This is a genomic window from Williamsia sp. Leaf354 (genome assembly GCF_001424365.1).
Taxonomy (GTDB): Bacteria; Actinomycetota; Actinomycetes; order Mycobacteriales; family Mycobacteriaceae; genus Williamsia_A.
In genome coordinates, this window is sequence record NZ_LMPL01000003.1 from 1 (window position 1) to 57671 (window position 57671).

48 protein-coding genes and 1 tRNA gene (1 of these 49 running past the window's edge) are annotated in these 57671 nt (G+C 67.4%); 14 read left to right on the forward strand and 35 right to left on the reverse strand.

Features of this window, described 5'->3' with window-relative positions:
• Window positions 1–359 precede the first annotated feature (359 nt).
• The 18 genes from tyrS to infC form a co-directional block, all read right to left on the reverse strand.
• Window positions 360–1631, reverse strand: a complete 1272-nt coding sequence (tyrS, locus tag ASG12_RS11575; protein WP_443089090.1) for a tyrosine--tRNA ligase — start codon at window positions 1629–1631, stop codon at window positions 360–362.
• Window positions 1628–2314, reverse strand: coding sequence for a DNA-3-methyladenine glycosylase (locus ASG12_RS11580; protein ID WP_082501995.1), 687 nt, complete (start codon window positions 2312–2314; stop codon window positions 1628–1630). The genes tyrS and ASG12_RS11580 overlap by 4 nt, the downstream gene beginning before the upstream one ends.
• A gap of 21 nt (window positions 2315–2335) precedes the next feature.
• The gene (locus ASG12_RS11585; protein WP_055790706.1) at window positions 2336–2557 is read right to left on the reverse strand and encodes a Trm112 family protein; all 222 of its coding nucleotides are present in this window, start codon (window positions 2555–2557) and stop codon (window positions 2336–2338) included.
• A gap of 103 nt (window positions 2558–2660) precedes the next feature.
• Complete coding sequence (locus ASG12_RS11590) at window positions 2661–5654, reverse strand: AMP-binding protein (protein ID WP_082501922.1); 2994 nt, start codon at window positions 5652–5654, stop codon at window positions 2661–2663.
• A gap of 42 nt (window positions 5655–5696) precedes the next feature.
• Complete coding sequence (argH, locus tag ASG12_RS11595; RefSeq protein ID WP_055790712.1) at window positions 5697–7145, reverse strand: argininosuccinate lyase; 1449 nt, start codon at window positions 7143–7145, stop codon at window positions 5697–5699.
• A gap of 8 nt (window positions 7146–7153) precedes the next feature.
• Window positions 7154–8371 (reverse strand): argininosuccinate synthase, encoded by a 1218-nt coding sequence (locus ASG12_RS11600; RefSeq protein WP_045822997.1) that lies wholly within the window; start codon window positions 8369–8371, stop codon window positions 7154–7156.
• A 70-nt stretch (window positions 8372–8441) separates the two neighbouring features.
• Window positions 8442–8939, reverse strand: a complete 498-nt coding sequence (locus ASG12_RS11605; RefSeq protein WP_082501923.1) for an arginine repressor — start codon at window positions 8937–8939, stop codon at window positions 8442–8444.
• Window positions 8936–9859 (reverse strand): ornithine carbamoyltransferase, encoded by a 924-nt coding sequence (argF, locus tag ASG12_RS11610; protein WP_055789651.1) that lies wholly within the window; start codon window positions 9857–9859, stop codon window positions 8936–8938. Before argF ends, ASG12_RS11605 begins: the two co-directional genes overlap by 4 nt.
• Window positions 9859–11061, reverse strand: a complete 1203-nt coding sequence (locus ASG12_RS11615; protein ID WP_055789654.1) for an acetylornithine transaminase — start codon at window positions 11059–11061, stop codon at window positions 9859–9861. Before ASG12_RS11615 ends, argF begins: the two co-directional genes overlap by 1 nt.
• Window positions 11058–12005: an acetylglutamate kinase gene (gene argB, locus ASG12_RS11620; protein WP_055789656.1), complete on the reverse strand. Its 948-nt coding sequence runs from the start codon at window positions 12003–12005 to the stop codon at window positions 11058–11060. Before argB ends, ASG12_RS11615 begins: the two co-directional genes overlap by 4 nt.
• Window positions 12002–13210: a bifunctional glutamate N-acetyltransferase/amino-acid acetyltransferase ArgJ gene (argJ, locus tag ASG12_RS11625; RefSeq protein ID WP_055790717.1), complete on the reverse strand. Its 1209-nt coding sequence runs from the start codon at window positions 13208–13210 to the stop codon at window positions 12002–12004. Before argJ ends, argB begins: the two co-directional genes overlap by 4 nt.
• Window positions 13211–13257: 47 nt before the next feature.
• On the reverse strand, window positions 13258–14295 hold the full coding sequence (gene argC / locus ASG12_RS11630; protein ID WP_055790720.1) for an N-acetyl-gamma-glutamyl-phosphate reductase: 1038 nt from the start codon (window positions 14293–14295) through the stop codon (window positions 13258–13260).
• A gap of 72 nt (window positions 14296–14367) precedes the next feature.
• Complete coding sequence (gene pheT / locus ASG12_RS11635) at window positions 14368–16866, reverse strand: phenylalanine--tRNA ligase subunit beta (protein ID WP_055789658.1); 2499 nt, start codon at window positions 16864–16866, stop codon at window positions 14368–14370.
• 51 nt (window positions 16867–16917) lie between these two features.
• Entirely contained in the window at window positions 16918–17961 is a 1044-nt protein-coding gene (gene pheS, locus ASG12_RS11640) for a phenylalanine--tRNA ligase subunit alpha (protein WP_055789660.1), read from the reverse strand.
• 139 nt (window positions 17962–18100) lie between these two features.
• On the reverse strand, window positions 18101–18907 hold the full coding sequence (locus tag ASG12_RS11645; RefSeq protein WP_055789663.1) for a TrmH family RNA methyltransferase: 807 nt from the start codon (window positions 18905–18907) through the stop codon (window positions 18101–18103).
• Between the two features lie 50 nt (window positions 18908–18957).
• Window positions 18958–19338, reverse strand: coding sequence for a 50S ribosomal protein L20 (rplT, locus tag ASG12_RS11650; protein ID WP_045823004.1), 381 nt, complete (start codon window positions 19336–19338; stop codon window positions 18958–18960).
• Window positions 19339–19406: 68 nt separating this feature from the next.
• Window positions 19407–19601, reverse strand: coding sequence for a 50S ribosomal protein L35 (gene rpmI, locus ASG12_RS11655; protein WP_045823005.1), 195 nt, complete (start codon window positions 19599–19601; stop codon window positions 19407–19409).
• Between the two features lie 54 nt (window positions 19602–19655).
• Entirely contained in the window at window positions 19656–20300 is a 645-nt protein-coding gene (gene infC, locus ASG12_RS11660; protein ID WP_055790722.1) for a translation initiation factor IF-3, read from the reverse strand.
• A gap of 281 nt (window positions 20301–20581) precedes the next feature.
• Between infC and ASG12_RS11665 the strand changes: the two genes are divergently transcribed.
• Window positions 20582–20965 (forward strand): DUF1844 domain-containing protein, encoded by a 384-nt coding sequence (locus ASG12_RS11665; protein ID WP_045823006.1) that lies wholly within the window; start codon window positions 20582–20584, stop codon window positions 20963–20965.
• Between the two features lie 17 nt (window positions 20966–20982).
• Here the strand turns inward: ASG12_RS11665 and uvrA are convergent, their stop codons facing one another.
• Window positions 20983–23976, reverse strand: a complete 2994-nt coding sequence (gene uvrA / locus ASG12_RS11670; RefSeq protein WP_082501924.1) for an excinuclease ABC subunit UvrA — start codon at window positions 23974–23976, stop codon at window positions 20983–20985.
• 211 nt (window positions 23977–24187) lie between these two features.
• On the opposite strand from uvrA, the gene ASG12_RS11675 reads away from it, so the two are divergent.
• The 3 genes from ASG12_RS11675 to ASG12_RS11685 all read left to right on the forward strand — a co-directional run bounded on the left by ASG12_RS11675 (window position 24188) and on the right by ASG12_RS11685 (window position 28598).
• A complete protein-coding gene (locus tag ASG12_RS11675; RefSeq protein ID WP_055789666.1) occupies window positions 24188–24871 on the forward strand; it encodes an MBL fold metallo-hydrolase in 684 nt (227 codons plus the stop codon).
• Window positions 24872–24986: 115 nt separating this feature from the next.
• The gene (locus ASG12_RS11680; RefSeq protein WP_082501925.1) at window positions 24987–26162 is read left to right on the forward strand and encodes a DoxX family protein; all 1176 of its coding nucleotides are present in this window, start codon (window positions 24987–24989) and stop codon (window positions 26160–26162) included.
• Window positions 26163–26288: 126 nt separating this feature from the next.
• Window positions 26289–28598: a HelD family protein gene (locus ASG12_RS11685; RefSeq protein WP_055790725.1), complete on the forward strand. Its 2310-nt coding sequence runs from the start codon at window positions 26289–26291 to the stop codon at window positions 28596–28598.
• Between the two features lie 31 nt (window positions 28599–28629).
• On the opposite strand, the gene ASG12_RS11690 is transcribed toward ASG12_RS11685, so the two are convergent.
• Entirely contained in the window at window positions 28630–29082 is a 453-nt protein-coding gene (locus ASG12_RS11690; protein WP_045823010.1) for a universal stress protein, read from the reverse strand.
• 220 nt (window positions 29083–29302) lie between these two features.
• Entirely contained in the window at window positions 29303–31456 is a 2154-nt protein-coding gene (uvrB, locus tag ASG12_RS11695; RefSeq protein WP_055789671.1) for an excinuclease ABC subunit UvrB, read from the reverse strand.
• A gap of 69 nt (window positions 31457–31525) precedes the next feature.
• Here uvrB and ASG12_RS11700 point away from each other — a divergent pair, with 69 nt between their 5' ends.
• Window positions 31526–32104 (forward strand): DUF402 domain-containing protein, encoded by a 579-nt coding sequence (locus ASG12_RS11700; RefSeq protein ID WP_055789673.1) that lies wholly within the window; start codon window positions 31526–31528, stop codon window positions 32102–32104.
• Here ASG12_RS11700 and coaE read toward each other — a convergent pair.
• The 3 genes from coaE to rpsA form a co-directional block, all read right to left on the reverse strand.
• Window positions 32065–33285 (reverse strand): dephospho-CoA kinase, encoded by a 1221-nt coding sequence (coaE, locus tag ASG12_RS11705; protein ID WP_055789677.1) that lies wholly within the window; start codon window positions 33283–33285, stop codon window positions 32065–32067. The two genes, ASG12_RS11700 and coaE, sit on opposite strands and share 40 nt — an antisense overlap.
• Before the next feature lie 49 nt (window positions 33286–33334).
• Complete coding sequence (locus ASG12_RS11710; RefSeq protein WP_055790727.1) at window positions 33335–34576, reverse strand: MCE family protein; 1242 nt, start codon at window positions 34574–34576, stop codon at window positions 33335–33337.
• Between the two features lie 318 nt (window positions 34577–34894).
• Window positions 34895–36376 (reverse strand): 30S ribosomal protein S1, encoded by a 1482-nt coding sequence (rpsA, locus tag ASG12_RS11715; protein WP_045823014.1) that lies wholly within the window; start codon window positions 36374–36376, stop codon window positions 34895–34897.
• A 199-nt stretch (window positions 36377–36575) separates the two neighbouring features.
• On the opposite strand from rpsA, the gene ASG12_RS11720 reads away from it, so the two are divergent.
• Complete coding sequence (locus ASG12_RS11720; protein ID WP_082501997.1) at window positions 36576–37379, forward strand: class I SAM-dependent methyltransferase; 804 nt, start codon at window positions 36576–36578, stop codon at window positions 37377–37379.
• Between the two features lie 7 nt (window positions 37380–37386).
• Here ASG12_RS11720 and ASG12_RS11725 read toward each other — a convergent pair whose 3' ends face one another.
• Window positions 37387–38181 carry a helix-turn-helix domain-containing protein gene (locus ASG12_RS11725; RefSeq protein WP_055789683.1) on the reverse strand — a complete coding sequence of 265 codons (795 nt, stop codon included), beginning with the start codon at window positions 38179–38181 and terminating at the stop codon, window positions 37387–37389.
• A gap of 118 nt (window positions 38182–38299) precedes the next feature.
• On the opposite strand from ASG12_RS11725, the gene ASG12_RS11730 reads away from it, so the two are divergent.
• Window positions 38300–38683: a nuclear transport factor 2 family protein gene (locus ASG12_RS11730; protein WP_055789684.1), complete on the forward strand. Its 384-nt coding sequence runs from the start codon at window positions 38300–38302 to the stop codon at window positions 38681–38683.
• A gap of 5 nt (window positions 38684–38688) precedes the next feature.
• On the opposite strand, the gene ASG12_RS11735 is transcribed toward ASG12_RS11730, so the two are convergent.
• The 3 genes from ASG12_RS11735 to ASG12_RS11745 are packed head-to-tail and all read right to left on the reverse strand — an operon-like array spanning window position 38689 to window position 41307.
• A complete protein-coding gene (locus ASG12_RS11735) occupies window positions 38689–39450 on the reverse strand; it encodes an amino acid ABC transporter ATP-binding protein (RefSeq protein WP_082501926.1) in 762 nt (253 codons plus the stop codon).
• Window positions 39447–40379, reverse strand: coding sequence for an amino acid ABC transporter permease (locus ASG12_RS11740; RefSeq protein ID WP_055789690.1), 933 nt, complete (start codon window positions 40377–40379; stop codon window positions 39447–39449). The genes ASG12_RS11735 and ASG12_RS11740 overlap by 4 nt, the downstream gene beginning before the upstream one ends.
• A 25-nt stretch (window positions 40380–40404) precedes the next feature.
• Window positions 40405–41307: an ABC transporter substrate-binding protein gene (locus tag ASG12_RS11745; RefSeq protein ID WP_055789693.1), complete on the reverse strand. Its 903-nt coding sequence runs from the start codon at window positions 41305–41307 to the stop codon at window positions 40405–40407.
• Window positions 41308–41423: 116 nt separating this feature from the next.
• On the opposite strand from ASG12_RS11745, the gene ASG12_RS11750 reads away from it, so the two are divergent.
• On the forward strand, window positions 41424–41960 hold the full coding sequence (locus ASG12_RS11750; protein ID WP_055789695.1) for a 2'-5' RNA ligase family protein: 537 nt from the start codon (window positions 41424–41426) through the stop codon (window positions 41958–41960).
• Here the strand turns inward: ASG12_RS11750 and ASG12_RS11755 are convergent.
• Together ASG12_RS11755 and polA are read right to left on the reverse strand one after the other, a co-directional pair.
• Window positions 41947–42303, reverse strand: coding sequence for a hypothetical protein (locus ASG12_RS11755; protein WP_235456686.1), 357 nt, complete (start codon window positions 42301–42303; stop codon window positions 41947–41949). The two genes, ASG12_RS11750 and ASG12_RS11755, sit on opposite strands and share 14 nt — an antisense overlap.
• A gap of 101 nt (window positions 42304–42404) precedes the next feature.
• A complete protein-coding gene (gene polA / locus ASG12_RS11760; protein WP_235456941.1) occupies window positions 42405–45080 on the reverse strand; it encodes a DNA polymerase I in 2676 nt (891 codons plus the stop codon).
• Window positions 45081–45418: 338 nt separating this feature from the next.
• On the opposite strand from polA, the gene ASG12_RS11765 reads away from it, so the two are divergent.
• The 4 genes from ASG12_RS11765 to ASG12_RS11780 are packed head-to-tail and all read left to right on the forward strand — an operon-like array spanning window position 45419 to window position 49535.
• A complete protein-coding gene (locus ASG12_RS11765; RefSeq protein WP_235456943.1) occupies window positions 45419–46651 on the forward strand; it encodes a branched-chain amino acid ABC transporter permease in 1233 nt (410 codons plus the stop codon).
• A 4-nt stretch (window positions 46652–46655) separates the two neighbouring features.
• Window positions 46656–47648 (forward strand): branched-chain amino acid ABC transporter permease, encoded by a 993-nt coding sequence (locus ASG12_RS11770; RefSeq protein ID WP_055789701.1) that lies wholly within the window; start codon window positions 46656–46658, stop codon window positions 47646–47648.
• Window positions 47638–48711 carry an ABC transporter ATP-binding protein gene (locus ASG12_RS11775; RefSeq protein WP_055789704.1) on the forward strand — a complete coding sequence of 358 codons (1074 nt, stop codon included), beginning with the start codon at window positions 47638–47640 and terminating at the stop codon, window positions 48709–48711. The genes ASG12_RS11770 and ASG12_RS11775 overlap by 11 nt, the downstream gene beginning before the upstream one ends.
• A complete protein-coding gene (locus ASG12_RS11780; RefSeq protein WP_055789706.1) occupies window positions 48708–49535 on the forward strand; it encodes an ABC transporter ATP-binding protein in 828 nt (275 codons plus the stop codon). Before ASG12_RS11775 ends, ASG12_RS11780 begins: the two co-directional genes overlap by 4 nt.
• Before the next feature lie 101 nt (window positions 49536–49636).
• Here the strand turns inward: ASG12_RS11780 and ASG12_RS11785 are convergent, their stop codons facing one another.
• Entirely contained in the window at window positions 49637–51007 is a 1371-nt protein-coding gene (locus ASG12_RS11785) for an ABC transporter substrate-binding protein (protein ID WP_045823024.1), read from the reverse strand.
• Between the two features lie 123 nt (window positions 51008–51130).
• On the reverse strand, window positions 51131–51700 hold the full coding sequence (locus ASG12_RS11790) for an ANTAR domain-containing response regulator (protein WP_235456946.1): 570 nt from the start codon (window positions 51698–51700) through the stop codon (window positions 51131–51133).
• A 244-nt stretch (window positions 51701–51944) separates the two neighbouring features.
• Between ASG12_RS11790 and ASG12_RS11795 the strand changes: the two genes are divergently transcribed.
• Window positions 51945–52018 (forward strand) — tRNA-Leu (locus tag ASG12_RS11795).
• A 907-nt stretch (window positions 52019–52925) separates the two neighbouring features.
• On the opposite strand, the gene ASG12_RS11800 is transcribed toward ASG12_RS11795, so the two are convergent.
• Window positions 52926–53621, reverse strand: a complete 696-nt coding sequence (locus ASG12_RS11800; protein ID WP_055789711.1) for a hypothetical protein — start codon at window positions 53619–53621, stop codon at window positions 52926–52928.
• An 829-nt stretch (window positions 53622–54450) separates the two neighbouring features.
• Between ASG12_RS11800 and ASG12_RS21245 the strand changes: the two genes are divergently transcribed.
• Entirely contained in the window at window positions 54451–56244 is a 1794-nt protein-coding gene (locus ASG12_RS21245; protein ID WP_082501927.1) for an AAA family ATPase, read from the forward strand.
• Between the two features lie 61 nt (window positions 56245–56305).
• On the opposite strand, the gene ASG12_RS11805 is transcribed toward ASG12_RS21245, so the two are convergent.
• Both ASG12_RS11805 and zwf read right to left on the reverse strand, forming a co-directional pair.
• A complete protein-coding gene (locus tag ASG12_RS11805; RefSeq protein WP_055789714.1) occupies window positions 56306–56647 on the reverse strand; it encodes a hypothetical protein in 342 nt (113 codons plus the stop codon).
• 103 nt (window positions 56648–56750) lie between these two features.
• On the reverse strand, window positions 56751–57671 hold the 3' portion of the coding sequence (zwf, locus tag ASG12_RS11810; protein ID WP_055790734.1) for a glucose-6-phosphate dehydrogenase. Its footprint extends 546 nt past the window's final position; the window shows 921 of its 1467 coding nt (coding positions 547–1467); its start codon lies beyond the right edge, outside the window — the gene reads right to left on this strand; it ends in the stop codon at window positions 56751–56753.

The following is a 57671-nucleotide window of genomic DNA, read 5'->3' on the forward strand; positions in this document are numbered from 1 at the left end:
CAGCAGAGAAAAAATCCCAACCAAAAAAACAACTGACAACCACCCCCAAAAGGGCGGCATCAAAAAACAGTGCCGGACTCAAAACCGACACCACAAAAATGGCATAAACAATCCATCAACACACTATCGAGTTCTCAAAGAACACACACCCACGGTCTGATCCTGTGAAGAACCAGGCTCCGTGAGCCCCCGTCAGAGCGCGTTGTTTCCCAACGATCTCTGACATGGGATTTGCACCCCAAGCGCGGAAGTTCCTCCGGAAACTCTCTCCGGTTTGTTTCCCCCGCTCTGCGGTGCGATATGAAAGTTACACAGGCGCGAACGCAGCGTCAAATCGCCTGGTCAGAGGCACGCCAACGTTAACGGAAGCGCGCTCCGGCGACGTTGCGCTTCCCGCGGCGCACCACGAGCCATCCGCCGGCCAGGAGATCCGCCGACGTCCCCACCCAGTCCGGGTCGGCGATCTTGCTGTTGTTCACGTAGGCCCCGCCCTCGGCGATCGTGCGACGAGCTGCCTTGTTGCCGTCACTGAGGCCGGTCGCGACCAACAGCTCGACGATCGTGGGTTCGTCGGCGGACGTGTAGTCGGCGACCACGGTCTCCGACAGTGCGGCGCCGAGCGTTGCCTCGTCGAGGTCGTCGAGCTCGGCACGACCGAACAGGGCCTGGCTCGCGGTCTGCACCGCACGAGTGGCCTCGTCACCATGGACCAGGGTCGTCATCTCGGCGGCCAGCGTCTTCTGCGCCGAGCGCAGGTGCGGGGTCTCGGTGGTGGCGGTCTCGAGGGCGTCGATCTCGTCCCTGCTCAGGAAGGTGAACCACCGCAGGTATCGGATGACGTCGGAGTCGGCGGTGTTCACGAAGTACTGGTACCAGGCGTAGGGGCTGGTCATCTCCGGGTCCAGCCACAGGCTCCCTCCCCCGGTGGACTTGCCGAACTTCGTGCCGTCGGCCGCCGTGACCAGCGGGACCGTGATCGCGTGGAGTGCTGCCCCGTCGACGCGGCGTCCGAGGTCGACTCCCCCGACGATGTTGCCCCACTGGTCGGAGCCGCCGATCTGCAACGAGCAGCCGTACCGACGGTGCAGTTGGACGAAGTCGTTGGCCTGCAGCAGCAGGTAGCTGAACTCGGTGTAGCTGATCCCGTCACCGTCGAGGCGCCGCTTGATGGTGTCGCGCGCCAGCATGACGTTCACCGAGAAGTATTTGCCGATGTCACGCAGGAAGTCGACGGCCGACAGCTCACCGGTCCAGTCGAGGTTGTTGGCGACGATCGCGCCGGTCTCGGTGTCGTCGATCGTGACGAACCTCTGCAGCTGTGCGTCGATGCGCTGGGCCCAGTCACGCACCGTGTCGGTGGTCTGCATCGTCCGCTCGCCGACATCTCGCGGATCGCCGATCATGCCGGTCGCTCCCCCGGCCATCACTATGGGCCGGTGGCCGGCGAGCTGGAAGCGACGCAGCGTCAACAGCGGCACGAGGTGCCCGGCGTGCAGGCTCGGCCCGGTGGGGTCGAACCCCGCGTACAGGGTCAGCACCCCCGCCGACACCGCCTCGCGCAGCTGGTCGATGTCGGTGGACTGCGCGATCAGGCCGCGCCACTGCAGCTCGTCGATGATGTCGGTGCTCACCAGTCCGATCCTTCCGCATCGATCGAGCCCGCGGCCAACCGACGTCGCCGGACCGCCGCCGAACCCGACCGGAAAGCCGAGACCGCCGGTGACCCGGTGATCCAGAACCGCCACGGTCGGCCGGTCGCGATGGTGATCCCGACCCTCGGCCCGCACATGACCGCGTCGTCGTCGAGCTGGGCGCCGCGCTGCAGACGCAGCGGGCTCGTCGGGGAACACAGATCGAGACCGTTGTCGGCGAGGTCCGCTGCGACAGCCGCGCCCAGATTTCCCGGCCCCATGGCGAGGCGATGCGCACTCACCCCCGACGAGCGTGTCCGTGACCTGCGACGTACGACCGAGTCCTCTCCCTCGAGCACCTCGGCGGCGCGGAGAAGCACTGCGGCACCCTCGCCGTCTGCCTCGGCCGAGACGTTGAGACAGAGATGGATGCCGTAGGAGCGGTAGACATAGAGCCGGCCGGCCCGACCGAACATCACACGGTTGCGTGGCGTCGGCCCACCGAAGCCGTGTGCCGCCGGATCGGGGTGACGTCCCGTCGCCGGACCGCCATAGGCCTCCACCTCGACGATCCGGAGTCGCACCGGATCCATGCCGGGTTCGCCGGGCGCGACGAAGTCACATCCCAGGATCCGGCGGGCGACGGTGACCGGGTCGACGGACAGTTCGTCGACCGTCAACAGCGCATCGGACACCGCGGGTGATCAGCCGCCGGATCGGGTGATCAATGCGTCGTGCTCGGCGTCGTCGACCGACCGGGCCTCGGGGATGAGCAGCACGGGGATGCCGTCGTCGATGCGATAGACCTGGCGCAGGCGAGGGTTGTAGAGCACCTCGTCGGTTCCGCCGCTCCCCTCGATGTAGAGCAGTTCACCGTGGTCCTGCGGGCAGACGAGTCTCTCGCGCAGGAAGGCATCGAGCGGCATGTCTGCTCCTCGGATCGGTGTCGGCACCTCGGCGCCGACGGATCCCACCAGTCTACGAACGCGCTCCGGGTCGCCCTGCGACCGCCTCAGGCGGTCGATCAGTTCAGGACGTGCGGGCCGCGTTCGGGGCGACGGTGTCGGCCGACGCCATCTCCCATTCCTTCTCCGCGAGAACCGTGCGGGTGAGACGGCGATAGCGGCCGGTGTCGTCGCGATACCAGACCCGCGCACTCGGTTTCGGCAGCCCCTGGGCGCGGAACGACCCCGGCAGCGGCCGGTAGGAGTGGCTGACCGGGATGTCGTCGACCGCCCACACGATGTGCGGACGCTCGGCGGCGGACAGGCCGGCCAGGGCCACACGCAGCGACGACACCGTCAGCGCGTGGGTCGTTCGGCGAGGTGAGACCACCGCCACCGCCAGCTGCGACCCCGGGATGCCCACCGGGTACACGACGACCTGGTCGACATCGGGGTGTCGGGACAGCGCGGTGATGATCGGCTGCGGGTACACCGGTCCCTCGGCCGACTTGATCACGCTGTGGACGCCGGCCACCAGCCAATGGTCGCCGTCGACGTCGCGGCGGACGAGTTGACCGGAGGTCTCCCATCGATCGTGACGACCGAAGACGTCGCGCAGCACTGTGGCCCCGGTCTCGTTGCGCTGCCGGGTCTGCGCCAACAGCAGTCCGACCTCGTCGACGTGCGCCTCGCGCACGAAACCGCGCGGGTCGAGGAGGAACCGTTCCTCCACCACGTCCCAGGCGGCGACGCGAACCCGATTGGTCTCCGGCAGGGGCCGCCCCACCGATCCGACCTTGCCGCCGGAGATGTTGGCGAGGATCGCCGCTCCGTCGGCAGTTGCGTAGAACTCGATGACACCGGCGTCGGGGAACCGTTCCACCACGTCGTCCCACAGCCCCGCGGGCATGCCCGACCCGATGAACAACCGGATCGGGTTGTGGTCGGTGATGGCCAGGTCGGTGTCACGGACGATGTCGCGCATCATCGTCCAGGTGTACGAGACGACGGTGATGCCGTACCGGTAGACCTCGCGCGCGAAACTCTCCGGTCCGATCCCCGACGACAGCGCGATGCGCGAGCCGCCGACGACGGTCGCGCCCAGGGTGGTCAGCAGTCCCGATGCGTGGTGCAGCGGGGTGAGGCAGTAGACGGTGTCGTTGTCGGTGAGCGAGGCCGCCGACGCCGCACCGAACGCCGACATCGCCCAGCGGTGGTTGCTGATCGGCCACTTCTGCAGGGCTCCGTCGGCCCCGGTGAACAGGATGAACGCCAGGTCGCTCGCGAGTCCGGGGTCGCTGCGGTACCACGAGGGCACCTCGACCCGGTCGGGGTCGATCTGCTCCATGTCGATGACCTTGTCGCCGTCGGCCTGCGGGATGGCGCGGGCGTCGCCACCACCGAGGACGAGGACACGTTCGGCGTGCGGCACGCACTCGTCGAGGCTCACCGGGTCGGCGACGACCACGAGCACGTCGGCGAGACGCAGCATCGTCGCCAGATCCGACGACGGGGGCAGTGGGACGACGACGGCGCCGAGCCGCGACAGCGCCGCGATGGCCACCAACGCGCTGGGGCGGGTCTCCATCATGACGCCGACGTGTTCGCCGGGTCGCACACCGCACTGGATGAGTCCGCGCACGACGTTGTCGATGCGGGTGTTCACCTCGGTGTGGCTCAGGACGCGATCCTCGAAGAGGAACAGCTCGCGCCGCCCGGCCCGCTCGGCGTTCTCACTCATCAACTTGCCCAACGAGATCCGCGTACCGGGCTGTATCTGACCGAGCCGCATGAGACGGGGAAGCGTACGCACCGACTCCCGCAGCACCGCCTGGGAGGTCCGCCGGAACGATCCTGCGGCGGCGACCATCTCTCGGCTCACGCCGGCACCCGCGTCGGCGACCGCACCGATGCCGTGGGTGACCCGCGAGGCGAGGCTGACTCCGGATCCGGTGTTCTGCTGCGGGGTCTCCGCCATCGGCGCGATGGCCTCGGGCATGTCGCCGTTGCCCTCGTGCCACTGGATCCACCGGGCGGTGGTGGGCCAGCTCTGCGCCCCCGACACCGATCCGACGACGAGCCCGAAATGCCCGACGGGCAGCATTGTCTCGTAGACCTCGGCCCGCGGGGCGGCCCGCTTGATGCCCCGGACCGCGGCCGGCTGACCGATGTCATCGGCGCCGCCGACGAAAGCCAGGACCGGGCAGGTGATCTCGGCCAGCGTGACGAGGTGGTCGCGGATCACGAACCCGCCCGACACCATCCGGTTGTGCACCACGAACTGACGCAGCAGTTCGGCGATCGCCGGACCCGACCAGGCGACCCACCCGTCGGCCTCGAGGAAACGACGCTGGTCCTCCCGCGGCAGCAGTGCGTCGCGGTCGTGGAGCTGCCGGAGGAAGTCGATACGGCTGCGTGCGGCCTTCACCGGATCGAGCAGCTGGAAACCGGTGCGCGCCAACCATCCCGGGATGTTGAGGCGGTTGAAGACGTTGTCGGCGAAGACCTCCGCGAGCGGGGCCATGATGTTGGCGGGCAGGCCCAACGGGAGTGCGGCCAGCACGTCGACCGGGCTGCCGAAGGTGGTGAGGCTCGCGATCTGCTGCGACCGCCGATAGGCGGCGGCCTGGTAGGCGAACATCCCGCCCTGGCTGTACCCCACGAGGTGGACGTCGCGCCCGGTCTCCTCGTGCATGAGGTCGATGATCTGGTCGATGGCCACGATGTGGTCGGCCAGGGTGCGCTCCATGCCCCCGGCCTCCTGGTCGGGGGACCCGAAGTCCACGACCCAGGGATCGATGCCCTGGCCGTGCAGGATCGACACCGCACCGTTGTGCGGGGTGACGTCGTAGACGTTGGCCGACACCATCATCGGTGGGATCAACAGGACCGGCGGACCACCGTTGAGGTCGTCGGGGAAGTAGCGCCGCAGCCGGTACATCGGCGCGGTCTCCTCGACCCGGAACGCGGTGGGTCGGGTGCCGGTGTCGAGCCCACCCATGCGGATGACCTCGAGACCGTTCTGGGCGGTCGCGACGACCCGGTCCAGCGCGCGTCCGACGTTCGGGATGCCGACCACCCTGGCTACCTCCTGGTCGATGGATCCGTGATCGGTGTCACTCTACTCACGATCCTGCGACGCCTGATCCCACCCGCGCAGAGCAGCGATCCGGTCGGCGACCCGCGCGCGTTGTTCGGCGACGCGGACGCCCGCGGTACCGCCGCGCGCCGACCGCGATCCGATGGACCCCTCCACCGTGAGGACCGATCGCACGGCGGGTGTCAGGTCACCCGAGATCGCGGCGAAGTCGGCGTCGTCGAGTTCGTCGAGGCCTATCCCCCGCGATTCCGCGGCGCGCACACAGGCGCCCGCCACCTCGTGGGCGACCCGGAACGGCACGCCCTGGCGCACCATCCACTCGGCGATGTCGGTGGCGAGGGTGAACCCGGCCGGCGCGAGGTCGGCCATGCGCCGAGGGTGGAACTCGAGGGTGGCCACCATCCCGGCCATCGCCGGCAGCAGCAGGTCGAGCTGGGCGACCGAGTCGAAGACCGGCTCCTTGTCCTCCTGCAGGTCACGGTTGTAGGCCAGGGGTTGCGCCTTGAGCGTCGCGAGGAGTCCGGTGAGGTTGCCGATGAGGCGTCCGCTCTTGCCGCGCGCGAGTTCGGCGACGTCGGGGTTCTTCTTCTGCGGCATGATCGAGCTGCCGGTCGACCACGCGTCGGACAGCGTCGCGTAGCCGAATTCCGATGTGGTCCACAGGATCACGTCCTCGGCGAGGCGCGAGAGGTCGACGCCGATCATGGCCAGCACGAAGGCCGCCTCGGCGGCGAAGTCCCGCGACGCGGTGGCGTCGATCGAGTTCTCCGCGGCGCTGTCGAACCCGAGATCGGCGGCGATGGCGTCGGGGTCGAGGCCCAGCGACGACCCCGCCAGCGCGCCGGAGCCGTACGGCGACACCGCGACACGACGGTCGAGGTCGACGAGTCGGTCGACATCACGCAGCAGTGGATGCGCATGGGCGAGCAGGTGATGGGCGAGCAGGACCGGTTGCGCGGCCTGCAGATGCGTCTTGCCCGGCACCGCGACGTCGGGGTACCGCTGGGCCTGTTCGACGAGCGCGGCGGCGACATCGAGGACGCCCCCGGCGACGCGTCGGATGGCATCTCGCAGCCACATCCGGAACAGCGTGGCGACCTGATCGTTGCGCGAGCGTCCCGCCCGGAGGCGGCCACCGACCTCGGGTCCGACCCGCTCGATGAGTCCTCGCTCGAGGGCGCCGTGGACGTCCTCGTCGGACTCGTCCGGCGCGAACGCACCGCTCGCGACGTCCTCCCCGAGTCGGTGGAGCCCGTCGAGCATGGCCGACAGGTCCGCGTCGGACAGCAGCCCGGCACCGCGGAGCACGCGGGCGTGCGCCGCCGACGCCTTCACGTCGTAGGGCGCCAGCGCCCAGTCGAAGTGCGTCGACTTGCTGAGGGCGGCCATCGCCTCGGCAGGTCCCGACGCGAAGCGACCGCCCCACAGCGCGCCGGTGTTGGTCCCGTGCCGGTCGGCTCCCGAGGTCATCGGCGCCGTCACTGCCCCTGCGGTGCGACGTCGCCGCGGTCGCGACGGGCGGCGATCTTCGACGACAGGCCGTGCAGCTGCACGAACCCCTTGGCCGAGGACTGGTCGAAGGTGTCGCCCGCGTCGTAGGTGGCGAGGTTGAAGTCGTACAGCGACTCCGGGCTGCGCCGGCCGTTGATCACCACGGTGCCCGCGTGCAGCACCAACCGGATGTCGCCGGTGACGTGCTCCTGGGTCTGGGCGACGAAGGCGTCGAGTGCGCTCTTGAGCGGCGAGTACCAGAGGCCGTCGTAGACCAGCTCGGCCCACTTCTGGTCGGTGCGGCGCTTGTAGCGTCCGAGCTCGCGCTCGAGGGTGACGTGTTCGAGTTCCTCGTGGGCGCGGATGAGGACCATCGCACCCGGCGCCTCGTACACCTCACGGCTCTTGATGCCCACGAGCCGGTCCTCGACGACGTCGAGGCGCCCGACGCCCTGCTTGCCCGCGCGGGTGTTGAGTTCCTGGATGGCCTCGAGCACCGACACCGGGCGACCGTCGATCGCGATCGGGCGGCCCTTGTCGAAGCTGATGACGAGCTCGTCGGGTGCGGAGAAGTTGACCGTGGGGTCGTCGGTGTAGTCGTAGACGTCCTTGGTGGGGGCGTTCCACAGGTCCTCGAGGAAGCCGGTCTCGACGGCGCGTCCCCACACGTTCTGGTCGATGGAGAAGGGCGACTTCTTCGTGACGTTGATGGGGATCGCGTTCTCCTCGGCGAAGGCGATCGCCTTCTCGCGGGTCCACGCGTAGTCCCGCACGGGTGCGAGCACCTCGAGTTCGGGTGCGAGGGTGTTGAAGCCGACCTCAAAACGGACCTGGTCGTTGCCCTTGCCGGTGCACCCGTGGGCGACCACCGTGCCGCCGTGCGAGCGTGCGTTCTCCACGAGGTGCTTGACGATGAGCGGTCGGCTGATGGCCGAGAGCAGCGGGTAGCGGTCCATGTAGAGCGCGTTGTTCTGCACCGTGGGGAGGCAGTACTCCTCGGCGAACTCGTCGCGTGCGTCGACGACGACGGCCTCGACGGCGCCGCAGTCGATGGCGCGCTGCCGGATGGCCTCCATGTCCTCGCCGCCCTGCCCGAGATCGATCGCGACCGCGACCACCTCCTTGCCGGTCTCGCGACCGATCCAGCTGATGGCGACAGAGGTGTCCAGTCCTCCGGAGTAGGCGAGAATGACGCGTTCAGTCATGAGTTCTGGGGCTCCCTGGTTGTCGTGTGTCGGGCGAGGTCGGTTCCGGCCGGGCCGGGATCGGATGTGGTCATGCGAGGCCCTCGATCATGCGGGCGAGGTCGGCGCCGCTGGTGCCGTCGCGGGCGACAACGAAGATGGTGTCATCACCGGCGACGGTGCCCACCACCTGAGCCAGGCTGGCCCGGTCGATGGCGCTGGCGAGATAATGCGCGGCACCCGGCGGTGTCCGCAGGACGGCCATGTTGCCGCTGTGATCGGTCGAGACCAGCAGGTCGGCGAGCAGACGCGAGAGTCGGTCGGTCCCCCCGGACACCCCGCGGACCGGGGACCCGTCCTCGGGCACCACGTAGACGCCGGCGCCACCGTCGGCGGCACGCAGTTTGACCGCGCCGAGTTCGTCGAGATCGCGGGACAGCGTCGCCTGGGTGGCGTCGATGCCGGCCTGCGCGAGCAGCGTCTGCAACTCGACCTGGCTGCGAACCGGCGTGGCGGAGAGGATGTGGACGATCTCGGCCAGCCGTCCCGCGCGGGTCGGCGACGGCCGCCCCAGCGGTGCGGCGCTCACGAGTGCTCCAACAACCAGATCAGCAGCGCCTTCTGCGCGTGCAAGCGGTTCTCGGCCTCGTCGAAGACCACGCTGCGCGGTCCGTCGATGACCTCGGCGGTGATCTCCTCGCCCCGGTGCGCGGGCAGGCAGTGCATCACCATGACGTCGTCGGCGGCCCCGGCGAGCAGGGCATCGTTCACCTGGTAGGGCCGGAACGGCGCGACGCGGTCGAGTCCGTCGCCCTCGTCGCCCATCGACGTCCAGGTGTCGGTGACGACGATGTCGGCACCGGCGACCGCGGCGTGCGGGTCGCCCTCCACGCGGGCGGTCGCGCCGGTCTGTGCGGCGCGGGCGGCGACGGCGTCGAGAACCCACGGGGCGGGACGGAACTGCTCGGGCGAGGAGACCGTCACGTTCATACCCGCCGTCACCCCGCCGAGCAGCAGCGAGTGCGCCATGTTGTTCGCGCCGTCGCCGAGGTAGGTCATCGACAGGCCCGCCGCGGTGCCCTTGCGCTCGATGATCGTCTGCAGGTCGGCGAGCACCTGACACGGGTGGAACTCGGTCGACAGGGCGTTGACGACGGGGACCGTCGCGGTCGAGGCCATCGCCTCGAGCCGCTCCTGCCCGAAGGTGCGCCACACGATCGCACGCACGAAACGCGAGAGGACCCGGCCGGTGTCCTCGAGGGTCTCGTCGCGACCCATCTGACTGGACTTGCCGTCGACGATCACCGCGTGGCCGCCGAGTTGGGCGATGCCGACCTCGAAGGAGAAGCGGGTGCGGGTGGAGTTCTTGTCGAAGATGACCCCCACTCCGTGCGGCCCCTCGAGCGGTCGGTGCGCGAAGGGGTCGCGCTTGACCTCGGCCGCGAGGGCGAGCACCTCGGCCTGTTCGGCCGGGGTGAGGTCGTCGTCGCGCAGGAAGTGTCGGACCATCAGGCCGCTCCGGAGTTCGTGTGGGCCGCCGCGTCGCGGGCGGCGTCGAGGATGTCGGGCAGTACAGAGACGAAGCCGTTCGCCTGGTCATCGGTGAGGATGAGCGGCGGCGCCAACCGCAACACGTCCGCGGCCGGGGCGTTGATGAGGAAACCGGCCGCGCGAGCCGCCCGTTCCACATGCGCCGCAACGGGTTCGGTGAGCACGACACCCAGCAGGAGACCGGCGCCCCGTACATGCGACACCAGCGGGTGGCCGAGGTCCTCGATGCCCGTGGCGAGCGTCTTACCGACCGCCGCGACGTGGTCGAGGAGCCCCGCGGCGTCGATCTCGCCGATCACCGCCAGCGCGGCCGCCGCGCACACCGGGTTGCCCCCGAACGTCGTGCCGTGCTGGCCGGGTGAGAGCAGGTCGGCCGCGGCGCCGGTCGCGAGGCAGGCGCCGATGGGCAGGCCGCCGCCCAGGCCCTTGGCCAGTGTGATGACGTCGGGAACGATGCCGACGGCCTGGTGGGCGTAGAACGTGCCGGTGCGCCCGATGCCGGTCTGCACCTCGTCGAGGACGAGCAGTGCACCCCGTTCGGCGGTGATCCGACGGGCCGCGGCCAGATAGTCGGCGGGTGGGACCACCACGCCGGCCTCGCCCTGGATGGGTTCGAGGAACACCGCGGCCGTGTTCTCGTCGACGGCGGCGTCGAGGGCGTCGATGTCGCCGTAGGGAACGTGGGACACCCCCGCGGGCATCGGTTCGAACGGCGCACGCTTGGCCGGTTGTCCGGTGAGCGCGAGGGCGCCCATGGTGCGGCCGTGGAAACCGTTCTCGGCGGCCACGATGTGCGGCCGGCCGGTGCGGCGGGCGATCTTGAACGCCGCCTCGTTCGCCTCGGCTCCGGAGTTGCAGAAGAACGCACGGCCGGGCACCCCCAGCCGGGCGAGCAACGTCTCGGCGAGCGCGACGACGGGTTCGCTGACGTAGAGGTTGGAGACGTGTCCGAGGGTGCCGAGTTGCCGTGTGACGGCGTCGATCACGGCCGGGTGCGCGTGCCCGAGCGCGTTGACCGCGATGCCGCCGAGAAGGTCGAGGTACTCGGCGCCGTCGACGTCGGTGACGACCGCGCCGCGTCCGCTGCGCAGGGCCACCGCGGGGGTGCCGTAGTTGTCCATCAGCGCGTGGGACCACCGTTGCTGCATGGGTGCGGTCATGAGGTCACCTCTTTCGTGTGGGTTGTGGCGCTGTCGGTGGGGTTCGCGGCCGTCGGGACGACCATGGTCCCGATGCCCTCGCCGGTGAACAGTTCCAGGAGCATCGAGTGCGCGACGCGGCCGTCGATCACGTGGGCGCGCGGAACGCCGCCGGTGACCGCGCGCAGGCAGGCCTCCATCTTCGGGATCATCCCCGAGTCGAGCTGCGGTAGAAGCGCTTCGAGGGTGTCGACGTCGATGCTCGAGGTGAGCGATCCGCGGTCGGGCCAGTCGGTGTAGAGCCCCTCGACGTCGGTCAACATCACCAGCTTCTCGGCGCCGAGAGCCTCCGCAAGCGCGGCGGCGGCGGTGTCGGCGTTGATGTTGTGGACCACGCCATCGATGTCGGGGGCGATGGTCGACACCACCGGGATCCGACCGGCCGCGATGAGGTCGGTGACGGCGCGGGGGTCGACGGTGGTCACGTCGCCGACGAGACCGATGTCGGTGGCCACGCCGTCGACGAGCGCGGTACGACGGGTGGCGGTGAACAGATGGGCGTCCTCACCGGTGATGCCGACCGCGTAGGGACCGTGCGCGTTGATCAGTCCGACGAGCTCTCGACCGACCCGACCGAACAGCACCATGCGCACGACGTCCATCACCTCGGGGGTGGTGACGCGGTAGCCGCCCCGGAACTCGCCGGTGAGGCCGAGTCGGGTGAGCATCGCCGAGATCTGCGGTCCGCCGCCGTGGACGACGACGGGGTGGATCCCGCAGGTGCGCAGGAACACCATGTCCTGGGCGAACGCGGCCTTGAGGTCCTCGTCGACCATCGCGTTGCCGCCGTACTTGACCACGATGACCTTGCCCGCGAAACGCTGCAGCCACGGCAACGCCTCGGTGAGGACGTGCGTCTTGGCCAACGGACTGAGATCGCCCGCGACGGATCCGACGGTGGTCATGAGGAGTACGCCGAGTTCTCTTCGACGTAGCCGTGGGAGAGGTCGGTGGTCCGGATCGTGGCCCGACCCGACCCGACCGCGAGGTCGACGGTCACCACGATGTCGGCGCCGGAGAGATCGACGTCGCGTGCACCGGCGACACCACATCCGTTGCGGGACACGACGTGACCGTTGAAGTCGATGGTGATCGCGTCGGGGTCGAGCTCGACCGGCGCCATCCCGACCGCGGCCAGGACACGTCCCCAGTTCGGGTCGGATCCGAACAACGCCGTCTTCACCAGACTGTCGCGGGCGACCGTCCTCGCGACGGTGACCGCATCGTCGTCGCTGTGCGCTCCGGTCACGGTGACCAGGATCCGTTTGGTGGCGCCCTCGGCGTCGGCCATGAGCTGCTCGGCGAGGTCATCGCACGCGGCGAACACCGCGGCGGCGAACTCGTCTGCGTCGGGCTCGATGTCGCTCGCACCCGAACTCAACAGCAGCACGGTGTCGTTCGTGGAGCACGAACCGTCGACGTCGAGGCGGTCGAACGTCCGGGCGGTGGCGGCACGGAGCGCTGAATCCAGCGCTGCGGCATCGACCTTCGCATCGGTGGTGATGACCACGAGCATCGTCGCCAACGACGGTGCGAGCATGCCCGCACCCTTCGCCATCCCGCCGACGTTCCAGCCGGCGGCATGGTGCACGGCCACCTGCTTGGGCACGGTGTCGGTGGTCATGATCGCGTGGGCGGCGTCGGTGCCGCCGGACAGTCCGCCGGCCATGTCACGCACGATCGCGGTGACGCCGGGCAGCAGCTTGTCCATCGGAAGGCGATCGCCGATCAGGCCGGTCGAGCAGACCGCGACCTCGATCGCCCCGGTCTCGGTGCCCCAGTTGCTCAATGCCGAGGCGACGGCCTCGGCGGTGGCGTGGGTGTCACCGAATCCGTCCGGGCCGGTGCAGGCGTTCGCGCCACCGGAGTTGAGCACCACGGCACGCAGCCGCCCGGTGGTCAGCACCTGCTGCGACCACTGCACGGGCGCCGCCTTCACCTTGTTGCGGGTGAAGACGCCGGCAGCCGCGTAGTCGGGGCCCTCGTTGAACACGAGCGCGAGATCGGGTCGGCCCGACGCCTTGATCCCGGCCGCCATGCCCGCCGCGCGGAAGCCCAGCGGCGCGGTGACGCCCTGATCGCGGACCACCGATCCGTCGAGAGTGTCGATCCCGTTCTGCGCAGAGACCCTGTCACTCACGGCGTCCAACCCATCACTCACGGGGCCACCCCCACTGTCGAGAGTCCCTCGTTCTCGGCGAAACCCATGGCCAGGTTCATCGACTGCACGGCCGCTCCCCCGGTTCCCTTGGTCAGGTTGTCGATTGCGCCGACGACGACGAGCGTCTGCGCCCGTTCGTCGACCGACACCGACAGCGCCACCGAGTTCGATCCGATCACCGAACCGGTGGTGGGCAGACGATCGTCGGGCAGCAGGTGCACGAAAGGCTCGTCGCCGTACGCCTTCTCGTAGATCGCGCGGACCTCGTCGGCGGTCGCCGAGGTCCGCGCGGTGCAGGTGGCGAGGATGCCACGCGCCATCGGGACGAGCACCGGGGTGAACGACACCGACACCGGCTCGCCCGCCGCGGCCGACAGCGCCTGCGCGATCTCGGGGTTGTGCCGATGGGCGCCGGCGACGCCGTAGGCCCGAGCCGATCCGATGACCTCCGAGGCGAGCAGGTCGATGCGCGTCGAGCGGCCGGCACCGGAGGTCCCGCTCACCGCGACGACCGTCACGGCCGACTCGACGACACGCGCGGTCACGGCGGGCAGCAGCGACAGGATGGACACGGTCGGGTAGCACCCGGGCACGGCGATGCGCGTGGCGCCGGACAGCACGTCGCGGTTCCCGGGGATCTCGGGGAGCCCGTACGGCCATGTGCCGGCGTGGGGGGTCCCGTAGAACCGGGTCCACTCCTGCGCGTCGGACAGCCGGAAGTCGGCGCCGCAGTCGATCACGAGAGTCGACGGTGGCAGCGCATCGGCGATGGGTCCCGACGTGCCGTGCGGCAGCGCGAGGAAGACGACGTCGTGGCCGGCGAGCACCTCGGCGGTGGTGTCGGCGAGCACGCGGTCGGCGAGGGGGAACAGGTGGGGCTGATGCGCACCGAGCGGTGTTCCCGCGTTCCCTCCCGCGGTCAGCGCGCCGATGGTGACCTCACCGGACGCCACACGGGGGTGACCGAGCAGCAGGCGCAGGATCTCGCCTCCGGCGTACCCACTCGCACCCGCCACGGCAATCGACATCGACATGTGACTCATTATGCAGAACGTTGCAAGTTAATTCATCACCGGGGTCGGGCGTCGCCGATCACCGCGACGACGTCAGCGCAGACGGGCGCCGACCACCTCGCCCGCGTGCGCGACCGCGGCGTCGCGGGCGCCCGAGGCGTCGTCCTCGGTCAGCGTCCGGTCGGCGGCGCGGAAACGCAGGGCGAACGTCAACGATTTCGAACCCTCGCCGACCTGCGATCCCGTGAACACGTCGTAGAGCCGGATGTCCTCGAGCAGTGCACCCGCACCCGCCACCAGCGCGCGTTCGACGTCGGCGGCGGCGACCCCGGCGTCGACCACCACGGCGACGTCCTGCAACACCGCGGGGAACAGCGACAGCTGCGGCGCGGGCAGCACCGAGGACAGCGGTAGGAGATCCAGTTCGAGCTCGACGGCACAGGTTCGGGGCGGCAGGCCGGCACGGTCGATGACGGCGGGGTGCAGCTCACCGGCCCACCCGACGTCGATCGATCCGCCCGCACCATCGTCGGCGACCACCCGGGCACAGCGCCCGGGGTGCCACGGCACGTGCTCTGCGGCCACCATGCTCAGCTCCACGCCCGAGGCCCGTCCGATCACACGCGCGGCGTCGAAGGCATCCGACGCCTCGACCGGGCGTCCCGGACCCCACGGTCCCGCGGGCTCACGCGCGCCGGTGAGGACCACCGCGGCGCGCAGGGGCTGACGCGGCAGCGACCCCATCAGCTCGGCGATCTCGTCCGCCGTGGGTCGGCGGGTGACGTCGACGGTGGCGACGGGGTGGATGTTCTCGTCGGCGATCATCACCTGCCCGATCGTGTACAGGGCGACGTCGCGCTGTCCGCGGGCGAGGTTGCGGACGGCCATCTCGACGAGGCCGGGCAGCAGCGTCGTGTTCAACTCGCTGCGCGCGGACTCCAGCGGGTTGAGCACCCGCACCGTCGCGCGTCGGGGGTCGTCGCCGTCGATGCCCCAGAGGTCGAGGACGCCGGCGGGCATGAACGGGAACGGCAGCACCTCGACGAACCCCGACATGGCCAGCGCGCGACCGACACTGCGTCGGCGGATCTGCTCCCGGGTCAGGCCGGTCCCCGCCGGAGCACTGGGCGGTACCGCGGGGATGTTCTCCAGCCCCTCCAGTCGCAGCACCTCCTCGACCAGGTCGGCCGACTGCCGCAGATCCGAACGCCACGACGGCGGCACGACCTGCAGGGTGCCGTCGGCGCCCTCGCTCACGACACAACCGACCTGCTCGAGCCGGCGCACGGTGGTCCCCGGTGCGTAGGTGATCCCCGCGACGCGGTCGGGGAGGTCCGGGGCGATGGTCACCGTTGCCGGCGGCGTCTCGACCGCGACGTCGGTGTGGCCGGGATCGGCGCGGCCGCCGGCGATCTCGACGATGAGATCGGTCGCCCGGGCCAGTGCGAGCGCGGTGATCTGCGGGTCCACCGTGCGCTCGAATCGCTTGCCGGCCTCGCTGGACAGCCGGTGACGTCGCCCGGTCCGGAACGCCGACACCGCATCGAAGTTCGCCGCCTCGAGGATGACATCGACGGTGTCAGTAGAGATCTCGCTCTCGGCACCACCCATCACCCCGGCCAGGGCGATCGGCGCGCGGTCGTCGGCGATGACGACGTCATCGGGGTCGAGGGTGCGCTCCGCCCCGTCGAGGGTGGTGAGCGTCTCCCCCGGGCTCGCGCGGCGCACCACGATCGTGCCGGTCACGTGCGCGGCATCGAACGCGTGCAACGGTTGTCCGAGTTCGAGCATCACGTAGTTCGTCACGTCGACCGCAGCCGAGATCGGCCGCACGCCCGCGACCAGCAGTCGCTTCTGGATCCACCACGGCGACACCGCCGTCGGATCGACTCCGCGGATGACCTGCGCGCAGTAGCGGGTGGCGGACGAGGCAGGATCGATGCGGACCGGCCACGCATCGACCGACGACCCACCGTCGGCGGCGCGCGCCTCGGTACCCGCGGGATCGACGTAGGGCAGGTCGAAGCTCGCGGCGAGTTCCCGCGCCAGTCCGCGCACCGAGAACGCGTAGCCACGGTCGGGCGTCACGTTCACGTCGATCGCGGTGTCGTCGAGGCCGAGGGCGGTGAGCGCGTCGGTTCCGGGGTCCGCGGTACCCGGGGCGAGCACGAGGATGCCCGAGTGGTCGGTGCCTATGCCCAGCTCCGACACCGAGCAGATCATGCCGTCGGAGGTGTGCCCGTAGGTCTTGCGCGCGGCGATGGCGAAGTCGCCGGGCAGCACGCTGCCGGGAAGGGCGGCCACGATCAGATCACCCTCGGCGAAGTTCCGGGCGCCGCAGACGATCCCACGAGGGGCGTCCTCGCCGACGTCGACCTGACAGAACCGGATGGGCTTCTTGAACTCGGTGAGCTCGGTGATCTGCGCGACCCGCCCGATCACCAGCGGTCCGGTGATGGTCGGGAAGTCCTCGACATCCTCGATCTCGAAGCCGACGCGTACGAAGCCGGCATCGATCTCGGCGGTCGACGCCGCGAAGTCGGCGGCGCCACGCTGCAGTGATTCGGTCAACCAGGACTGGGGAACGCGCACGGTGGCTCAACTACTTTCGAGATCGAGGTCGGGAACGGCCGTGGGCCGAGGTCAGATCGCGGGGCCGAACGGCAGGGTGAAGCGGACGTCGCCCTCGACCATGTCGCGCATGTCGGGGAGGTCGTTGCGGAACTGCAGGGTGCGCTCGAGGCCCATACCGAACGCGTATCCCGAGTAGATGTCCGGGTCGATCCCGGCCGCGCGCAACACATTCGGGTTGACCATGCCGCAGCCGCCCCACTCCACCCATCCGGGCCCGCCCTTCTTGGCCGGGAACCACACGTCGACCTCTGCCGACGGTTCGGTGAAGGGGAAGAAGTTCGGGCGCATGCGGGTCGTGGTGTCGGGACCGAAGATCGCCTTCGCGAGGATCTCGAGGGTGCCGCGCAGGTTGGCCATGGTGAGGCCCCTGTCGACGGCGAGCCCCTCCACCTGGTGGAACACCGGTGTGTGTGTGGAGTCGAGCTCGTCGGTGCGGAACGTCCGCCCCGGACAGGCGACATAGATGGGCACCTCGCGCGTCAGCATCGACCGCACCTGGACCGGCGAGGTGTGCGTACGCAACACCTGCCGGGAACCCTCGGGCGCGATGTAGAAGGTGTCCTGCATGGAGCGCGCGGGGTGGTCGGGCAGGAAGTTGAGCGCATCGAAGTTGAACTGTTCGGTCTCCACCTCCGGCCCCTCGGCGATCTCCCACCCCATCGCGACGAAGACGTCGGCGACCTGCTCGGCGATCACCGTGATGGGGTGTCGCGCGCCGACCGGCCGCCGGGCACTCGGCAGCGTCACGTCGATGGCCTCCTCGGCGAGGACCGCCGCGTCGCGTTCGGCGGTCAGCACGACGACACGCTCGTCGTAGGCCTGCTGCGCCCGACCGCGGACCACGTTCACACGCTTGCCCGCCTCTGCCCGCTCGGTCTTCGGCAGGTCGCCGAGAGCGCGCCGTGCGAGGGCGATCGCGGACCGGTCACCGAGGTGGTCGGTCTTCGCCTGGGCGAGCTGGGTCAGATCGCCCGCGGCCGCGAACGCGGCGACGGCCGCATCGACTGCCGCGTCCAACGATTCCTCGGTGGCTCCTGACGTTTCGGTGGTCACGACGAACCCAGCTCCTCTTCGTGTCGATGGTGGTCGATCTGATCTCGTGCCGGTCTCGCCGTCGAGCGTATCGGATCCCCCGACCGCCCCACGCAGCGGTTACCGAGCAAAATCGCAGGTCACACGCGCCTCGCGACGATCAGCGGTTGCTCGCGCGCGCGCTCGAGTAGAGACAGACGGCGGCGGCCGCCGCGATGTTCAGGCTCTCGGCGCGACCACGGATCGGTATCGACACCCGATGATCGGCCGCGGTGAGCAGATCGTTCGGCAATCCGTGCGCCTCGTTGCCGAACAGCCACGCCACCCCGGAGGCCAGGACGGCGTCGGCGTCGTCGAGGGACAGCTCGCCGTCGGCCGCGGTGGCCAGCACGGCGATCCCCGCGGCGCGGAGGGCGTCGACGATCGCCTGCGGGTCCTGCGCACGCGCGACCGGTATGTGGAACACACTGCCGGCGCTCGCACGCACGGCCTTGCCGTTGTGGGGGTCGACCGAGGACGACCCGACGAGGAGCACACCCGCACACCCCATGGCGTCGGCGGTGCGGATGAGAGTGCCGGCGTTGCCCGGGTCGGAGATGTCCACACCCACGGCGACCGTCGCGGTCGGGCCGGCGCGGTCGATGATGTCGGCCGGCGAGGCGTCGAGCAGATCGCAGATCGCGAACAGGCCGGGGGTCGTGGAGGTCTCGGCGAGCTTGTCGGCGGCCCGCGCGGTGACCAGGAGGATCTCGATCCCCGCCGTGCGCGCCATGTCGAGGACGTCGGCGTGGCGGAACTCCTCGTCGACGCGCACGAGGACGGTGCGCGCGACACCGACGTCGAGAGCCGACCGCACCGCATTCGTCCCCTCGATCAGGAACTCAGCGCGGTCGCGACGCTCGCTCGCGCGATGCAGCTTGGCAAACGAGACGACCCGCGTGGAGCGCTCGGTGAGTGCTGCGTCCACTGCGGGTCGTGTCGTCAGGGGTCGAGATGCGTCAGGCGACGGATCGTCGATCAGGCTGCCGGGGCGTTGACGTCGTCGGGCAGCGCCTTCTTGGCGATGGCCACCAGACCGGCGAACGCCTCGGGGTCGCTGACGGCGATCTCGGCGAGGATCTTGCGATCCACCTCGAGCTCCGCGATCTTCAGACCCTGGATGAAGCGGTTGTAGGTGATGTCGTTCGCGCGGGCCGCGGCGTTGATCCGCGAGATCCACAGCTTGCGGAACTCACCCTTGCGCGCACGGCGGTCGCGGTAGGCGTAGGTGAGGGAGTGCAGCTGCTGCTCTTTGGCCTTGCGGTAGAGCCGCGAACGCTGGCCGCGGTAACCCTTGGATGCCTCCAGGGTTGTCCGACGCTTCTTCTGGGCGTTGACCGCCCTTTTCACGCGTGCCACGTGGAATACCTCTTACTGTGTCGAGACCGCGCTCGGCGATCGATGAAACGGATGTGTGAGCGCGTCGCTCAGATGTTCAGGAGCCGCTTGATGCGGGGCGCGTCGCTGTCGGCGACCACGGCGGTGCCGTCCAGGCGACGGGTGCGCTTGGTGGGCTTGTGCTCCATCAGGTGGCGACGGTTCGCCCGCTGACGCGTGATCTTGCCGCTGCCGGTCACCTTGAATCGCTTCGCGGTTCCCTTGTGCGTCTTTGCCTTCGGCATGTTCTTCCTCGTCTGTGTAGATGTGTGCGCCGGTCGTCGGCGCGCCCGGCGGGTCTATGCGCCGGATGCGTCGGTGTCCGACGGTCCTGTCTCGCGGACCTGGGTCACCTTGGCGCGGGTCTTGGCTCCCTTGTGCGGGGCCAGGACCATGGTCATGTTGCGGCCGTCCTGCTTGGCCGACGTCTCCACGAAACCGAAGTCGCTGACATCGGCGCCGAGACGCTGCAGCAGGCGGTAGCCGAGTTCGGGTCGCGACTGCTCACGCCCGCGGAACATGATGGTCACCTTGACCTTCGAACCGGCCTCGAGGAAGCGGACCACATGGCCCTTCTTCGTCTCGTAGTCGTGATCGTCGATCTTCGGCCGGAGCTTCTGCTCCTTGATGACCGTCATCTGCTGGTTACGGCGCGACTCGCGCTGCTTCTGCGCGGCCTCGTACTTGAACTTGCCGTAATCCATGATCTTGCACACCGGCGGGCGGGCGTTGGGCGCCACCTCCACCAGGTCCAGATCGGCCTCGAGGGCCAGTCGCAAGGCGTCTTCAACACGCACGATGCCCACCTGCTCCGAATTGGGCCCGACGAGTCGGACCTCCGGTACGCGGATGCGCTCGTTGATGCGGGTCTCTGTGCTGATGGGGCCTCCTCGGTGAAAACAATGGGTGCCGCGGACGGACCGCGGGTCGTGCGCCGGATGCAGGCGGAACACCCCTGACTCAACGAAAAGGCCCCGCCGATGACGACATCGGTGGGGCCCGCAGTTGACCGGTCCGCACCTGCGGATGAGCGTTGCCGCTCACGCACGTGCCACCTCCAACAGGAGGTATCCGATTCCTATTCCCGACGTGTGCACCGGGAACGGTGTGCGGATGACCGGACCGGGCAACGGTCCGCGGAGACGGACGTCGATCGGTGGGAGCGGGACTCCACTTGCAAACCCCAGCTCACGCCGGGGTGGTCTGACATGGAAGTCTAACAGTCATGCCGGAAAACTCACATTCCGCCGACCTCGGGGCCGACGGGTCCCCCGAGCCCGGTGACCTGCCCGTGCGCGATCTGGCCGATGTCCCCGCGGTGGAGGTCATCACCAAGTCGATCGTGATGCTGATGAGTGCGGCCGCCGAGAAACTCGGACTGGCCGACGATCCGTCGGCGCAGGCGTCAGTCGATCTCGACGAGGCCCGCAAGCTCATCACCGCGCTGGCCGGCCTGGTCACCGCATCGATCTCCGACCTCGGTCTGCACGCCGCACCGATCCGCGACGGACTCAAGAGCCTGCAACTGGCGTTCCGTGAGGCCAGCAGCATTCCCGACGAGCCGGGCGCGGGTCCCGGCGAGAAGCTGACCGGGCCCGTCCGCGGCTGAACCACCCGCGCCGTGGGTCAGCCGACCGAGGCGCGGGCCCGCGACCCGTTGGCGGCCTTCTTCTTCGTCGGGGCGGGCTTCGTGGCGGCGGCCGCGGACTTCTTCGCGGGCGCCTTCTTCCGGGCCGACGCCCGCGCGCCGGCTGGTGCGGCCTGGGCGTCGACGATCTCGCGCAGGAATCCACCGGTGTGGCTCTCCGGCACCGCGGCGATCTGTTCGGGGGTGCCCTCGGCCACCACGACACCGCCACCCGAGCCGCCCTCGGGGCCCATGTCGATGACCCAGTCGGCCGTCTTGATCACGTCGAGGTTGTGTTCGATGACGATCACCGAGTTGCCCTTGTCGACCAGACCGTTGATGACGGCGAGCAGCTTGCGGATGTCCTCGAAATGCAGACCGGTGGTCGGCTCGTCGAGCACGTAGACGGTGCGCCCGGTCGAGCGCTTCTGCAGCTCCGCGGAGAGTTTGACGCGCTGCGCCTCGCCTCCGGACAGGGTCGGTGCCGGCTGTCCGAGCCGGACGTAGCCCAGTCCGACCTCGACGAGTGTCTTGAGGAACCGGTGGATGGAGGTGACGGGCTCGAAGAACTCGGCCGCCTCCTCGATCGGCATGTCGAGCACCTCGGAGATCGTCTTGCCCTTGTAGTGCACCTCGAGGGTCTCGCGGTTGTAGCGCGCCCCGTGGCAGACCTCGCACGGCACGTACACGTCGGGCAGGAAGTTCATCTCGATCTTGATGGTGCCCTCACCGGTGCACGCCTCACACCGACCGCCCTTCACGTTGAAGCTGAAGCGACCCGGCTGATATCCGCGGACCTTCGCCTCGGTGGTGGCGGCGAACAGCGTGCGGATCTTGTCGAAGACACCGGTGTAGGTGGCGGGGTTCGATCGCGGGGTGCGGCCGATCGGCGACTGGTCGACCTGCACCAACTTGTCGAGTTGGTCGAGACCGGTGATGCGGGTGTGCCGACCGGGCACCTGACGGGCGCCGTTGAGCTTGTTGGCCATGGTGGTGGCGAGGATGTCGTTGACCAGTGTCGACTTCCCCGAACCGGAGACACCGGTGACCGCGGTCAACACCCCGAGCGGGAAGCTGACGTCGATGCCCCGGAGGTTGTGTTCCCGCGCGCCGACCACGGTCAGCTGCCGCTTGCGGTCGACCGGTCGCCGGATCTCCGGGATGTCGATGTGCTCGCGGCCCGACAGGTATGCGCCGGTGAGGGATTCGCGGTTGGCGAGCAGACCCTCGTAGCTCCCGCTGTGGACCACGTTGCCGCCGTGTTCACCCGCGCGCGGGCCGATGTCGACGATCCAGTCGGCCATCCGGATCGTGTCCTCGTCGTGCTCGACCACGATGAGGGTGTTGCCGAGGTCGCGCAGACGGGTGAGGGTCTCGATGAGCCTGCGGTTGTCGCGCTGGTGCAGTCCGATCGACGGTTCGTCGAGCACGTAGAGGACACCCGCCAGCCCGGACCCGATCTGCGTCGCGAGCCGGATACGTTGCGCCTCACCGCCGGACAGCGATCCGGCCGCGCGTGACAGCGACAGGTACTCGAGGCCGACGTCGAGGAGGAACGTGATGCGTGCCTGCACCTCCTTGAGCACCCGGCCGGCGATGGCCTGCTCCCGGGCACCGAGGGTGAGGTCGGAGAGGTAGTCGGCGCAGTCGCCCACCGACAGGGCGCACACGTCGGCGATCGACTTCTCGCCGAACCGTGGGTGGTCGAGGGTGACGGCGAGGATTTCCGGGCGTAGACGGGCGCCGGAGCACACCGGACACGGGATGTCGCGCATGTACCCCTCGTAGCGGTCCTTCATCTGCTCGGACTCGGTCTGCTCCATCCTGCGGTGCAGGAACTTCATCACACCCTCGAACTCGGTGTAGTACGAGCGGGTGCGACCGTAGCGGTTGCGGAACTTGACGTGGACCTGGTGGTCGCTGCCGTTGAGGATCGCGCGACGAGCTTTGACGGGCAGTCGATTCCACGGGGTGTGGATGTCGAAGCCCATCTCGTCGGCGAGTCCGGAGAGCAGCCGCAGGAAGTAGTCGGCGTTGTGTCCGGTCGACCACGGTGCGATCGCGCCGTCGGCGAGGGTGGTCTCCGGGTCGGGGACGACGAGTTCCTCGTCGACCTCCTTGCGGATACCGAGGCCGTCGCAGTCCGGGCAGGCGCCGTAGGGCGAGTTGAACGAGAACGAGCGCGGCTCGAGGTCGTCGATGGCGATGGGGTGCCCGTTGGGGCAGGCCATCCGCTCGGAGAAGCGGCGTTCGCGGTCGGGATCGTCCTCGTCGAGATCGACGAAGTCGAGCACGATCACGCCGTCGGCGAGACGCAACGCGGTCTCGACGGAGTCGGTGAGCCGTTGCTTCGCCGACGACTTCACCGCGAGACGGTCGACGACCACCTCGATGTCGTGCTTCTCCTGCTTCTTGAGGGTGGGCGGGCTGGTGAGGGGGTGCACGACACCGTCGATGCGCGCGCGGGAGAAGCCCTGCGTCTGCAGCGAGGCGAACAGGTCGACGAACTCGCCCTTACGGGTGCGCACCACGGGGGCGAGCACCTGGAACCGGATCCCCTCCTCCATCGCGAGGACCTGGTCGACGATCTGCTGCGGTGTCTGCTTGGCGATCGCGGCGCCGCACTCGGGGCAGTGCGCCTTGCCGGCGCGGGCGTAGAGCAGTCGGAGGTAGTCGTAGACCTCGGTGATGGTGCCGACGGTCGACCGCGGGTTGCGGTTGGTGGACTTCTGGTCGATCGAGACCGCGGGCGAGAGGCCCTCGATGAAGTCGACGTCGGGCTTGTCCATCTGGCCCAGGAACTGGCGGGCGTACGCCGACAGCGACTCGACGTAGCGCCTCTGTCCCTCGGCGAAGATGGTGTCGAAGGCGAGGCTCGACTTCCCCGACCCCGACAGGCCGGTGAAGACGATCAGGCTCTCCCGCGGCAGGTCGACGTCGATTCCTCGCAGGTTGTGTTCCCGGGCTCCTCGAACGATCAGACGATCTGCCACAGCTGTCCTCTACTCTGCGTCGGATCCGACGCTCGTCGCGTGCACACTGGTCGCCCGGTCGGTCGACACCATCGGTCGACACCGTCGGTTCGGGCCGATCCCGGCCAGACCGAGCACACCTCCATCGTAGGGGCGAGCACCGACACGACCGATCCGGGAGACCGCCGGCGGGCGCCTCCGTGGTCCGGATCACCGGTTGTAGCGTGAGTCCATGACCGCTCCCGACATGACCGTGTCCGACGACTACACCGGCGATCTGTCCGAGACCTCCGGGGCACAGCGCCGCACCACACCGACCGCGACCATCACCAAACTGTCGGTCGGTCCGATGGACAACAACGCCTATGTGGTCACCTGCCGCGAGACCGGCGACCGCCTGCTGATCGACGCGGCCAACGACCCCGATCGCATCCTCGCGTTGCTCGAGACGCTGCCCGGGACGCTCACCGCGATCCTCACGACCCACCAGCACTTCGATCACTGGCAGGGTCTCGCACAGGTGCGGGAGTCGACCGGTGCGCCCACGCTCGCCGGACGCATCGACGCCCCCGAGATCCCCGTCGACACCGAGCGGTTGATCGACGACGGCGACGTGATCGAGGTCGGGAACCTGCGTCTGACGGCCATCCATCTCGTCGGCCACACACCGGGATCGATCGCGCTGGCGCTGCACGCCGGAGACCGCACACACCTGTTCACCGGCGACAGCCTGTTCCCCGGCGGCGTGGGAAAGACCTGGCAGGAGGGCGATTTCGAGATCCTGCTCGGGGAGGTGACCACCAAACTGTTCGACCGTTACGACGACGAGACCTCCGTCTACCCCGGTCACGGTCTGGACACGACCTTGGGCACAGAACGGCCCCACCTGGGCGAATGGCGCGAGCGCGGATGGTGAGCACGCCCGGGCGCCCCCCGCCGGTCCTCGGCGCCCGGTAACCTCGACACGGCCCTGTGCCGCAGGTGACATGGATCCGTCACCTCTCAGAGCCCGCGTCCCGAGGAGGCCATCAGTGTTGATCCGCCGAATTGCCCGACCGATGCTCGCCAGCGTGTTCGTCGCCTCCGGCGTCACCGCGCTCCGGCATCCCGAACAGTTCGCCGAAACCGCGCGACCGTTCGTCAAGAAGTCCCAGCAGAACCTTCCCGACGACATCACCGATCCGCTGCCGTCGGACACCGAGACCCTGGTGCGCATCAACGCGGCGATCCAGGTCGGTGGCGGCGTCATGTTGGCCACGGGCAAGTTCCCGCGTATCGCGGCACTCGGCCTGGCCGGCTCGCTGGTCCCCACCACCCTGGCGGGCCACGACTTCTGGAACGAGTCGGACCCCGAGGCGCGCAACGCCGCCCTCGTCGACTTCCTCAAGAACGTCTCGCTCCTCGGTGGTCTCCTGATCACCGCGGTCGACACCGAGGGCAAGCCCTCGCTGGCGTGGCGGGGCAAGAAGGCCGCCGAGCACGCCGCGGACGCGGTGACCTCGTCGCTGCCGTTCACCGGCGACTCCGGTGGCGACACCCTCGAGCATCTCCGTTCGGTCGCCGCCGATCGTGCGTCGCACGTCGCCGAGATCGCCAAGGATCGTGGCCCCGTGGTGCTCGAGGCCGCACGCGAGCGGGCGACCCCGCTGGCCGAGGCCGCGGTCGACCGCGGCTCGAAGCTGGCCGAGATCGCCAAGGACAAGGCCACCCCACTGGCCGAGGCCGCCGCCGAGCGTGGCAGCGAGCTGGGTGAGAAGGCGGCGAAGGTCGCGCGCAAGCGGGCCGAGAAGGCCGCCAAGGTCGCCCGCAAGGAAGGCGACAAGGCGGCGAAGAAGGCGCGCAAGCGCGGTTCGAAGCTCGCCGACGCCGCACTCGACCGGGGTTCGGACCTCGCCGACACCGCCCGTCAGCGCGCACTCGATCTCGCCGATCAGGCCCGTGACCGCGGGTCCGATCTCGCCGACCAGGCACGCGACCGTGGTGCCGAGCTGGCCGATCAGGCCCGCGACCGTCGTGCGGAGTTCGCCGAGCAGGCGCGCGCCCGCAGCACCGAGCTGGCCGAGCAGACCCGCGCCCGCAGCGCCGAGCTGGCCGACCACGCCCGCGACCGTGCGGCCGATCTCGCCTCGACGGCCAACGACGAGGGCGCCAAGCTCTCGCGTCGTACGCGCAAGCGTGCCGAGAAGGCGGCGAAGAACCTTCGCTGAGAACACCGTTCGATCGATGACGGGGTGTGCCGGTGACCGACCATGCCGACACACCCCGTCGTCGTGACCGGGCCGGGACACGACGTACCCGCCCGGGCCGCATCACGAAAGGCACCCGACACATCCATGACCTGGATCCGGGAGAAGGACGCGACTAGTCCCGTCTCCGCCGCTGACGCGGCCGACGACGTATCGGGCTCCCCCGTCGCGTCCGAGCAGTCACACCTCGACGTCGTCTACGCCCGCCTCGATCGCATGCGCCAGTCGACCGGCCGACGTCTGCGCACCGCCCTCGTCGAATCCGACGGCACCCCGCAGTCACAGTCCGAGCGTGAGTCCTACGAGCGTATGTACTCCGACGACCTCACCAAATATGATGCGGCCGAACACAATCTGTACTTCGGGCGCCTCGATCTCGACGACGGCGAGACACGCCGCATCGGCCGTATCGGGATCCTCGACGACGACGAGCAGGACACGACACTGCTGCTCGACTGGCGGGCACCGCTGGCCCGCCCGTTCTACCTGGCCACACCCGCGGCACCGGACTCCGTGGCCCTGCGACGGCATGTCCGCACCCGTAACCGGCGGGTGGTGACGGTCAACGACGAACGCCTCGACTCCGGAGACCTCGACGCGACGAGTCGCGGCGACGTGGTGAACGAGGCCGCGTTGATCGGGGCCCTCAACGCCGCACGGACCGGCGAGATGACCGACATCGTCGAGACCATCCAGCGCGAGCAGGACATCATCATCCGGTCGTCGCACCGCGGGGTGACCGTCGTGCAGGGTGGCCCGGGTACCGGCAAGACCGCCGTCGCACTGCACCGTGCCGCCTATCTGCTCTACACCCACCGCGAGATCCTCGGCCGCAGCGGTGTTCTCATCATCGGCCCGAACGACGACTTCCTCCGTTACATCGGTCAGGTGCTGCCCTCGCTCGGTGAGACCGGCGTGCTGCTGTCGACCGTCGGGGATCTCTATCCCGGGGTGAGCGCGGACCGACCCGACGACCGCCACGCTGCCGCGGTGAAGGGTGATCTCGCGATGGTGGAGGTGTTGCGCACCGCCGTGCGCGAGGCGCAGATCCTGCCGACCGAGCCGGTCACCGTCCGATTCGACGGATACCCCCTGGTCATCGACCGAGCCCTCGTCAAACGCGCCCGCGGTCGGGCGCGGTCGAGCCGGCGACCTCACAACCAGGCCCGCCCGATCTTCCTGCGGTCGGCGCTCGACGCACTCGCCGAGCAGCACGCCACCCGTATCGGGTCGAGCACGATCGACGGTTCGCAGCTGATGAGTGCGGGCGACGTCGCCGACATCCGCGACGAGATGGAGCAGGATCCGACCATCCTGCGGGCGTTGGCACGGTTCTGGCCGCAGCTGACCCCCGATGGTCTGCTCCGCGAGGTGCTGAGCGATCCCGACCGGATCCGCGTCGCGACACCCGGCTGGGGCGCCGACGAGCGGGACGCACTGTGGCGGGATCCGCGGTCGGGCACCGGGTTCACCGTGGGCGATGTCCCCCTGCTCGACGAACTCGCCGAGATCATCGGCTTCGACGCAGGCGACGACGAGCGCGAGCAACAGGCACAGTGGCGTCGCCAACTCACCGAGGCGCAGGACGCGCTCGACATCCTCACCGGCTCGGCCCCGCAGGATCTCGAGGACGAACTCGACCCCGAGATCCTCATGGCGTACGACCTCATCGACGCCGAGCAGCTCGCGTCACGTCAGACCCGTCGACAGACGCTCACCACCGCCGAGCGCGCCCACGCCGATCGCACCTGGGCGTTCGGACACGTCATCGTCGACGAGGCGCAGGAGATCTCGGCGATGGGATGGCGGATGATCATGCGCCGCATACCGAATCGGTGGATGACGATCATCGGCGACACGGCCCAGACCGGCGACCCCGCGGGCACCAGCGACTGGGGATCGGTCCTCGAACCGTATGTCGCGGCCCGGTGGCGGCAACACGACCTGACCGTGAACTACCGCACGCCCGCCGAGATCATGGCCGTCGCGGCCGGCGTGCTGGCCGCGATCGACCCGACACGTACTCCCCCGACCTCGATCCGACGGTCGGGGGTCGCGCCGTCGGTGCTGCGCGTCTCGTCGGACGGGATCGTCGATGCCGCGATCACCGCGGACATCGCCGGGCACGACGCCGACGCGGCGGGGGTGAGTGCGATCATCGCACCGGACGGGATCGTCGACGAGATCGCCGCGGCGGCCGGCGCCGATGTGCGGGTGCTGGCCGTGACGGCCTGCAAGGGTCTGGAATTCGATCGCACGGTGGTCGTCGAACCGGCCGCGATCATCGCGCAGTCGCCCCGCGGCCTCAACGACCTCTACGTGGCACTCACCCGCGCGACCCAGCGTTTGACGCTCATCCACGCCGACGACCTGCCCGACTGCCTCACGCTCGACTGAGCGCGAAGGCCGTCGGGTGTCCGGCGAACGGTCAGACGGTGTGGACGATGAGGACGTCGCACGCCGACTTGCGTGCGACGTCGGCGGGCACCGAGCCGAGCAGTCGACCGGCGATCGAGTTGAGCCCCTTGTTGCCCACCACGAGCAGGTCGGCCTTGGTGTCGCCGACGAGCTGCAGAAGCGCATCGACGGGCGCGCCCTTCACCGGACGCGTGGAGATGTTCGCAGTGGCCGCACCGGCCTTCACCGCACGCTCGCGTGCGGTGCGCAGGATCTCCTCGGTCGGCGAGCTGCCGTGCACCTGGTAGGCCTCGTCCTTGAGGACGTCGGACATCGTGTTGACGTCCTTGTTCTCGTGCGGGAAGAAGGCGCACGCGATGACGAGCTTGGCCCGATCTCCAGCGATGCCGCCCGCACGCTCGACCGCCTTCATCGACGACTCCGACCCGTCCGTTCCGACGACAACTGTCTGGTACGCGCTCATCCATTCCTCCGTCTGTTTCACATCGGTGACCCTGCACCGAGGCGGCTCGCGCCGACGCTGTCCGGCGCCGCCGACCACCGGCTTCGATATCCGGACAATAGTTGCACGACAGAGCCTCTGTCGGGCATTCGTGTGTATCCCCACATCGTGTCGCCGACCGTTGTCGCCATCACCCGTGACCGGCACGGACCGGGGTCGATCCGGTCCGTGGCCGCCGGGATCAGCGGATGCCGGCGGCGTCCATGCCGCGCAGCTCCTTCTTGAGGTCGGAGATCTCGTCACGGAGCCGACCGGCGAGCTCGAACTGCAGATCTCGCGCGGCGTTCATCATCTGCGCCGTGAGCGAGGCGATGAGGTCGGCGAGCTCGGCGCGTGGCATGGCCGACACGTCGCGCTTCTCGATGACCCCGGCGCTGATCGACTTGCTGACCTCACCCTGCGCGCGACGACCACGACTGGCGTTGCGGCCCGAGCCACCGATCTCCACCGCGTCCTCGGCCTCGCGGTAGACCTGGTCGAGGATGTCGGCGATCTTCTTGCGCAGCGGCTGCGGATCGACACCGGCGGCCTTGTTGTAGGCGACCTGCTTCTCACGACGCCGATCGGTCTCGTCGATCGCGTTGCGCATCGAGTCGGTGATCTTGTCGGCGTACATGTGCACCTCACCCGACACGTTGCGGGCCGCGCGACCGATCGTCTGGATGAGGCTGGTGGTGCTGCGGAGGAAACCCTCCTTGTCGGCGTCGAGGATCGCGACCAACGACACCTCCGGCAGGTCGAGGCCCTCACGGAGGAGGTTGATGCCGACCAGGACGTCGTAGTCGCCACCGCGGAGTTGTCGCAGCAGCTCCACCCGGCGCAACGTGTCGACCTCGGAGTGGAGATACCGGACGCGGATACCCATCTCCAGCAGGTAGTCGGTGAGGTCCTCGGCCATCTTCTTGGTCAGCGTGGTCACCAACACGCGCTCGTCGCGTTCGGTGCGCAGGTTGATCTCGTGGACGAGGTCGTCGATCTGACCCTTGGTGGGTTTGACCACGACCTGGGGGTCGACCAGACCGGTCGGTCGGATGACCTGCTCGACGAACTCGCCGTTGGACTGACCCAGCTCATACGGTCCGGGGGTGGCCGACAGGTACACCGTCTGGCCGATGCGGTCGACGAACTCGTCCCAGGTCAGCGGACGGTTGTCGACCGCCGAGGGCAACCGGAACCCGAAGTCGACCAGGTTGCGCTTGCGCGACATGTCGCCCTCGTACATGCCGCCGATCTGCGGGACCGTGACGTGGGACTCGTCGATGACCAGCAGGAAGTCGTCGGGGAAGTAGTCGATGAGCGTGGCCGGCGCGGTGCCCGGTCCGCGACCGTCGATGTGTCTCGAGTAGTTCTCGATGCCCGAACAGAAGCCGACCTGGCGCATCATCTCCAGGTCGTAGGTGGTGCGCATGCGCAGGCGCTGCGCCTCGAGCAGCTTGCCCTTGCCCTCGAGGTCGGCCAGGCGCTCGGCGAGTTCGTCCTCGATGCTCGCCATGGCGCGTTCCATGCGCTCGGGTCCCGCCACGTAGTGGGTGGCGGGGAAGATGCGCAGCGTGTCGACCTGTCGGACCACGTCACCGGTGAGCGGGTGCAGGTAGTAGAGCGCCTCCACCTCGTCGCCGAAGAACTCGATGCGGACGGCGAGCTCCTCGTAGGACGGGATGATCTCCACGGTGTCGCCGCGCACACGGAAGCTGCCGCGGGTGAAACTCATGTCGTTGCGGCTGTACTGCACGTCGACGAGCAGGCGCAGCAGGGCGTCGCGGTCGACCTCCTGGCCGACGTCGAGGTGGATCGAGCGGTCCATGTACGACTGCGGGGTACCGAGGCCGTAGATGCACGAGACCGACGCCACCACGACGACATCGCGGCGCGAGAGCAGACTCGAGGTCGCCGAGTGTCGCAACCGCTCGACGTCGTCGTTGATCGACGAGTCCTTCTCGATGTAGGTGTCGGTCTGGGCGATGTAGGCCTCGGGTTGGTAGTAGTCGTAGTACGAGACGAAGTACTCGACGGCGTTGTTGGGCAACATGTCCCGCAACTCGTTGGCCAGCTGCGCGGCGAGTGTCTTGTTCGGCGCCATCACCAGGGTGGGGCGCTGCACCTTCTCGATGAGCCACGCCGTGGTCGCCGATTTACCGGTACCGGTGGCACCGAGCAGGACGATGTCCTTCTCCCCCGCGCTGATGCGCTGTTCGAGCGCCGCGATCGCCGCCGGCTGGTCACCGGCGGGTGAGTGTTCGCTGACCACCTCGAAGGCGGCCTCGGACCGTTCGATGTCGCCGACGGGTCGATGCTCGGAGTGGGCGACGATGGGGTGTTCTGCCGCGAAAGCCATGTGCTCCAGAGTAGGCGCGGGGTCCGACAATCGCGCCGATCGTCCCGGGCTCCGCTACCCTCCCGTCCCATGGACGGCTCGGGGTCGGCGGGTGTGCACCCGCCCAAACGCGAGGTGTTCGACGTGCCCGCCATGACCAACACCGACAACAAGGGCGTGGTGCGTCCGGTGCGGACGTACACCGAGACGTCGTTCGGTCTGTACATGTCACGGACCGCCGACCACCCCCGGTTCCACCATCTGGAGTCGTGGCTGCTGCCCGCCCTGGGGTTGCGGGCCAGCATCTTCCACTTCACAGACGGCCACCGGACCGGACAACGCCTCTACCTCGACGTCGGCTGCTTCTCCGGTCCCGACGCCGACGGACGCTGGCACGCCGAGGACTGGTATCTCGACCTCGTGGACGTGCCCGGGACACCTCTCGAGCTCATCGACGTCGACGAACTGGTCGAGGCCCACGCCGCCGGGCTGCTGTCGACGACCGAGACGGTGCGCGCGGTGGAGATCGCGACGGCCGCGCTGGTGGGCTGCGCCGAACGCGACCACGACGTCGACCGGTGGTTGGCCGAGGTCGGTGCGCCGTTGCGCTGGCTCGACGAACGCGCGGGTCAGTCGGGGGCGCCGACGTCCGACATCACGCGCGGATAGACCTCGTCGAACCAGGGTTCCTTGGCTTCGACATACGCGGTCGCGTCGCCCCACGCCGACGCCTCCGCGGACCGTTTGACCGCGAGATACTCCGATCGCAGGTCCGCATCGGCGATCAGCCGATCGCGGAACGCGACGGCGAACCGCGCGTTGGCCGAGCCCTCCACACGGACATGGACGTTCGCGTGCCGGCCGGGATCGGCGGCGACGTGCAGCGCCTTCACCCAGTCCTGCGAGTCAGCGGCCTCGGCTCCACCGCCTGCGGCGGGCTTGTCCGGGTCGCCTGCGGCGGGCTTGGGCCGGTCGCCGTCGATGCCCTCGACGCGGGGGAAACCGCCGTCGGCGAGCAGGTCCGCGAGGGCCGCGATGCCCTCGACGTCGGCGACGGTCACCTGCAGGTCGATGACGTCCTTCGCATCGAGTTCGGGGACCGCCGTCGAACCGATGTGCTCGACCCGGATCGCCTTGTCGCCGCACACCGCCTGCAGGCGATGCACCAACCTGCGTCCCTGACGTGCCCAGGTGGGGTCCGCCGGCACCAGCGCCACGGATCCACGTGCCGCACGCGTGCGCGACCGCACGTTGGCCTCGTACGGCACCAGACGCTCGTCCCAGAGTCGCGCGGCCACGTCGGCCAGCGCCTCGGCGGTGCTGCTGTTGTCGAGCCAGACGTCGGCGACCTCGCGTCGCTGATCGACCGATGCCTGGGAACGGATGCGCGCGCGGGCGTCGTCGGCATCCATGCCGCGCAGCTCGGTGAGACGCTGCACCCGCAGGGCCTCGTCGGCGTGGACGATGACGACGAGGTGGAAGAACGGGGCCATCGAACCCTCGACGAGCAGCGGGACGTCCTGCACCACCACGGCGTCGTCGGGTGCGGCCTGCAGCATCTCCCAGGTCCGCGCACCCACGAGCGGGTGCACGATCGCATTGAGGCGCTTGCGTTGTTCCTCGTCGACGAAGGCCTTCGCCGCGAGCGCCGGCCGATCCAGATCGCCGTCGACAGTGAGGATGTCGTCGCCGAACGCCTCGACCAGAGCGGCGAGACCGTCACTGCCCTTCGCGACGACCTCACGGGCGATGACGTCGGCGTCGATGAGATAGGCGCCGCGTTCGGTGAACGTGCGTGCGACGGTCGATTTGCCGGCGCCGATGCCGCCGGTCAGGCCCACTCTGATCACGGCGACCAGTCTGTCAGAACCGGCGGGAGGCCCGGCAGCGTACGGCGAGCTACCGGGACGTCACGCCGAGCAGGTAGGACAGCTGGGTGGCGAGCGGGTTCAGGTTGAGCTTGTCGGGGTCCTTCTTGGGAATGCGATCCCAGGGCTGGGCGACGCCGGGATCGGCGAATCGTGCGTTCTGGGCACCCCGGACGTCGGTCGGATTCCCCTGCGCCACAGCACATCGTGCGTCGCGATTGAACGCGAAGTCGTCGTAGTCGATGTCGAAGTTCGGGTTCTTGCGCTTCTCGGCGGCGATGATCGCCTGCGTTCCCTCGTATCCGACGGTGCAGTCGGGTGGGTTGTTGGTCTCCAACACGGTCCCGAAACGAATCGTCCCGTCGCCCGGGGCGGTGGAGTAACTGCCACTCGACAGGGAGGACAGCATGTTGATCGCCGGCCCCACGAGCGGGAACGTGCCGCGGATGTTGCGGACGTCGGTGGCGAGGTTGCGCAGCACCGAGGTCAGATCGCCGCCGCTGCGCTCGATGAGGGCCGCGATCTGTGTGGCGCTGGTCTGTCCCGTGGTCAGCAGGCGACGCAGGTCGGGATCGCTCGTCGCGAGCTGCGCGGTCACCAGGCCCAGATTCTTCGACCAGTCCAGGATCGCGTCGGACTGATCGGCCTGCGTCGACAACACCGTGTCGCTGTTGCGGATCAACGAGATCGTCGCCGGGAGATTGTCGTTTCCCGACTTCGACAGGTTCGCCAAGGAGTCCACCAGCACCCGCAGGTTCTCACCGTTGCCGTTGAACGCCTTGCCGAGCTCGGTGATCACCGTGTTCAGATCGCTCAGCGGCACCGAATCGGTGAAGTCGACCGCCGAGGCCAGCACGTCCTGTACTGGGGTCGGGATCGACGTGTCGGAGATGACCGACCCGTCCTTCAGATACGGGCCACCGACACTCGAGGGACGCAGATCGACGTACTGCTCACCGATCGCCGACCGGTTGGCCACCACCGCCTGCGCGGTCGCCGGCACCTTCGGTCCACCCGAATCGAGGTTCAACGCGACACGGACGCCGTCGGGACGCAACTGCAGCGACCCGACGCGACCGACCGGGACACCCTGGTAGGTGACCTCGGCGTTGGTGAAGATCCCGCCGGAGTCTCGGAAGTCAGCGTTCACGGTGTAGATCCCGACTCCGACGAGGTTGTCGATGCGGGCGTACTTCACCGCCAGCACGACGCCGAAAAGGGTCGCCACGACCACCAGGACGATGATCTGCCGTACCTGGAACCGGCTCACCATGTTCACAGCGTCGCCACCTCATCCTCTCGACGGTCGCCTGCCGAGGGTCGTGGTGTCACCACGTCACGCGTGCGCCGGGAAGAACACTGTCACACAGGATCTGACGTTTTCAACGCTCGATGGCACGGTTGGCGGCGTCCGACCAGTCGCGTTCGCCACCTCGACGGCGTCGATGTGACACGGGTCACCGACATGAGGTCGAGGGTCGAACCAGCGGCGATCAGCATTGCCCATCGCAGACCGGTTCGACCGTGCAGACGACCGTGGGCCCCTCCTCGTGATGAGGAAGGGCCCACGGCCGAGACGTGCGATCAGCGATCAGGCGTTGCCGGACAGCTTCTCGCGCAGTGCTGCGAGCTGCTCGTCGCTGGCGAGCGAACCACCCCGTGCCGGCGCGGCTGCACCGGTCGAGGAGGAGCCACCCTCCGACGGGCCGGCCGAGGCCGACTCCGACGAGTAGTCGGTCGGGGCGTTGGCCGCCTCTTCCGCTGCCTTGGCGAACTTCTCGATCTGGGCGGTGTGCATCTTGTGGCGACGCTCGGCCTCGGCGTACCGCTGCTCCCAGGCCTCACGCTGCTTCTCGAAGCCCTCGAGCCACTCGTTGGTGTCGGGGTCGAAGCCCTCGGGGAAGATGTAGTTCCCCTGCTCGTCGTAGCTGTCGGCCATGCCGTACTTCGAGGGGTCGAACTCCTCGGTGTAGTCCTCGTTGGCCTGCTTGAGGCTCAGCGAGATGCGACGACGCTCGAGGTCGATGTCGATGACCTTGACCATCGCGTCGTCGTTGACCGCGACGACCTGGTCGGGCACCTCGACGTGGCGCTCGGCCAGCTCCGAGATGTGCACGAGGCCCTCGATGCCCTCTTCCACGCGGACGAACGCACCGAACGGGACCAGCTTGGTGACCTTGCCGGGCACGATCTGACCGATCGCGTGGGTCCGGGCGAACTGACGCCACGGATCTTCCTGGGTCGCCTTGAGCGACAACGACACACGCTCGCGGTCGAGATCGACGTCGAGCACCTCGACGGTGACCTCGTCACCGACGGCGACGACCTCGGACGGGTGGTCGATGTGCTTCCACGACAGCTCGGAGACGTGCACCAGACCGTCGACGCCGCCGAGATCGACGAACGCACCGAAGTTGACGATGGACGACACGACGCCCTTGCGGACCTGACCCTTGGCCAGCTGGTGCAGGAACTCGCTGCGGACCTCGGACTGGGTCTGCTCGAGCCATGCACGGCGCGACAGGACCACGTTGTTGCGGTTCTTGTCGAGCTCGATGATCTTGGCCTCGATCTCCTTGCCGATGTACGGCTGCAGATCGCGCACGCGACGCATCTCCACCAGCGACGCCGGGAGGAAGCCACGCAGACCGATGTCGAGGATGAGACCACCCTTGACGACCTCGATGACGGTGCCCTTGACGGCCTCGTCCTTCTCCTTGAGCTCCTCGATCGTTCCCCAGGCACGCTCGTACTGCGCGCGCTTCTTGGAGAGGATCAGCCGACCTTCCTTGTCCTCCTTGGTGAGGACGAGGGCTTCGACAGCATCGCCGACGTTGACGACCTCGTTGGGGTCGACGTCGTGCTTGATGGACAGCTCACGCGAGGGGATGACGCCCTCGGTCTTGTACCCGATGTCTAGCAGGACCTCGTCGCGGTCGACCTTGACGATGGTTCCCTCGACGATGTCGCCATCGTTGAAGTACTTGATCGTGGCGTCGATTGCGGCGAGGAAATCCTCGGCAGTGCCAATGTCGTTGATGGCAACTTGCGGCGAGATGATGGTGGACGGCATATGTTGGGTTGCTCCGGACAGTGTCGTAGTAGGGGTGATCGTGCGGGTTGTGGTCCGATGAGGACATGACTTCCCACGCGGGCGTGGGCACGCGCGTGACTCAGGCTACGCCAGGCGCTGTGTCCTGGGCAAATGGCCTCGATCGCCCTCCGACACGCCCCCTTCCGGCATCGCCACGACGCATTGTCCGGGTGTGCAGGTGAACAGACCGACCACACGTGTTCGGCCCGACTCGGCCGCCAGTGAGGACGCCAACCGACGGTGGTGGGACTCCGACGCCGCGAGCTATCACGCCGAGCACGGCCGCTTTCTCGGTGCCGACTCCCCCGAGGGCGAGTTCGTGTGGTGTCCCGAAGGGCTGCACGAAGGTGACGCCGGACTGCTCGGCGACGTCTCCGGGTGCGATGTCCTCGAGGTCGGTTGCGGGTCGGCCCCGTGTGCGCGATGGCTGGTCGGTCAGGGCGCGCGGGTGGTCGGTCTCGACGTGTCGGCGGCGATGCTGCGCAGCGGCACGGTCACACCGGGATCGGGCGGGCCATCGCTGGTGCAGGCGGGTGCGGAGAACCTCCCCTTCGCCGACGCCTCCTTCGACATCGCGTGCTCGGCGTTCGGCGCCGTGCCCTTCGTGGCCGATTCCGCGCGGGTGATGGCCGAGGTCGCCCGGGTCCTGCGGCCCGGGGGTCGGTGGGTCTTCGCCGTCAACCATCCGGTGCGCTGGATCTTCCCCGACGACCCCGGTCCGGTCGGCCTCACCGTCGCCATCCCGTACTTCGACCGGTCGCCGTACGTCGAGGTCGACGACGACGGGACGGTGACCTACGTCGAACACCACCGGACCATCGGTGACCGCGTCCGCGAGATCCGGGCGGCGGGGTTGGTGCTCGACGACATCGTCGAACCGGAGTGGCCGGAGTGGCTCGAGCAGGAGTGGGGGCAGTGGAGCCCGCTCCGCGGTCAGTACTTCCCCGGCACCGCGATCTTCTGCTGCACCAGACCCGCCTGACCGCCCATCACAGGGATGCCATCAGGGTGCGTGTGGCGTCGTCGGCCGGGTGGAACAACTCCAGGGTCAGTTCGTCGACGGTCACGTCGAGCGCGGTCTGCACCGAGGCGGCCATGGACAGGAACGTCAGGTCGCCGAGGCTGTGGCGGAGTCGCAGCTCCACCGCCACGCCCGCGGGGCTCTCGACGGCGGTGTCGGGGCGCGGATAACCGCGGACCTCGTCGAGCAATTCGGTCAGCCGGCGGTCGCCCGTTCGGTGCGCCCGGCGGGTCAGCTGGGACAGCAGGTGTTCGCGCCACGGGCCGAGGTCGGTGATCCGCGGGGCCAGACCATCCGGGTGGAGACCGAGACGGATGACGTTGATCGGCGGGGTGAGCAGTTCGAGCGAACACCCCTCCACGATCGAGGCGACGGCCGCATTCGCCTCCACCACGTCGAAATGCCGGTCGAGGATCAACGCGGGGAACGGCATGTGCGCGGTGAGCACGCGTCGGAGGGCGTCGCGGACGGTGGCCAGCGCGGGGGCCTCGAGATCGCGTTCGCCGTAGGCCGGCGCGTATCCCCCGGCCAGCAGCAATTGATTACGTTCGCGCAGAGGCACATCGAGACTCTCGGCGATCCGCAGGATCATCGCGGCCGTCGGCTGTGATCGACCGGTCTCGATGAAACTGACGTGCCTGCTGGAGATCCCCGCGTCGATCGCGAGGTCGAGCTGGCTGCGTCGTCGGCTGGTGCGCCACTGCCGTAGCAACTCCCCGACCGCCGGCCCGTCGACGACGCGAGACGCACTGTGGACCACCATGCGCCGACACTAGGCGATCCGATGTCGCCGCGACCATTACCTCGAGGGTAATCGACTGGGGCGCAACACCGCGCCGACACTGACCGAATCGGATCGTCCGACAACGAAGGGACCCACCATGAACGGCCACACCGACACCGTCGACCTCGACGGCCTCGTCGATCGCTACCTCGACATCTGGAACGACACCGACCCGGCCGCGCGGCGCGAGAAGATCGACACCCTCTTCGCGGGCGACGGACGCTATGTCGACCCGCTGGCCACCGCCCGCGGCCGCGGCGAGTTCGACGAGCTCGTCGCCGGTGCGCAACGCCAGTTCGCGGGTCTCACCTTCCGGCGGGGACGCGTGTTCGACGCCCACCACGACCTCGCGCGATTCACGTGGGAACTGGCCGCCGACCGCGACGCCGAGCCGATCGCCGTCGGATTCGACGTGGTCGAGGTCGACGGCACCGGCAGGATCCATCGGGTGAGCGGCTTCCTCGACGTGGTGCCCGCCTGAGGCGATCAGAGAATCCGGGACAGGAACGCCTGTGTGCGTTCCTGTTTCGGGTTCGACAACACCTCGCTGGGCACGCCGCTCTCGACGATGCGACCACCGTCCATGAAGACCAGCTTGTCGGCGACCTCACGGGCGAAGCCCATCTCGTGGGTGACGACGATCATCGTCATCCCCTCGCCGGCGAGGGTGCGCATCACGGTGAGCACCTCGCCGACCAATTCCGGGTCGAGTGCCGAGGTGGGCTCGTCGAAGAGCATGAGCTTCGGGTCCATCGCGAGGGCGCGGGCGATCGCCAGACGCTGCTGCTGCCCACCCGACAACTGGGCCGGGTAGGCGGTGGCCTTGTCGGACAGTCCGACCTGGTTCAAGAGGTCCTCGGCGCGGGCGACGGCGGCCTTCTTCGACACGCCTTTCACACGGATCGGCGCCTCGATGATGTTGTTCAGCGCGGTGCGGTGACCGAAGAGGTTGAAGTGCTGGAACACCATCCCGATGTCGCGGCGCTGATGCGCGGCCTGTTTGGGGCTCAGCTCGTAGAGCTTGCCGTTGGCCTCGCGGTACCCGATGAGCTCGCCGTCGACGTAGAGCCGTCCGGCGTTCACCGACTCGAGGTGGTTCACGCAGCGCAGGAACGTCGACTTGCCGGAGCCGGACGGACCGACGATGCACATCACCTCACCGGGGTCGACGTCGAGCGAGATGCCCTTGAGGACCTCGAGGGCGCCGAAGTTCTTGCAGACCTGTTCGGCCCGGACCATCGGGGTCATTGGCCGCGTCCTCCCAAGGACTGTGCGCTGGCGAGCGCCTCCAACTGCTTTCCGGTGAGCACCCGGCTGGAACCGCGCGAGTAGTACCGCTCGACGTAGAACTGGCCGACCATCAACACGCTGGTCACCGCGAGGTACCACGTGGAGGCGACCAACAGCAGCGGGATGGGCTGGAAGTTGACGCCCGCGATGTCGTTGGCGCGTCCGTAGAGTTCGGCGCTGTAGGGCACGGCCGTGACCAGCGTCGTCGTCTTGAGCATGCTGATCACCTCGTTCCCGGTCGGCGGGATGATCACGCGCATCGCCTGCGGCAACACCGTGCGCCACATGGTCTGTCCCCAACTCATGCCGAGCGCCTTCGACGCCTCGGTCTGCCCCTCACCGACCGACAGGATGCCGGCGCGCACGATCTCTGCCATGTACGCCGATTCGTTGAGCGCGAGGCCGATCATCGCGAACGTGAACGCCGCGTTGAGATCCTGGATGTCGAAGTGCGCGAACTGGACGGTGAACGGGATGCCGAGGTCGATGGTCTTGTAGATCGACGGGAACAGACCCCAGAACACCAGCTGCACGTAGACCGGCGTGCCGCGGAAGATCCACAGGTACACCCATCCCACCGAGCGCAACACCCGGTTCGGCGACAGCCGCATCACCGCGAGCAGCGCGCCGAGCACGACGCCGATGATCATGGCGAGCACCGTGAGCGCCAACGTGTAACCGACACCGGACAGGATCCTGGTGTCGAACAGGTACTTGCCGTAGGTGGACCACCCGTAGGCCGGGTTGGTCGCGGCGCCGTAGACGAACAGCACCACCAGAATCAGGACGACGACGGCCGCGATGATCTGTCCGGGTTTGCGGACCGGGATGGCCTTGATGGGGGCCGGGTCGGCGGTGGTGGTCGCCGTGGGTTCGGGGGAAGACATCGAGATCGTCAGACAGACGGCGCGGTCAGTTGATCGCGCCGTTGATCACCGCGGTCGGGATCGCCCCGGCCTGCACACCCCACGACTTCGTGATCTCGAGGTAGGCGCCGCTGTCGATCAGGCTCTGCACGGCCTTCTGGAGCACCGGCCCGAGCGGGGACCCCTTGGCCACCGGGTAGCCGTACGGGGCGGAGTCGAAGACCGCACCGGCGGTGGCCAGCTTCCCACCCGACTGCTTGATGGCGTACGCGGTCACCGGGGAGTCGGCCGACATCGCATCGACCTTGCCCAGCACGACGGCATTGGTCGCGTCGGCCTGGCTGTCGAACTTCACCTTGTCGATGGCGGGCTTGCCCGCGTCGGTGCACGCCTTGCTCTTCGCCGGGACCTCGTCGGTGTCCTCGGTGGTGTCGGACTGCACCGCCACCCGTAGGCCGCACGCGTTGTTCGGATCGACCGATTTGCCCGCCGGCGCCGCCCACTGGACACCCGCGCTGTAGTAGGTGACGAAATCCACCTGCTGCTCACGCTCTTTCGAGTCGGTGAACGACGACATGCCCATGTCGTAGGTGCCCTGCTGGACGGCGGGGATGATCTTCGCGAAGTCCGATTCCTTGTACTCGGCCGTCACGCCGAGGGTTTTCGCGATCGCGTTCACGAGATCGACGTCGAAGCCGACGATCTTGCCGCTGGGATCCTTGAACTCGTTGGGCGAGTAGGGAACATTGACGCCGACCACCAGTCGACCCGAGGACTTGATCTTGTCCGGGAGCTGCGCGGCCAGCGCGTCGTTCTTCGACACGGCGATGCTCGAGGCGCCGGCGGACGGTGCCGTCCCGGACGTGCCCTCGCTGTTGGTACAGCCGGCGGCCGTGAGCGCCACCAGGGCGGTCGCGGCGATGGTGGTGATCAGACGTGGTCGTCGCACAGGTCGTTCCCCTCGAGATCCATGGCGACGCGTGGTCGGGTCGTCGCCTCTCGTGACAGTAGACGACCCCGACCGTGTTCGAGTGGTGAGTGACCACAGCGCGGATACTCCGAAGGATGGCCCATTCCATCGAACTGCTCCTCGATCCCGACTCCGACGCCATGGTGCGACGGATGTGGGCGGCGCTGCTCGCCGACGACCTGCCGAGTCAGGGCGCACACCGGTCCAACTCGAACCGTCCGCACATCACCCTGATCGCGGCCGCGCGCGTCGACACCGGTGTCGACGCCGAGGTACGCGGGCTCGAGGACCGATTCCCCCTGTCGGTGGACGTCGGTGCGACAGTGGTCTTCCGGGGGCGTCGGTCGACGGTGGCCCGGCTCGTCGTCGCGAGCCGGGAGTTGCTCGCACTCCACCGCGACCTCCACGACCTCGCGGCGCCGTTCGTCGACGGGGGCGTCGTCGACCACTGCACCCCGGATCACTGGACACCGCATCTCACGGTGGCACGGCGGGTTCCCGACGACCAGCTCGGCCGATGCATCGCGGTCGCCGACGACGCGGGTCAGGGCGCGGCGGTCACCGCGACCGTCACCGGGTTGCGTCGGTGGGACGGCGACGCCCGTGAGGACGTCGTACTCATCGGCGTCTGACGGGGTCGCGGGAGGTGATCGCGCCACCGATCCCGCGTGTCGCGCCGGGGCGTGTGAGCACCGAGTCCCAGTAGGAATCCGGCATCTCGTCGCCCGCCCGCAGGACCAGAGCCAGCCCCGCGGCCATGAGAATCCCCAGGATCCCCAGCCAGAGGCCCGCGGTGGCGATGAGGGTCCAGGCGACGATCACCAGCGGACGCCACGGATCGAACGCGATCAGCAGCGGGGCGAACGTGAACGCAGCACCCACGTAGAACGCCGACAGGTTCTTGTCACCGAGGATGACCACACGTAACCAACGGGGTGCGCTGGTGGGAAATGCTGAATTCGCCAGTGCTGCCACGCCGATCGCCTCGCCTCCGGTGTCGATGTCGATGTCGATGTCTTCATCATCGCGACATCGACACCCGTGAGTCGATTACCCCGAAGGTAACGCGGCAGCGCTCAGTGCGCCGCCTCGTCCCACGACGTACCGAAACCGACCGAGACATCGAGCGGCACCGACAATTCGATCGCCGACCCCATCTTCGCGCGCACCATCTCCTCGAGCTGATCATGCTCGCCGTCGGCGACCTCGAAGACGAGTTCGTCGTGCACCTGCAACAGCATCCGCGAATCCATCTCCGCGGCACGTAAGGCGTTCTGCACGTTGATCATCGCCACCTTGATGATGTCGGCGGCCGTGCCCTGGATCGGAGCGTTGAGCGCGGCACGCTCGGCGACGTCGCGACGCTGCCGGTTGTCGCTGTTGAGATCGGGGAGATAGCGCCGGCGACCGAACAGCGTGGAGGTGTACTCGTTGCGACGCGCCTCCTCGACGGTCTCGTGCAGGTAGTCGCGCACGCCGCCGAACCGGGAGAAGTACGCCTCCATCTGCTCCTTCGCCTCGGTCGTGCTGATCTTCAGCTGCGCTGACAGGCCGAAAGCGCTGAGACCGTAGGCGAGTCCGTACGACATCGCCTTCACGCGACGGCGCATGTCCGCGGTAACCTCGTCGATCGGGACACCGAACGCCCGCGACCCGACGAAACTGTGCAGGTCCTCCCCGGTGTTGAACGCCTCGATGAGTCCGGCGTCGGCGGACAGGTGCGCCATGATGCGCATCTCGATCTGGCTGTAGTCGGCGGTCATCAGCGACTCGAACCGCCGGCCGGGCGCCTCCCCGACCACGAATCCCTTGCGGATGTCGCGGCCGGCGTCGGTCCGTACCGGGATGTTCTGCAGGTTCGGTTCGGTCGACGACAACCGGCCGGTCGCGGCGATCGTCTGATTGAACGTCGTGTGGATCCGGCCGTCGTCGGAGACCGACTTCAACAGTCCGTCGACGGTGACCTTGAGCCGGGTCGCGTCGCGGTGTTCGAGGAGGTGAGCGAGGAAGGGGTGCTCGGTCTTGTCGAACAACGACTGCAAGGCGTCGGCGTCGGTGGTGTACCCGGTCTTGGTGCGCTTGGTCTTGGGCATCTCGAGTTTGTCGAACAGCACGGCCTGCAACTGTTTCGGCGAACCGAGGTTGATCTGTTCACCGATCACCTCGTAGGCCTGGTCGGCAGCGGACCGGATCCGGTCTGCGAACCGCGACTCGAGGTCACCGAGATGACCGGAGTCCACGGCGATGCCCGCGGCCTCGATGTCGGCGAGCACCACCAGCAGCGGCAGCTCCATCTCGGTGAGCAGGGCGAGAGAATCGATGTCGGTGAGTTCGCCGTCGAGCGTGGCCGCCAACTCGTGCACCGCCTGGGCGGCGATCATCTCCTGTTCGGCACGACGGCTGTCGTCGGCCCCCTCCTCGTCGAGCAACGACATCTGGCCCTCGTCGGCGACGTCGTCCGCGCGCAGTTCCCGTCGCAGATAGCGCAGGGCGAGATCGTCGAGGTTGAACGAGCGCTGCCCGGGCCGCACCAGATAGGCCGCCAGCGAGGTGTCGCTGGTGATCCCGGCGATCGCCCATCCGCGGCCACGCAGCGCGTGGATGGCCCACTTCGCCTCGTGGATCGCCTTGGCGCACGTCGGGTCGGCCAACCATTCCGCCAGTGCCGCCTCGTCGTCGGCGTCGGCGATCGCCGTGTCGAGCCAGGCGGCCTCCCCGTCCTCGGCAGCGAACGCGATCGCATCGGTGTCGGAGCCGTATACCCGGGCGGGTCCGACCACCGACAGCGCGGTGCGCCCGGTACGGGCATGGGCGTCGAGCCACTCCCGCACCGTTCCGGAGGCCAGCACCTGTCCGCGCACCTCGAACCCGGCCTCGGCCTCGGGTTCCACCGAGCTCAGGGTGGTGAAGATGCGATCGCGGAGGACACGGAACTCGAGATCGTCGAACAACTGATGGATCCGTTCACGATCCCAGGGTTGCAGCGCGAGATCCTCGGGCGCGGTGGGCAGGTCCATGTCGCGGACCAGTTCGGTCAGGCGCCGGTTCATGAGGACCGAGGCCAGGTGCTCGCGGAGGGCGTCGCCGACCTTCCCCTTCACCGCGTCGACGTTGTGCACCAACGCCTCGAGTGATCCGTACTCCCGGATCCACTTCGCGGCGGTCTTCTCCCCGACCCCGGGGATGCCGGGCAGGTTGTCACTCGGATCCCCGCGCAGCGCAGCGTAATCCGGGTACTGGGCCGGGGTGAGGCCGTATTTCTTGTCGACCTCCTCGGGGGTGAACCGGGTCAGTTCCGACACCCCGCGCTTGGGGTAGAGCACGGTGGTGTGATCGTCGACGAGCTGCAGTGAATCGCGGTCGCCGGTGACGACGAGCACCCGGAAGTCCTGCGCGCGGGCCTGCGTGGTGAGGGTCGCGATGATGTCGTCGGCCTCGTAGCCCTCGATGGCCATCACCGGGATGCCCATCGCCGCGAGGACGTCCTTGGTCAGATCGACCTGGCCGTTGAACTCGTCGGGCGACTTGCTGCGCTGTGCCTTGTACTCGGGGAACATCTCCGCCCGGAACGTCTGACGGGACACGTCGAACGCGGCGGCGATGTGGGAGGGCTGCTCGTCGCGCAGGAGGTTGATGAGCATCGAGGTGAACCCGTACACGGCGTTGGTGGTCTGGCCCGACGCGGTCTTGAAGTTCTCCGCCGGAAGGGCGAAGAACGCCCGATAGGCCAGGGAATGACCGTCGAGGAGCATGAGGGTCGGAGACCCGGTCGTGGCGGTCTTGGCTGCGGTGGTTCCGGTAGGGCTCACACCGAACCACTCTAGAGAGCCGGTCGGACACGCGGCGACGACCTGCGACATGTCGATCGGGAATGCGCTTCACCCGGCCGGGTGTCCGTCCGGGCACTAGAGTCCCAACTCACGGTGAACAACGCCGCGCCCGGGTCGCGTTGCGCCGGAGAAGAACATCTGTGGAGGTGGACGGCCCGATGCACGGCATTGTTTCGCGGGAACCCGCGAGGCCGCGACATCCACGGGGAACCGCGGTGATCCGATGGTGCGCAACGATCCTCGTGACCGCGTTCGCGTCGATGATCCTGGCCTCGACGCTGGCGTCGACGGCGTCGGCCGCCCCCGGTGACGTCCGCATCTTCGGCAACCTGCGCAACGGGACCGAGCGCGTGGCCGACGTGACGGTCACGGCGAAGGACACCGGCGGGGCCACGGTGGGCACGGCGACGTCGAGCGCCACCGGCGCCTGGTCGATCAGTCTGCCCCCGGGCAACTACGTGGTCTCCATCGACGAGTCCACGCTGCCCAAGGGCATCTCCGTACAGGAGAAGACGCGGTCGATCCCGGTGGTGCTGACCGCGGGCACCGACCGGCCGGTCATCTTCTCCTTCGGCGCCGAACGCACCTCCACCGAGGTCTCGGCGGTGTCGAAGCTGACGCGACTGGCCATCGACGGTCTGCGGTTCGGCCTCATCATCGCGATCACCGGCGTCGGGTTGAGCCTGATCTTCGGGACGACCGGTCTGACCAACTTCGCGCACGGCGAGCTCGTGACCCTCGGAGCGGTCATCGCCTGGGCGATCAACGTGAAACTGGGTCTCAACCTCATCCTCGCCACCGTCATCGCGGTGGTGATCGGTGCGGGCATCGGTGTCGCCAACGAGCTGGGCATCTGGCGTCTGCTGAGGCGCCGACGATCGGGGTTGGTCGCACAGCTGGTCGTGTCGATCGGGTTGTCGCTGGTCGCGCGCTACCTGATCCTCATCTTCTTCTCCGACCGGTCGGAGCCCTTCGCCGACTACCAGGTCCAGACCCAGATCGGTTCGGGTGCCTTCGCCATCACCCCGGTGAATCTCTTCTGCATCATCGTCAGCCTGGTGGTGCTCGTTGCCGTGGCCACCATGCTGCAGCGCACACGGATCGGCAAGGCGATGCGCGCGGTCGCCGACAACCGGGACCTCGCGGCCTCGTCGGGTATCGACGTCGACCGCGTCATCCTGTTCGTCTGGGCGCTCGCCGGCGCGCTGGCCACCCTCGGCGGCGTCCTGTTCGCCCTGTCGGAACTGTCGGGCCGGGTCCAGTGGGAGATGGGGTTCAAGCTGTTGCTGCTCATGTTCGCCGGCATCACCCTCGGTGGTCTGGGTACCGCCTACGGCGCACTCCTCGGCTGCGTGATCGTCGGTCTCCTCGTCCAGCTCTCGACGTACTGGGTCAACCCCGACCTGAAGTACATCGGCGGTCTGGTCGTCCTGATCGTCATCCTCGCCATACGACCCCAGGGCATCCTCGGATCCCGCGCACGGATCGGCTGACGACATGGATCTCATCGCAGCTCTGCAGACGTCGCTCGCCCAGCTCGTGGGACCCTCGGCGATCTTCTACGCACTCCTCGCCATCGGGCTGAACCTGCACTTCGGCTACACGGGCCTGCTGAACTTCGGGCAGATCGGCTTCGCGCTGCTCGGCGGATACGGCGTCGGCATCATGTCGGTGAAATACGACCTGCCGTTGTGGGCCGGGTCGATCATCGGCGTCGTGGCCGCGGGCGTCCTCGCCCTCGTGCTCGGACTGCCCACCCTGCGCCTCCGCGCGGACTACCTCGCCATCGTCACCATCGCGGCGTCGGAGATCCTGCGGCTGATATTCCGATCGACCTCCACCGACAGCGTCACGGGGTCGACGAACGGGCTCTTCGGCTACGCCGACGGCTTCTACTCGCTGAGCCCGTTCGACAACGGCAAGCAGTACTCGTTCATCGGCATCAAGTTCCAGGGCAGCGACCTGTGGTCGATGGTCATCGGCTGGATCCTGGTGGCGCTGCTGTGCCTGTTCGTCTTCCTGTTGGTGCGCAGCCCGTGGGGACGTGTGCTCAAGGCGGTGCGCGAGGACGAGGACGCCGCACGGTCGGTGGGCAAGAACGCCTACTTCTACAAGATGCAGGCCCTCGTGCTCGGCGGGTGCATCGGCGGGTTGGCCGGCGTCTTCAACGCACTGCAGACGCAATCGATCAACCCCGACTTCTACTCGACCGCACAGACCTTCTTCGCCTACGGCGCACTGATCCTCGGCGGCGCGGCGACGGTGTTCGGTCCGGTCCTCGGCGCGATGCTGTTCTGGTTCCTGCTCTCGATCCCCGATGTGCTGCTGCGCCAGGCCACCTCGGGCGACAACCCGATCCTCGACCTCAGCCAGCAACAGGTCGGTGCGATCCGCTATGTCCTCCTCGGCCTCGCCATCGCCCTGATGATGGTGTTCCGTCCGCAGGGCATCCTCGGCAACAAGCGGGAGGTCCAGCTCGATGCCAAGTGACACCACACCCCAGACACCACCGACGTCGACGATCGCGACGAATCGACTGACCGCGCTCTCGGCCGAGGAACGGGCACAGATCTTCTCGGCGGTCGACCCCAGCCCCGGCAGCGCGAAACCCGACGCGATCATCACCGTCGACGGCATCACCCGGAAGTTCGGCGGACTCACCGCCGTCGACGTCGCCCACCTGGAGATCCAGCGCGGCGCGATCACCGGGCTGATCGGGCCCAACGGTGCGGGCAAGACGACGTTCTTCAACCTCATCACCGGGTTCGACAAACCCAACACCGGTACGTGGTCGCTCAACGGTGACCCGCTGGGAAAGCTCGTGCCGCACCAGGTCTCGCGCCGCGGCATGGTCCGCACGTTCCAGCTGACCCGCGCGCTGGCGAAGTTGTCGGTGCTCGACAACGTGCGTCTCGGCGGCCGCCACCAACGCGGCGAACACTTCCTCGCCGCGCTGGCCCCCTGGACCTGGAGCAAGCAGGAAGCCGAGATCACCGAGCGGGCCCACGCGCTGTTGCGCCGATTCCGTCTGGAGGAGAAGGCGAACGACTACGCCGGATCCCTCTCCGGCGGCCAGCGCAAGCTCCTCGAGATGGCCCGGGCCCTCATGTGTGATCCCGAGGTGGTGATGCTCGACGAGCCGATGGCCGGCGTGAATCCCGCGCTGACACAGAGTCTCCTGGAGCACATCAAGTCGTTGCGCGAGGACGGCATGACAGTCGTCTTCGTCGAACACGACATGGACGTCATCCGCGACATCAGCGACTGGGTGGTGGTGATGGCGCAGGGCACCGTCATCGCCGAGTCCCTCCCCGACCGGCTCGGTGACAACGAGGCTGTCGTCGACGCCTACCTCGGCGGCCACCACGACCAGGCGCTCGAGTTCGACGCCGACGGCAATCCGGTCGGCGAGACCGCGGTGCTCGCCCACGAGGTGGACGAGGCGATCGAGGAGACCCTGCAGGCGGGCGGTGACCTCTCCGCTCCCCCGCCCACGGTCACCTCGTCCCGACACGCCACGACACCCCACGACGACGCCGAGGAGAAGCCATGAGCGAGCCCGACGGCCTCGGGAACGCCAGCGAGAAGGTTGACCTGACACCGGCCCAACTCGCCGCGACACCCGCCGAACACCAGCGACGTGCCGGCAACGCCCTGATCCGCGCCGACGACATCACCGCCGGCTACCTGCCGGGCATCGACATCCTCTCCGAGTGCAATTTCTATCTCGACGACGGTGAGATCGTCGGCATCATCGGACCCAACGGTGCGGGCAAGTCGACCCTGCTGAAGGCGTTGTTCGGGTTGATCCCGATCCGCAACGGCTCGGTGCGCCTGCGCGACACCGACATCACCTCGGCCAAGGCGCACACCCTCGTCCAGGCCGGTGTCGGGTACGTCCCGCAGACGCAGAACGTGTTCCCCGCGTTGACGATCGAGGAGAACCTCGAGATGGGGATCTACCTGCGGCCCAAGAAGTTCGCCGAACGGTTCGACGTGGTGGCCGACCTGTTCCCCCTCCTGTCCGAGCGACGCAAGGTCAAGGCGGGTTCGCTGTCGGGCGGTGAGCGCCAGATGGTGGCCATGGGCCGTGCGCTCATGATGGAACCGTCGGTACTGCTGCTCGACGAGCCGTCGGCGGGTCTGTCGCCGATGTTCCAGGATCAGGTCTTCATCCGGTGCAAGGCCATCAACGCCACCGGTGTGTCGATCATCCTGGTGGAGCAGAACGCGCGCCGCTGTCTGCAGATCTGCGACCGCGGGTACGTCCTCGACCAGGGACGCAACGCCTACACCGACACCGGCGAGCGGCTGCGCAACGACCCGAAGATCATCGAACTCTATCTGGGAACGTTGGCCGGTAGCTCCGAGAAGTAAGAGAGGACACCACTTCTCGGCTCCTGGCCTCATCCGCCCCGCTGAGACGACGCGACCCCGCACCCCCCTCTCGGGGATGCGGGGTCGCGTCTGTTCGTGGGTTACTTGCCGGCGACCGACACGTACTTGCGGACGGGGCTGAGCAACTTGTTCGATCCGTCGAACTCGAGGATCCCGTAGGAGCCGATCGACGGTTCACCCGCCTCGTTGAAGTCGAGGGTTCCGGTGACACCGTCGTAGTCGATGTCGCGGCCCTGGTTCACCAGGTCGAGGCACGCCTTGTACGAGGTGCACTTCTCGCCACCGGAGGTGACCGAGTTGATCTGGGCGGCGATCGACCGTCCGTTCGTCGACTTCGCCTGTGCCGCAGCCAGAGCCGAGATGACGGTCGCGTCGTAGCTCTCACCGCCGTAGTTGAAGTCGATCAGCGACGGGTCGACGGACTTGAGTCGCTGCTCGAACTCGGCGCCGGTGTTGGTGAGCGGCGTCGTGCCCTTCATGCCCTTGAGCACACCTGCACCGACGGCCTTGCCGAGGGCGTTGCCCATGTTGCCGTCGACGCCGTAGACCGACTTGCCGTCCGTCGGTCCGATGCCCACCTCGTGCATGCGGGTGATGATCTTCGCGCTCTCGTCGAAGCCGATGACCGCGATCCCGTCGGGGTTGAAGTTCTTCACCTGGTCGACCTCGGCGTTGAACGACTGCGCGTTGGGGTCGTAGATGATCTTCTGGATCTGATCGGCCGGGATACCTGCGGCCTCGAGGTTGGTGATCGCCTCGGTCGCGAGCCCTGTCCCGTAGGGATCGTTGAGCGCGAGCACCGACACGCGCTGCACGCCGTCGGCCGCCATGGTCTGCGCGAGTGCCTGTCCCTGCAGGGTGTCGGCGGGGGCGGTGCGGAAGTACTGCCCCTTGTCGCGGTAGCAGGTGAACTGGTCGGAGGTGTTGGCCGGGGAGAACATGACGACGCCCGCGGTGGCGACCTTGTCGATCACCTTCAGCGACACCGACGACGACGCGGCACCGATGATGACCTGCGTACCGGCTCCGATCTCGCGGTCGACCGTGGCGTTGGCGGTGTCGGTGGTGGTGTCGCCGGAGTCGCCGGTGACCTCTTCCACGGGCTTGCCCAGCACGCCGCCGTTGTCGTTGATGTCCTTCACCGCGAGCTTCACGCCGGCGAACTCCGGCGGACCGAGGAAGGCGAGGCTGCCGGTGGCGGGCAGGAGCGTGCCGACCTTGAGTGCCGCGGTGCTGACCGGGCCCGGCGTGGCCTTCTCGACCGTGGGGCAGTTCAGTTTCTGCGCGAGTCCGAGGCCGGCGGGTGCCGGTGTCGACTCGATGCTCACACTCTCCGACGGTGCGCCCGAGGACTCCCCGGAACTCCCGCTGTCACTGCTGCTGCACGCGGCCAGTGTCATGACCGACACCGCTGCGACCACTGCACCACTCATGAGATGGCGACCCGACATCAAAATGTTCTCCTTGCGACAAGACGGCCGAGGAGGCATGCATCAGCATCCGGACCTTCCTCGGTCCGGTAAAGCTAGCGCGGTCGTGTTGCCCGTGAGTAACATTCGCCGAAAACCGGCGGTCTACCCCTGGGCCGCGGTGTCGAGGGTCTCGATGACGACCACGGCGACGGCTTTCATGGTGGTCCTGCGGTCCATCGCCGCACGTTGGATCCACGTGAACGCCTCGGGCTCCGTTAATGATTGACTGCTCATCAACAATCCTTTGGCGCGCTCGACGAGCTTGCGTGTCTCCAAACGCTCGGTCATGTCGGCGATCTCGCCCTCGAGCGTCGTGAGCTCGGTGTAGCGACTGACCGCCACCTCGATCGCGGGGACGAGATCGGCCTTGCTGAACGGCTTCACGAGATACGCGAGAGCTCCCGCGTCGCGGGCCTTCTCGACGAAATCGCGTTGCGAGAACGCGGTGAGCATGACGACCGGAGCGAGGCGCTTCTGCGCGATCTCGGCAGCGGCGTCGATCCCGTCGCGGACCGGCATCTTGATGTCCATGATCACGAGGTCGGGACGGAGCGACTCGGTGAGCTCGACCGCGACCTGTCCGTTCGGTGCCTCGCCGACGACGTCGTACCCCTCCTCGCGGAGCATCTCCATCAGATCCATCCGGATCAGCGAGTCGTCCTCGGCCACCAGGACCCGATGCGCCGGACGGCTCCGTGCCGCACGCTGCTCGGGTGCGGTGGGACGGGCGGGTTCGGTGGGCGACGCTGATGTCACAGGAGGACCTCCGTGGTGTTCTGCCCGGTCGATGCCGGGGCGGACCCGATCACCAGGGGTCCGATTCCCCTGGACAGTACCGGTTGGCACGTGCGGTCGCCGATCCACTACCGTGGTCCCTCGTGCCACCGGCCGCCTCGCGCGGCCACGGCATCGACGCGCCCCCGTAGCCCAATTGGCAGAGGCAACGGATTCAAAACCCGTCCAGTGTCAGTTCGAGTCTGACCGGGGGCACTTCTAGAACCGCTTCTGATCTGCGGTTACCCGGTTTGACCTTTTGCCACACGCTCGCATCCCGTGGGGCGCAATATGGCAAACCTCCGTCACGACCTGGGTACTTGTGTCCGTGTAGTCCCACATAGAAGGACCCCGGTCGGCGCTTCCCACACCCTCCGGGGTCTGGACTCAAGGGGGACCCGCATGAATCGTTCGCTTGTCCCGGTAGGTGCTGACTAGCGCAAGGCGTCACGAACCGGCGAGACGCGCCACCCAAACATCTGATCAATGTCGACGGTGGTCATATCTGGTTTCCCCGTGCCCTCGGCACGAATGGGGGCGATCAGGCGTGGGGTGAAACGGTCAGCGACTCAATTGGGGAGGTCAGACTTGGGAGGTCACCAAGCCAGGGCCACCGGTCTCGGTGTCACTCGACGCCGTGGACCGCGTGTCACATCAGCACGGTTAAGGGATCGCAGTAGCCTGTATTTCGCGCGACGACTGGACGGCTCGCGCTGGACTTCGCCGGGCCAAACCTCTGCCTTGCTTGTCGTAGTCCCCTCACCCGCGCGTCCCGGCGAATCCGGGGTATAACCCTCAACCAGACGGCGGGCCGCGTCATCGAGGGGCAGCTTGGCGGCGATCACCGCGACGACAGCCGAGATCACCAGCACGATGGTGATTAGGGTCAACCATCGGATCATCGGGTGATGGTATCCAGATCGGTAGTGCGGCTATCGACCCAAGCCCGTGCGGTGGAACCATCCACTGTCGGTCTACGTCCATGGGTCATGGACTTGATCACCGCACTGTGTCTGAGTCGCAGCGATCACCGGATTCCTGGCGTGGGGCCTCGATCGGAACCGAGAGTGACATCGAGTCGCTGGGGCACTGTCGGCTTCTGGGCGTTGTCTCGCTTCATCAGCTAGGGCGTGGGGTAAACCGGCCATGGAACGATGGGCCGATCCACGAATGGCCACTTGTAGTAGTTCGCGGTCGTGAGCACTTCGTGAGCTAGGAGCCGCATCAACGCAAGATGCCCGTTCTCCGCGTATTGAGTGACCCCCTGTTCGAATGGCGCTTCCCCGTCGAATTCGAGAGAGCCAGTGATCCCAAGGCCGTAATCGCCGCGTCTCAACGCTCGATAGAACGCCTGCAACGTCGCGTCAACGTGTGCGCCCCCGTCCTTATCTACCATTGAGAGAACCATCATTTTCCGGGTGTAGCTCTCGCCCTCGTGGCGAAATACCGGCTCGCCGTTCCACCACTGCTCCACCGACTGCATCGTGAACTCGCCCGTGAAGCTCGTCCGGGCCGTCACCGTGATCGGGGTGGCGCTTGCGAGGTCCAGGTTCATCGTGAAAAAGTCTTTCCACCAACTGTCAGGGTCGACACTGCGCGGCGTCCCGATCATCCAGTAGTCACCCGGGGCAACCATTCCCAGGTGGGTCAGCAACGAAATATTGCGTCCTTTGGCGTGAAAGATTACTCGGAGGCTGGTCGCGATCCGTAACGCCTCATCCTCGTGACCTTGGTCGAACAGCCAACACGACCGCTTGAGAAAGTTCAGGTGACTGGATAGCAGTCGACGGTAACGCTGGTCCGGCGTCTCGTTCTCCACACCGATAGCGTAAATCCAATCGGCTCACGGCCGTGGACCTGCCAGCGGCGCTCGACCCGCCAACGGGTCCACGATAACCGTGCTCGTGCGACAGAACGGCCGCCTCTTATCCCCCTTCACTGCACTAAATCCCCAGCTAGCGGGTCTGCGAGCCCTCCGCTATCAGCCCCCGCATCGCACGCGCGGCCCGGTCCGCGGGCTGGCCAGCGTGAGTCCCGTTAGGCTGCGCCATCAGCCACGCGCCGAAACACCGGATACGCGCTCACCGATCCGGTGATCATCGCGTGCTGCGATGCGCTTGGCGATGCGACCGCCCAATTCGTCAGGACCCACCCTTGGCGCTCAATTGCCTCAATGACCACGTCCCACCCCACATCGCCGCCTAGCGTCGGCGTCCACACCATGCGACCCGATTCGTGTGCCACGCGCGCAAGTTCGGCCATCTTTTCCAGAGGTGATCGTTTGTCTCTCAGTCCCATGGGACCGGACCATACTCAACCGAGGTCGTACGCACGGGGAAACCAATGGCGTGGGTCGCAGAGTTTGCTCCAAGACCGCCCTTACAACGATCGACGCGAACCGGGTGGGTATCGACAGATCTGACGACCGCAACTCGCCCCCAACCGTCAATGTGCGTGAGATCGAACCTCACACTGCCGCAAACGTCACTACAACCGAGAGGTGAGATCCGTTGTCGGACTACGAACTCGCGAATCGTTGTGAGTCACATGTCTTCGTCGCAGTTAGGTTGCTAGCCATGTAGCGTCGTCAGTTAAGAGTCGAGTTCGGCGGATCCGTTTTCGCGGAGGGCTAATTTAAGGGAGCGTGCATGTATCTTCACTATCTGTCTGTCAGAAACAGCGGTCCCGTCCGCCAGCTGGATCTCGAATTTACTTTTAACGAGGACGACACACCCATTCCACACGTGCTTGTCGGGCGTAACGGCAGTGGCAAGACGAACATTTTATCAATCGTTGCCGATGCGCTTATGCAGGGCGCCAGCAGCGCGTTTAGCGACGTGCTTGCACCGATGGGTGTCGGCAAGAGTTATTTCAGAATTCTTGGGGGGCCAACTACCACCTACCAGGAAACATACGGAGTTTCGGTACTTAAGTTTAGAGAAGCGAGCCAAACAATATTCTTTCACGAGAAGTCAGGAGAAATAGATTCAGATTTGGCCCGAACTACGTTACCTGAGGTGATGCATGAGGGAATAACCTGGTCAGGGTCCGCTCCATCAAAAGCGGTCCAGCTAGACGATGACCGAGCTAGAAACATTTTCGAAAACGGCGTTTACGTCTACTTTCCTTCTAGCCGCTCCGAAAAACCCTCGTGGTTCAATGAGGGATCGATAATCACCGACAATTTCGACCTCAAGGATCAGTACAGACAAAACCTGGGAAGACCGCTCTTTGTGGAGCACGGCATCGAAGATTTTGCACAATGGCTCCTAGGCGTGCTTACAGAATCCCGCCTGGCGGTCGACCCAGTATTATTCGACGCCGGCGAAACGAGTGAAGTTCTTCTGAGAGCGGACACAACAGTCTATTCAACGGCGACCCGGACCTTGGGTCTAGCCAACCAGATTCTCCAAACCGTGATGGACGACGAAAGCGCTACGTTCGTGTGGGCCGGTCGCAAGAATGCGCGGAAAGTAGGAGTAATCTCCGAGAGTGGCCTTTTAGCGGCCGGTCTAGACTCTCTGTCCGGGGGGCAGGCGACGCTACTCGCTCTTTTCGGGACAATGCTCCGATACGCCGATGCGGCAGAGCTCGAACCTGAAACAGTTCCTGGGATAGTCGTGGTTGACGAGCTTGATGCGCACATGCACATCGATTTGCAACTGCGTTCCCTTCCAAAACTCATCTCCCTATTTCCGAAGATTCAATTTATACTTTCGAGTCATTCTCCGTTTTTTGCTTTAGGGATGGAACGTCAATTCTCCGCTTCGGGAGTCCGAGTGTTTGAGCTTTCCTCGCGAATGCCGGTCAGCGCCGAGGCATATCAAGAATTTCAAAACGCCTTGAACGCCTTTCGAGAAACCGAGCGATTTGGCGAGGTTGTTCAACAAGCTGTCCAGTCAGGCAATCGACCAGTAGTGTTCGTCGCCGGGCAAACAGATCTGCGATATTTTCAGACGGCTTCAAATCTACTTGGATATCCCGATTTGTCGATCATGTTCGACTGGATCGGAAAGGACGATCCACTGGGCGGAAGCTTTACCGGTGACGCCAGTCTCGATCAAATGTTAAAATTCCTTAAAGCGAACCCCTCATTTCCTGCAAGGACAGTCGTTATTGTCTACGACTGTGACGCTAAAGCTCGCCGGGAATCATTTCAGTCGGTGCATGTTCTTCCGCTTATCGAGGTGCCCGGAGCGCACTGCGAAAAGGGCATTGAGAACTTACTTCCCTCCTCGGTGTTTACCGCAGACGTTTTCGATACCACGGAGCGCAAGACGGGCTATGGAGCGACGAACACCATCCGGTCCTTGAACAAAGCACTTCTGTGCGAGCGGGTTTGCGGAAACGAAGCTCAGGCAAGTACCTTTGCAAACTTCGCGGGCGTACTGGCAGAGATTGACACGATAGTTCAGGGCGGTACTGAGCCGGAGCCAGGCTGAGATCGATAGCTAGAGACTGCTCGGGGTTTCGTGTCTCTAGCGGGCCTGGGTCCATCACTCGTCACCGTCGACAGACAGCACATTCGCCAACCGTGTTGAGGTCCCCGAACTCGGTATTTGCACGGGTCGGCGATACCACCAGGCCCGCAGGCGTCACCTGATACACACTCGCAGCCCCCGCACCCATCTTGGTCCGGTTCACAGCCATCTGACCGTCGTAATGCGCCCGCACCATCGCCAACTCATGCGCGCGTCGCTGCGAGGCTATCTCGTCCTCGTGGCGTCGACGCATAGCCGCATCACGGCCCGCCGGGGTGTGCTCCGGGTGCTTCTCCAACCAATTCCCGTACAACCCCAATGTGACGAACACAGCGATGACGCCGGCAACGATCAACATGGCCATTTGAGGAACCTCCGAATGAGGGGACGGTGAATGCGCGGGCCGGGGCACCGAGGTCCGCCGGCCGGGCGGACCGCATCCGGAGTGCCCTCGCCTCCGAGCCGGATCACTCCCTGTCCTTGCTGCGCCAGCTCCGTTCAAAGGGCAGGCGCCACGCGTGCGGCGCGATGAGCTGGTGGATCGCATTCGGACCCCACGACCACGGGCTGTAACTGCGCACCGGTGGCGGATCGGCCAGCAGCGGCGCCGACACCTCCCACAGTCGCTCGATGCCCTCGGCCGTCGTGTACAGCGTCCGGTCGCCCTTCATGGCGTCGAGGATCAGCCGTTCGTAGGCCTCGAGGACCAGACCGGCATGCTCGTGCTCGCCCATCCCGAACTGCAGGCTGAGCTTGTCGAGCTTCATACCCGGACCGGGTCGTTTGCCGTAGAACGACAGCGACACCTTGAACACGTCGGCGAGGTCGAAGGTCAGATGGTCCGGACCGTGTTGTCCCACACCGGATCCCTGCGGGAACATGCTCTTGGGCGGTTCGCGGAACCCGATCGAGATGATGCGTTGTCCCTCGGCCAGACACTTCCCGGTGCGCAGGTAGAACGGCACGCCGGCCCATCGCCAGTTGTCGATACCGCACTCCAGTGCGATGAACGTCTCGGTCTCCGATTCGGGCGCGACGCCGGGCTCATCGCGGTAGCCGATGTACTGCCCGCGCACCACGTCGTGCGGGTTCAACGGCTTCATCGACCGGAAGACCTTGTTCTTCTCCTCGCTGATCGGGCCGGGCGCCAACTCGGTGGGTGGTTCCATCGCCACGAACGCGAGGATCTGGAACAGGTGGGTGACGACCATGTCGCGGAAGGCGCCGGTCGACTCGTAGAACCCCGCACGCCCCTCGAGCGACAGCTTCTCCGGGACGTCGATCTGGATGTAGTTGATGAAGTTGCGGTTCCAGATCGGCTCGAAGAGACCGTTCGCGAACCGGAACGCGAGGATGTTCTGGGCCGATTCCTTGCCCAGGAAGTGGTC

Bases quoted from the DNA above. Each gene is read 5' to 3' on its own strand.
- ASG12_RS11585 (WP_055790706.1), bottom strand. From the start codon at position 2,557: ATGCCGCTCGATGCCTTCCTGCGCGAGAGACTCGTCTGCCCGCAGGAC.
- argH (WP_055790712.1), bottom strand. From the start codon at position 7,145: ATGACCTCGGGAGCCGACCGGCACGGGACCAACACCGGCGCGCTGTGG.
- ASG12_RS11600 (WP_045822997.1), bottom strand. From the start codon at position 8,371: ATGACTGAACGCGTCATTCTCGCCTACTCCGGAGGACTGGACACCTCT.
- argF (WP_055789651.1), bottom strand. From the start codon at position 9,859: ATGGTCCGACACTTCCTGCGCGACGACGACCTCACCCCGGCCGAACAG.
- ASG12_RS11615 (WP_055789654.1), bottom strand. From the start codon at position 11,061: ATGACCGCACCCATGCAGCAACGGTGGTCCCACGCGCTGATGGACAAC.
- argB (WP_055789656.1), bottom strand. From the start codon at position 12,005: ATGACCACCGTCGGATCCGTCGCGGGCGATCTCAGTCCGTTGGCCAAG.
- argC (WP_055790720.1), bottom strand. From the start codon at position 14,295: ATGTCGATGTCGATTGCCGTGGCGGGTGCGAGTGGGTACGCCGGAGGC.
- rpmI (WP_045823005.1), bottom strand. From the start codon at position 19,601: ATGCCGAAGGCAAAGACGCACAAGGGAACCGCGAAGCGATTCAAGGTG.
- ASG12_RS11665 (WP_045823006.1), top strand. From the start codon at position 20,582: ATGCCGGAAAACTCACATTCCGCCGACCTCGGGGCCGACGGGTCCCCC.
- ASG12_RS11675 (WP_055789666.1), top strand. From the start codon at position 24,188: ATGACCGCTCCCGACATGACCGTGTCCGACGACTACACCGGCGATCTG.
- ASG12_RS11685 (WP_055790725.1), top strand. From the start codon at position 26,289: ATGACCTGGATCCGGGAGAAGGACGCGACTAGTCCCGTCTCCGCCGCT.
- ASG12_RS11690 (WP_045823010.1), bottom strand. From the start codon at position 29,082: ATGAGCGCGTACCAGACAGTTGTCGTCGGAACGGACGGGTCGGAGTCG.
- uvrB (WP_055789671.1), bottom strand. From the start codon at position 31,456: ATGGCTTTCGCGGCAGAACACCCCATCGTCGCCCACTCCGAGCATCGA.
- ASG12_RS11700 (WP_055789673.1), top strand. From the start codon at position 31,526: ATGGACGGCTCGGGGTCGGCGGGTGTGCACCCGCCCAAACGCGAGGTG.
- ASG12_RS11710 (WP_055790727.1), bottom strand. From the start codon at position 34,576: ATGGTGAGCCGGTTCCAGGTACGGCAGATCATCGTCCTGGTGGTCGTG.
- rpsA (WP_045823014.1), bottom strand. From the start codon at position 36,376: ATGCCGTCCACCATCATCTCGCCGCAAGTTGCCATCAACGACATTGGC.
- ASG12_RS11725 (WP_055789683.1), bottom strand. From the start codon at position 38,181: ATGGTGGTCCACAGTGCGTCTCGCGTCGTCGACGGGCCGGCGGTCGGG.
- ASG12_RS11730 (WP_055789684.1), top strand. From the start codon at position 38,300: ATGAACGGCCACACCGACACCGTCGACCTCGACGGCCTCGTCGATCGC.
- ASG12_RS11735 (WP_082501926.1), bottom strand. From the start codon at position 39,450: ATGACCCCGATGGTCCGGGCCGAACAGGTCTGCAAGAACTTCGGCGCC.
- ASG12_RS11740 (WP_055789690.1), bottom strand. From the start codon at position 40,379: ATGTCTTCCCCCGAACCCACGGCGACCACCACCGCCGACCCGGCCCCC.
- ASG12_RS11750 (WP_055789695.1), top strand. From the start codon at position 41,424: ATGGCCCATTCCATCGAACTGCTCCTCGATCCCGACTCCGACGCCATG.
- polA (WP_235456941.1), bottom strand. From the start codon at position 45,080: ATGCTCCTCGACGGTCATTCCCTGGCCTATCGGGCGTTCTTCGCCCTT.
- ASG12_RS11765 (WP_235456943.1), top strand. From the start codon at position 45,419: ATGATCCTGGCCTCGACGCTGGCGTCGACGGCGTCGGCCGCCCCCGGT.
- ASG12_RS11770 (WP_055789701.1), top strand. From the start codon at position 46,656: ATGGATCTCATCGCAGCTCTGCAGACGTCGCTCGCCCAGCTCGTGGGA.
- ASG12_RS11775 (WP_055789704.1), top strand. From the start codon at position 47,638: ATGCCAAGTGACACCACACCCCAGACACCACCGACGTCGACGATCGCG.
- ASG12_RS11780 (WP_055789706.1), top strand. From the start codon at position 48,708: ATGAGCGAGCCCGACGGCCTCGGGAACGCCAGCGAGAAGGTTGACCTG.
- ASG12_RS11785 (WP_045823024.1), bottom strand. From the start codon at position 51,007: ATGTCGGGTCGCCATCTCATGAGTGGTGCAGTGGTCGCAGCGGTGTCG.
- ASG12_RS21245 (WP_082501927.1), top strand. From the start codon at position 54,451: ATGTATCTTCACTATCTGTCTGTCAGAAACAGCGGTCCCGTCCGCCAG.
- ASG12_RS11805 (WP_055789714.1), bottom strand. From the start codon at position 56,647: ATGGCCATGTTGATCGTTGCCGGCGTCATCGCTGTGTTCGTCACATTG.